This window comes from Allomuricauda sp. MMSF_3307 (assembly GCF_030733585.1).
Taxonomy (GTDB): Bacteria; Bacteroidota; Bacteroidia; order Flavobacteriales; family Flavobacteriaceae; genus Flagellimonas.
Map to the genome: position 1 here is coordinate 171,738 of NZ_JASHIQ010000002.1, position 57,671 is coordinate 229,408.

Here is a 57,671-nt window from a genome sequence, read left to right on the forward strand (position 1 = left end):
CTTACTGCTAATTACCAGCGCGAAGAGTGGTATTATGGTGTAAATGGCAGGATACATTTGAAAAGCTGCCACAAACTCTCCATGCAGGAGAAGGTGAGCCGAACGCTGTAAACCGCAACCAGGACAGTCCACACCCAAAAGTTGTTTGTTTAGGCAGGGCAGCATATAGTCCTCTAGACTGAAGGCGGTTATGGTTGGCATTAGGTTCGTCATAATACTGTCGAGCCCGAAAAATACTATTATTTTTGTATCTGTGATTAATTTTCACCTCATTTTTTAGAGAAGAAACGCAATATGGGCAAGTTTTCAATTGGAGATAGGGCAGAGGTACTGGACGAAGCCATTTCTGGAGTGATCCAGAAAGTGGATGGCGATAGGGTGACCTTGATTACCGAGGATGGTTTCCCGATGCACTTTATGGAGAACGACCTCGTGAAGATTGAAAGTGATATTTCGGTGACCAATTATGAAGTGGCCCAAGTCAAAAAGGAAAAGGCGGCCTCCAAAAAAAGGAAAGCCCCAACTATAAAGCCCAAAGAACGTAGTGCGCCAAAAATGGAGGTCGATTTACACATCCATCAACTGGTAAAATCAAGCAAGGGCATGAGCAACTACGATATGCTTAACATTCAGCTGGACACCGCCAAAAGGCAATTGGATTTTGCCATCAGCAAACGGATCCAAAAAGTGGTGTTTATCCACGGAGTGGGCGAGGGTGTGTTAAAAGAAGAGTTACGGTATCTGTTCAATCGCTACGATAACGTAAAATTTTATGATGCGGACTATCAAAAGTACGGTTTGGGTGCCACCGAGGTCTACATCTATCAAAATGCCTAGTTGGGCACTGGCGTAGTTACTTCACCAAACTCATTGATGGCCAAGTTGGTAATGCGATCTCCATTACTGGTCACAAAAGATATTCCACTAAGGCTTATGTTGTGCACAAAACGGGTAGTATCGCTTTCGGAGCGCATGGTTTCAATAATTACGGCACCATCCTGTGCCACCACTTCTTGGATAACCGTTGGTTCCACCACAGGAATTTCATCACAGAAATAATCCTTGTTCACTGTGCCGGAAAAAGCCCGATAGGTGACTTGGGATTGGCTGGGCACTGCACTCTCGGTAATCACGGTTTCGCCCACGACCCCTTTATTAAGCGTTCCGCTCTGTAGTTCGAGGATGAGCGCCTCGCTATCGTTTATTTTGAACATGAGGTTTTTGGCATTTGCGACCGGATTGGCACAAAACTGAAGGGAGGCACTATCAAAGTCGATGGTTTCTATTTCAAGGTCACCATCGCTGCAAGACCCCAACATACCCAAAACAAGTACTGAAAAGACGAATTTTCTCATGCGCCAAATTTAACGTAAATCAATTTTACTATACCAATCCTTGGGAATAGTTTAAAAGAAATTAACTTTATTTCCTGTACTTTTGCTCCTCTCAAAAAAAGAACTCGACCATGCAAAAAGTCTATTTGGACAATGCCGCCACCACCCAAGTGAGGCAAGAGGTAATCGAACGGATGCAGGAGGCCTTGGCCCAGCATTACGGTAACCCTTCCTCTACCCATAGTTTTGGACGATCCGCTAAAACGGCAGTGGAGCAGGCTCGAAAAACCATTGCCAAGACCTTGAATGCCCAGCCTTCCGAGATTATTTTCACTTCGGGCGGAACCGAGGCCGACAATATGATTTTGCGTTGCGCAGTTCGGGATTTGGAGGTAAAGACCATCATTACCTCCAAAATAGAACACCATGCCGTATTGCATACCGTGGAAGAGTTGGAAAAGGAGTACGGCATTAACCTATGGTTTGTAGATCTAGACGAGTTCGGAAATCCAAATCTGGGTCATTTGGAGACCTTGTTGAAAAAAGATGATTCCAAGAAACTGGTCAGTTTGATGCATGTGAATAACGAGATTGGGAATATCACCGATATTGCTGCGGTAGGAGAACTATGCAAAGCAAATAATGCCCTGTTTCATTCCGATACCGTGCAGTCCATTGGCCATTACCCATGGGATGTACAGGGGGTGCATGTGGATTTTTTGGCAGCAGCAGCCCATAAATTTCACGGTCCAAAAGGAATCGGCTTTGCCTACATCCGCAAAAATTCGGGATTAAAGCCATTAATTTTGGGTGGGTCCCAAGAAAGGGGCTTCAGGGCCGGAACAGAGTCTTTTCACAATATCGTTGGATTGGAAGAAGCTTTTATAAAGTCGTACGAGCATTTGGAAGAGGAGACCAAGACCATAAGAGAGCTCAAAAGATACTTTGTGGAAAGGGTTTTGGCAGAAGTGCCCGGAGCCGAATGCAATGGACTCTCTGGCGATATGGAAAAAAGTACATACACCTTGGCCAATATCCGCTTGCCTTTTGATAAGCAAAAAGGGTTAATGCTTTTGTTCCATTTGGATATGAAGGGCATTGCTTGCTCCAAAGGCAGTGCATGCCAATCCGGAAGCAATCAAGGTTCACATGTGCTCAACGAAATTTTATCGGGAGAGGAGTTGGACAAACCATCCCTTCGTTTCTCGTTTTCCATGTACAATACCAAGGAAGAATTGGACTATACGGTCGAGGTGCTAAAGGAGTTCGCTAACAGCTAAGCGTTCCTGTCGCTTAATTTCTATTTCTTCTTTTTTCCTTATCGTATGGAAACTTTCTAGATGCGGTTTTCATCATCTTATCGATAAGCTCATTCGTATTTTTGCCCGTCTTTTTGGAAATTTCATTCTCGTATTTCCATAGCAGCTTGCCGGTTTCGCCATCGCTTATTTTAACCCCAATGCGTCCATAGTTGGCATTCCCACTGAAATAATCCAAAATGCTGAAATCTGTAGGAACTCCTTCGGAAAGTAAGATATTGAGGTTGAGGTTACCGCTAATGATGCCGTCCACTTCCAATATTTTGCACAGCTCCTTGGTGGTGTAGGTATCAATGTTATCGTAAGTGATATTATTCTGTGCCAAAATAGCGTTGGTATTCGCAATATTTTGAAAGTCAACGTTGAACTTTTTCCTTTTCTTACGTCGGGAAAAATAGGTTTCAAGGGCATTTTGCACCGCATAACCTTCTTTTTGGGCCAATACGTCGAGCTCATCCTGATCAACTGCTTTTTTTAGTTCCAAATTCGCGATAAAGGGTACAATGGCAAGAATCTCGTGGTCCTCGGTGTATTCGTCAAATCGTATACTTTCATAAATGTTCTTTTGGCCCATTGCCATCGTAGTGGCAAAAAGAGTAAGCACAAAGACAATCTTTTTCATTGATCTGTTTTTAATTCAACAATCTTCACTAAGGTTACGGTTGTTGTTTATAGATGGCTGACTTTATGTATGGTACAAAAGCCATGCAAAAAAGGCATGTTTATAACGCTGGCCGATTTTACGTGTGCAAAAATAAGGCTATTTCCTGAAAAAGTTGGCTGTATAGGTACTGGAATTGCCTACGTTGTCGGTAACAATAACTTTTAGTTCACATTCGGTATCCGTCACAACATTATCATCAAAATTGTAGGTGATGGTGTTGGTTTTGGGTTCGTACTCCATCAATATCCATTTGCCGTTCAAGGTGGCCGAATAGGTGTCAATGCCGCTCAGGTCATCGGAGATGGTCAAACTGAGATAGCTGTAATTGCTCAACCATTGCTTTGCCTTAAAATTTTTGGGCCTTATCTCTGGGGCAACACTGTCCTTGACCAACGTATAGGTGCCCAAGGTACGGGTGCGCGTGGTGAAAGAGCCATCCCTTTTATACGTTTTGGAGTAGGAGGGGCGCCCCCCGCGCTCCAAATGGGCAATGAACAGTTGTTTTCTATCCGCCTCTGAATGGCCAGAGGGGTCAAAACTAATGGTGAAGTTTCGGTGCGCCGCTACACTGTTATCGTGAATGGTAACGGTATCGGAGCCTTTTTCCAAGTGGATAAAGAAATCTTCATAAAACGTGTTCGCCGGGAAATATACTTTGGCCACACCCAAATCAAAATTGTTGGGCTTGTCCGCAATCACAAAGTGGTCTGTGGTTTTATCTGCTTTCCCAATTTTTTCCTCTTGCTGTTTGCCCTCAACAGGAATAACGAGCTTGGTGGTATTGCCGGCCAAATCGGAAATATGCATTTCCACATTGTACGACATGCCATCTTCCACATCGATTTTACCATCATTGTAGAGCGTTTTGTATATGCTCAAATAGTTGTAGGGTTCCTTAAAGCATTTTTGAATACGGTCTCTGTTGTTGTAATAATGTTCATAATCAATAAGTGTATTGATGTAGAGCGATTCTCCGAAGGAGAAAGTTTCAAATTCGAATTCGGAATATATCCTACCGTTCACCGTTTGTTTGATGGCGTAAACACCGTTCTTATTGGCGGCCATATCCAAGCGGTCAAATGTATTGATGCCAAAACCGATGGTGCCGATCGCGCTTACAGGGTCGGCTAAAAAGGAACCATCCGATTGTCGGGTAAAGTTCAACTGGATTTTTTCGGCGCTCTGGTTGATCAAAGTCCCATCGGATATGGGATATCCATAAAGCTCCAAAAGGGTAGGGTCTGTAGCATCCCTGACCTCGTAACCATACAGAAGCGGGTTGGTAGGTTTACCGTTCACGCTGTTCCGTATTTCAAAATGCAGGTGCGGACCTGCGGAACCACCGGTATTTCCGGAATAGGCAATGGTATTTCCCTTGATGACCTTGAGGTCCCCATAATCTGGAAATATTTCCACTTCATAGGACTGTTCCCTGTATTGCACTTTTTTAACATATTCCTCGATTTCGGGCCCAAATTTTTGAAGGTGGCCATAAACAGAAGTATAGCCATTGGGGTGTGCTATGTAAAGAACCTTGCCATAACCCCAATGCGAGACTTTTATGCGGGTTACCGTGCCATCTCCAATCGCAAAAACAGGTAATCCCTCGCGCTGTTGTGTTTTGATGTCCACACCGGCATGGAAATGGTTAGAACGTAGTTCCCCAAAAGTTCCGGCCAACACTAAGGGAATGTCCAAGGGAGAGCGGAAAGCATCTTGCGGATATTCTTGTTGTGCATGTAGGTGGAAAATGATGGAAAAAAGGACTAAAAAGCAGGTGTGGCGCATAGGGCAATTCAAAAATTATCTACGAATGTAACCAATGTTTTGATTTGATGAAAAGATTTGAACGCCCCTATTTTGCTTAAAGCAACACTTTAAGAATAAATCCAAAAAGTATTGCGAGGTTGGGCGAGGTTGGTTAACTTTGTGTAATACGTATTGTTGTTTGCATCTATGAGCGAACTTGTTGAGATTGTGGATTCTTTGGAGAACAAGGTGAGCAAACTGCTGCACAAAATGGAGCTGTTGCATCAATTAAATGCCAAATTGAGAAATGATTTGGAACTTCTGAAGGAGGAAAACGAACTTAAACAGAACGCTCTCAAAGAATGGGAGGAGAAATATGACTCCCTAAAAATGGCGAACACGATGCTGGGTAGTAATTCGAGTAAAACAGAAGCTAAGCTCAAAATAAATACATTGATCCGCGAACTGGATGTTTGCATTGCAAAACTGGCGGATTAAAGGTTACCGAAATTATGGACGAGAAGCTCAAAATAAAGCTTTCGATTGCCGATAGGGTATATCCACTTACGATTGACCCAAGGCAGGAGGAAGGGTTGCGAAAGGCAGCCAAGAATATTGAGAATCTAGCAAAGAAGTTTGAGCAAAACTATGCCGTTCGGGACAAGCAAGATGTGTTGGCCATGTGTGCCCTGCAGTTTGCATCCAAAATTGAGCAAGGCGGAATAGACCGTTCCGAAAATGCAGAGGCCGCTATGCAGCGACTCCGGGCTTTGGACGAGCTGGTCCATTCCAAACTGGGAGAATAAGTTCTTTTAAATAAAATATTGTTACTGCCCACATTGGTAAATATTTTTTGACAAACTCAACACTAATATAATTAGAAAGGGTGAGTTTAGGCTGTAAAAGCAGGCCCTACCCGTATAGGGATCCTTGATCAGTCTGTTAGCCCTAAACCTGTATTTTGGAGTTTGTACAAAACTTCTTCCGATGTGGGCTTTTTTTTTTAACTAAACACAAACTAAACATGGATAATATCATAGTGATTGTTGTTGCGGCAGTCGTTGGATTGGCAATTGGTTTTGCCATAGCCAAGATGATGGAGAAGGGAAAGGCATCCAAGACCATTGCCAATGCAAAGCGAGAAGCGGCCAATATCGTAAAAGAGGCCAATAAGGAAGGGGAAAGCATCAAAAAGGATAAAATCTTTCAGGCGAAGGAGAAGTTTTTGGAGTTGAAGGCAGAGCATGAAAAGGTCATCATCAACAAGGATAAAAAAATCGCGGAAGCCGAAAAGCGCACCAGGGACAAAGAATCGCAGGTGAGCAGCGAATTGGCCAAGAACAAAAAACTGAACGACCAACTGCAACAGAAAATCAAGGAGGTCGATTACAAAAGCGAGATACTCGATAAGAAACAGGCCGAAGTAGAGAAATTGCACAAAAGTCAGGTGCAGCAACTAGAGGTCATTTCCGGACTCTCCGCAGAGGATGCCAAGGCGCAACTGCTAGAGTCTTTAAAAGAAACCGCCAAGAGCGATGCCATGGCTTACCTCCAAAACACCTTGGAAGAAGCGAAGCTTACCGCACAACAAGAGGCCCGAAAGATTGTAATCAATACCATTCAACGCATCGGAACCGAAGAAGCCGTTGAAAACTGCGTTTCCGTATTCAATTTGGAGTCAGATGATGTAAAAGGGCGAATCATCGGTCGTGAAGGAAGAAATATCCGTGCTCTGGAAGCAGCCACTGGGGTTGAAATCATTGTAGACGATACGCCTGAGGCCATCATACTGTCCTGCTTCGATTCTGTGAGACGGGAAGTGGCCAGATTGTCCTTGCACCGTTTGGTAACTGATGGTCGAATCCACCCTGCCCGTATCGAAGAGGTCGTCAAAAAGACCGAGAAGCAAATCAATGAGGAAATCGCCGAAATTGGAAAACGTACCGTGATAGATTTGGGTATTCATGGCCTGCACCCCGAATTGATCAAAGCTGTTGGGCGAATGAAGTACCGTTCCTCTTACGGACAAAATCTCTTGCAGCACTCCAGGGAAGTCGCAAAACTTTGCGGTGTAATGGCTGCCGAATTGGGCATAAATCCAAAATTGGCGAAAAGAGCTGGATTGTTGCACGATATTGGAAAAGTACCCATGGCCGAGGTGGAAGTGGAGACCCCACACGCCATTTTGGGAATGCAATGGGCACAAAAATATGGGGAGAAAGATGAAGTATGCAATGCGATTGGTGCCCACCACGATGAAGTAGAAATGACCACACTTATTTCACCCATAGTTCAGGTGTGTGATGCCATCAGCGGTGCACGTCCTGGCGCCAGAAGGCAGGTGTTGGATTCCTATATCCAACGTTTGAAGGATTTGGAGGATATCGCCTTTGGTTTCCACGGCGTACAGAAAGCCTACGCCATTCAAGCGGGTAGGGAACTACGCGTGATCGTGGAGAGCGAAAAGGTGAACGACGACAAGGCCGCCGAACTTTCGTTCGAAATCTCCCAGAAAATCCAAACAGATATGACCTATCCAGGCCAAGTAAAGGTCACCGTAATCCGGGAAACCAGATCGGTGAACGTAGCGAAATAATTAGTATCCGGCATTCTTTAAAATCCAACTTATGGGGAGATCCGAGTATTGCGTGCTGGATCGGTTTGTAGTATTGGTCGGATTTTTGGTCATAACTACCAACCACATTCCCTCACCATAAGTAATGGTGGTAATGGAGTATCCCTTTTCGGCCCGTTCCTTAATCCATTCGAACGGATAAGATGCATCCGTTTTCCAAGTTTGTGCCCCTAATTTGGAACCCTTGGTCATCGTTAAGGCCCATAATCCGTTACCATAGGTGGCCGAAGTAATCGCATAGTCCTCGTTCCAGCTATCAATCATCCAATCCCTGGGTATATCGTAGCTTGTACGCCAACGTTGGGTGCCAAATCCAGTGTTCTTGTCCATGGCAAGGTACCAGTTGCCACCCCCGTACATCATGGAGGTAATGTGGTAACCGTCATCCCATTTTTCGCTGACCCATTCCTTTGGAAAAGTTTCGGATTTTCTCCAAGATTGTGGTCCACGGCCAGAACCCTTGCTCATCAGAACCACAAAGGTTTTTTTGCTTTCATCATAATCGAAAGTGCTGATGTAGAAACCGTTCGCCCATTGACTTTTTATCCATTCACTGGGAAACTCTGTCGATTCTTTGATGCGCTGTTCCGAATAGGAGGTTTTGGTCTTGGAGTCCATTACGGCTGCCCAAACTGATTGACCATCCACACCATTGGCCAAAACAGTAACCGAGTTATTGGGTACTGAAAAGGATAGTTCACCTTTGTTCATGTACATGAGTAACTGTAGCAATTCTTCACCCTCTAAAAAGTAATCGTCCAAATACCCCTTTGTCATCGCTTCTGGGTTGAGTTCTACCCAGTACAGCATTGGCTTCATCACTTGTGTGAAGTCGCCACTCGAGAACGCATTGTCATCGGCAGTATAGGCTTGGAAGGAGCCCCCGTTATTTTTCAGGTAAAAATTGTCCGCGCTGTAGCTGGAGCCGGATGGCCCGCGAACAATGTAAGCGTCGTATCCATTCAGGTATTTGTCCGTTGTACCATCCGCTTTTTGAAAGTCCTTGTAACTGCAGATATAGCCCGCGACTTTATCTGCCCCGTTGGCATAATATTTTACACGGACCACTGCTTCGGTATCGCTATAAAAAATGACAAGGGCCGTGTATTTCACCTCGCCGCTTACCCAGCTGGTCTCAAAATAGTTTTGTGAGATGACCGGAAGGCTGCAAAGCAAGAACAAGAAAAGAGTAAAAAAATTCTTCATTGGTATTGGATTGGTTGGTATTTGACTATAAAAATGAAGGTTCCTACTGGAAAACCCAAAAAAATGAGATGTAAGGATAAAAAATGGATGTGAATTTCATTTTGATGGAAGTCGAGACTCCATTTTACGGATATCCTGTGTCAACAGGCGATAGGCTGACAATTATCATACTTTTCCAGTAGGTATTGGAGTAACTTCATTCGAGGAATTGATAAACTAATGGAGTGATGAAAAATAGTGTACCTATCTCAAAAATAATGACCAGAAAACTGGTCACGCTCTCTCCCCAAGATGATTTGGTGACCGCGGAGCGATTGTTTAAAAAGCACCGTATACGACATATCCCTGTTGTTGAGGGGAATACCATCAAAGGCATGTTGAGCTACACGGATTTGCTCCGGATTAGCTTTGCCGATGCGGTGGACGAACATGAAGAATATGTGGATACCATTGTATACAACATGTTTACCATACCACAAGTGATGGTGAGCGATGTGGTTACCGTATCTTCGACAACTTCCATTAAGGATGTCGCACGTTTTCTTTCTAAAAAGGAGTTTCATGCATTACCGGTGGTGGATAACGGAAAAATTGTGGGGATCGTTACCACTACGGACTTGATCAACTATTTACTCGAATGTATCGAAGCTTAGGCGAAAGAAAAGCAAAGGGCCGCTTTTAGCGGCCCTTTGTTGTTTTGCCTAAAAGGCAATGTTTATTCTTCCTCTTCGCTGCCCTCAGCTTCTTCCTCTTCACTTTCCTTATTGAGCTTATGCTCCAAGATATTGAGGTTTTTCATCTTTTCCTTCCAGGTTTGGAGGGCTTCTTTTTGCTTGTTCAATTTTTGGACTACCTCTTTCACCAGCGGATTGTCCTCTGAGTCGTTGGAGAAAAACTGTAGATTGTTCTCCAATTGGCGAATTTCGGACTTGACTTCGTCAATTTTGCGTTTTACAAAAATACGCTCATTGCCAATGGCGTAATTGTCCTCGGTCTTGGCCAGTTCCTGTACCTTGTTTCCATACTTCAACAACTCGGATTGTTCCTTGGCAATCCCTAATTTTTTGAACAGGGCGTCCACAATTTTATTGAATTTCCCGTTGATGTGTTTTTTATTGTAGGGAATACGGCCATATTGCTTCCACTCGGACAAAAAGGCTTTGATGTCCTCGATATCCTTTTTCTTGTCTCCGCTCAACTGGAAGGCTTTTAAACGGTCAAGGCACTCGCTTTTCTTTTTAAAGTTCTCGAACTCTTCGTTATGGGCGTCGTTTCTTTCGGCATGCAAACGGTCAAAATAATGATTGCAGGCATCCTTGAACTCTTTCCATATTTTGTCGGAGTACTTTCGGGGCACATGCCCAATTTTTTTCCAGTCACGCTGTATGCGCTTCATCTGTGGGGTTACTTCGGCCCAATCATCACTATCCTTCAGGGAAACGGCTAACTGCAAAAGCTCTCTTTTCTTTTCAAGGTTTTGCTGTTGCTCCTTTTTTTGGTTCTTGTAAAAGGCATTTTTGGTACGGTTGAACTTGCGTACGGTCTCCTTGAACTGTCCCCAGGTCTCCTCGTTCACTTTTTGGGGCACCTTTCCAGCTTTAAAGAAGGATTCGCGAAGCGCTTCCACCTCCTTAATTTGCTGTTGAATTCCGCGATGGTTGTCGGCCACGTTTTCGGCAATCTTGGCTATGCCCGCAATAATCTCTTGTTTTTTCTCAAGGTTTTTCTCGTAAACCTTCTCCAACTCTTGGAAATGCTCTTGCCTCCGTTGGTGCATGGCCTTGGTGGCATTGCTGAACTTTTCCCAAATTTCTTCCCGATGTTCCTTGGCAACGGGACCAATGTCTTCCTTCCATATTTTATGAAGGGTCTGCAGTTCGCGGAAGGCCTTGTTCAGGTCCGGTTCATCGGCCAGTGCTTCGGCACGTTCCACCAATTTCTGCTTCTCTTCAAGATTGTGTTTAAAATCAAGGTCACGCAATTCTCGGTTGAGGTGCAGGAAATCGTAAAAGATTTCCATGTGATGGTGGTAAGTGCGCCATACATCATTGTAATTGGCCCTTGGAATAGGCCCTGCATTTTTCCAGCGGTTTTGCAGGTCTTTGAAATTATTGTAAGTGGTGTTGATATCTTCCTCAATGTCGATGAGCCCTTTGAGTTCCTCTATGATTTCCAACCTTTTCTGCAAGTTGGTTTTTAAGGACTGGTCCAGTTGTTTGTAGTACTGGTCCCGTTTTTCCCTAAAATCCGAGTAGACTTCGTTGAACTGCCTTTTGGCTACCGAGTTGTACCTAAAATCCACTTCATTTCCTCCCTTGGAGATGAATTCTTCCTTTTTCTCATCCAGAAAATCCTGAAATTTCTGGTCAAATTCATATTTAATGGCGCTCACATGCTTGTTGATGGCCTGTACTTTCTCATTCTTGACCAAGCGCTGGAGCTCCCCAACGAGGTTTTCCATGGACATAGAATGATAGTCCAGCATGGGGATGGTGTGCCTTTTTTCGTTTTCGGTATCCTCGGCATCCTCGGCGTTGGATTCATCGATTTCATCCAAGTGATCGTTGGACTCTTCCTTTTTGGGGCTTTTATCGTCGCTATCCTCTGTGGGAACCGCTTTGGATTCGGGTTCATTGGAACCTTCGGTTTCGGATACTGTATCCTCGGCTACTTTTGGTTCGGCCTGAGTGGCTTGTTCCAATGGTGCCTTTGTTTGTTCTGTAGATTCCTCTTTGCCACCTTCAGCCTGCTGAAGTTTACGATCCTTGTCCTGCATTAGTCGCTAGTTTACCTAATTGATTGATGAAAGTTATTGCCAATTTAACAACTTAATTGTCTAATAGCAAAAGTATTGATTCTTCTTTTGTGCGATTTGGTGGATGTACGGAAGGGCCGGATGTCTTTACCAAAGGTAATTTTTAGACTTGGTTCCAGATTTCCCAAGCCTTTTCTGCCTGTTGTTCGAGCATGTTTAGACCATTGCTTATCTGGGCACCCCTTGCTTCACCTGCTGCTAAAAAGCTTGTTTTTTCCGGGTTGTAGATCAGGTCGTAGAGTAAATGGTCGGTTCCTATAAACTCGTAGGGGATGTTGGGTTTATCCTCTGTTTTTGGGTAGGTTCCCAAGGGTGTACAGTTAATAATGAGTGTATTTTCCCTGATGATGTCCCTGTTCAAGTCGTTATAGGTATATTGACCTTCTTTGTTGCTGCGGGATACATAAGTGCTTTCAATTCCCAATTCGTTAAGCACAAATCTTACCGCTTTGGAGGCGCCTCCTGTTCCCAGGATCAATGCTTTGGTATGATGTGCTTTTAAAAAGGGTTCCAGTGATGTTCGGAATCCAAAGGCATCGGTATTGAAGCCCTTTAGCCCTTTTTCTGTGAATTGAATGGTGTTGACGGCACCGATTTGAGCTGCTTTTGGGTCCAGTTCATCCAAATAAGGCAATACCTCTTGCTTGTAGGGAATGGTGACGTTAAGGCCTTTTAGGTTTTTTTGCGCCAAGACCTGCTGAACATCGTCGATTTGTTGGATATCAAAATTTTCGTAGCTATGGTCTTGAAGGCCCAAATCCTTGAATTTTTGGGTAAAGTATCCTTGGGAAAAGGAATAGAAAATATTTCTACCGAGCAGCCCGTACCTGTTCATTCTTTTTTCTGTTGTTGCCATACCAATCCAAAATCAATAATACCAAAATCCCCATCAATATAAAAAGGATGGCCCACCAAGTTTCCGCCTCGGCCATATTCGGGAAGTGTCGTGTATAATTTTGAATAATCTTGTCGCCGTTCGAATCCAATAACGGATTTCCGGCTTCATCCAACTTGAAAATAGTTCGTTTCCATGGCCAAAGGACCCCCAACGACCCCGTAATAAAGCCCAGCAGGACTGCCGTTGTAGTTGCTTTGAAATGCTTCAATACATAACTGAGCAAATGGGAAAAGGTGACCAATCCGGTAATTGAACCCAAGGTGAACACGCCTAAAATTTTTAGAATCTGAATACGTTCCTTGTTGTTGACAAAGCTGAAATCGCCCGAAAACACTTCGGAAAATGTATCGTAAAGGGCATTTACGGAATCAACCAAGAGCAGGACATAATTGCCCAACAGAATCAAAATAAACGAACCGGAAAGTCCTGGAAGCGTCATTCCGGAAACACTGATAATCCCGCAGAAGAAAATAAACAGCAAATTATCGTTCTCCTTGGCAGGGTTCAAAAAACTGATGGAAACACCCACCACCAAACCAAATATTCCTGCTGGAATGGTACGCTGGTTCCAGGGCGAAAAGTCTTTTCCGATATAGTAAATGGACCCGATGACCATCCCAAAAAAGGTGGCCCACACAAAGAGTTCGTTGTGATCCAAGAAATAGTCCAAAATCCGGGAAACGCTAAAATAGCTGACCAACATCCCGAAGATCAAGAGCCCCAGAAACTTGGCATTGATGTACCTAAAAAAACTTTTGAACCTACCGTTGAACAGCAGTTTTACCGCTTTGGAGTTTAGTTTTTGAAGCGAGTAGATGAATTCTTCGTAAAAGCCGGCCACAAAGGCCACAATACCTCCGGAAACACCTGGAACCTTGTTCGCGGCACCCATGCAAAGTCCCTTAATGACCAAGAAAAAATTGTCCAGAAGTGTTCTAGGTTGCTGCATGCGCCTTAATGGGTTTTCCTTATTTTTTGGAAGCTAATCTTTCCAGGATAAAAATAAGTGAAAAACCTAGGATGGCTAACACTAGGGCAAGCATTAATTTGCTATCGCCCTCAAAAGCGCCGGGAAGCACGTTCATATCGTCCACCACAATGGTCTTGTCACCAAAGGTTTTGGTTTCCAATACCTTTTTCCAGGGCCAAATTTTATTGAGCGAACCCAAAATAAAGCCTGTCAAAAGGGCCAAGGTGATGTTTTTATAGTGATTGAACATCCATTTGAGCAATCGAGCGAAGCTCAAAAGACCAAAAATAGCTCCAATGCCCACGGTCAAAATAATTTTAAAGTCCCTTTCGTGAACAGCGTCCAAAATGGTTTTGTAGGAGCCAAGCAGCACCAAAATAAATGCCCCTGAGATTCCGGGCAAGATCATGGCGCAAATGGCCAAGGCTCCGGAAAGGAACAGATAGGGGAGACTATCCACATTATCGCTGGCCGGCAGTTCGGTAATAAAAAAGGCAAGGGCCGCACCCAAAAGCAGTACCACAATCGAACCTATGTTCCACCTCGTGATTTCCTTACCGACCATAAAAATGGAAGCCACTACCAAGCCAAAAAAGAAAGACCAGAGCAAAATGGGCTCATTTTCCAAAAGCCAGCTCAAGAATTTGGCCAAGGAAAGGACGCTGATGAAAATCCCAACGAACAATGCCAAAAGAAAATTGCCATTGACCTTGTTCCAGACGGCTTTGATACCGTCTTTTCGCAACATTTTGATGAGGGAAAGGTCTATGTTGTTGATGGAGGTGATGAGTTCCTCATAAATTCCGGAAATAAAGGCGATGGTTCCTCCGGATACTCCCGGGACTACGTCGGCGGCACCCATGGCCATACCTTTAAGGGTGATAAATACGTAGTCCAGTGTACGACGTGCTTGCATGAATTTTTGGGCTATGGTGGGGTTACTTGGCGGTTCTCCTGACTTTGGAAACCAACGCTTTCACCCAATCAACTTCTATGAATTCTGGGAATTCCTTTTCAAATTGCCGCAATTTACCAATATCCACTTTCATGGCCTTGGACAAAATGGTTTTTGCTTCGTCCAAGTCGTTATTTTTTAAATGGAGACCCGCCAATTTGTAGGTGAGGTCGGAATTATCGGGATAAAACTCCAAACCTTGGATAAGTACTTGAATAGCGGAATTGTAATCCCCAATTTGGTTGAGTACTTCGGCCCAGTTTCTCCATGTTGCCAATTCGTAGTTGCCCAAATCCACCGCTTGTTTGTAGGCAAAGTCGGCTTCATCATAATTTTCGAGCGCTGCATAAATCTTGGCTGCTTTTTTCCAATATTTTGGGTTTTCACCATCTATATTAATAGCCTTGTTGATGTAATACAGGGCTTTTTCGTAATTCTTTTGTCCATAATGGAAGTCGGTGATGGCCAACCAACCTTTGTCCAGCAAAGGGTCTTCATGTACGGTATGATAGTAATAATACTTGGCCAGATCGTAATTTCCCAGTTTTTCATGGCATTTGCCCAAACGTAAAAATGCATAGGAAGTAGGGTCTTCCATAGTGATGGTGGACTCGTAGTTTTCTATGGCTTCGTTGTACCTGCCCAGTTTTTCCAACACCTTGCCTTTTTCAAAATAGGCCCCGATGAAAGAATCGTCTGAAATCACCGCAAAATCAAATGCCGTCAATGCTTCCAGATACAAATTTTTGGCCAAGTACATTTTACCGAGTTGATGCCAGGCCACTTCGCAGTAAGGATTGCGGTCCAAATAATCGTTCAGGTAGTAGATGCTCCCATCAAAATCTTCCAAAAATTCAAAACAGTACACCACATTGTATAGGGATGAATAGTCACTGTCATCCATTTCCACACAGCGCATAAAGCTGAGTTTGGCCTGCTCATAGTTATCCATGAACAGATATTCCATTCCCAAAAGGGAGTGAATGTCAAAGGAGTGGTCGGTCACGTTAAGTGCTTCCAAGAGCAAATTTACTGCTTCCTGGTGTTTGTCCTGCTTGGAACGGATATTGGCTCTTTGAATGTAGATTTCCTCATTGCCCGCATTGATGTTCTGGATTTCGTCCAAGAGTGTCTCGGCAGCTTCAAATTTGTCCTCAAAAGCCAAAACCTCCACCTGCAAAAGCTTTAATTCCATGGAATTGGGATGTTGTTCCAAACCAATTTGAATGGCTTTTTTGCCTAGGGATATTTTGCCGTTGTTCAGGTAGTGGTGGATGATTTCCTCAAAGTCCTCCGCATCGAAGAAGTAGACGTCATCCGTCTTGAGCATGGACTCAAATTTGCTTATCGATTTGTCAGGATATTCGTTAGATTCTAACGCCATAGGAACGTTTTTGGTTGAACTATGGACTTAAAATTAACCTTTTGGGTTGCTCTTGAAGTCCATTTTTAGGGTATGTTATCAACAAATTAGTTAACAGTAGGGGTTGGATAGTCGTTTAAAATGCCAAGTATTACGTCGCAACCCTCCTCAATTTCTTTCATGGAAATGGTGAGTGGAGGCGATATTCGAACGGCTCGCTGCTCGAACAGTAACCAGAATAAGATAAGTCCTTTTTTTGCGGCTTCAAGCACCACGTAATTGGCTATCTCCTTGTTTTTCATGATGGGAGCCAGCATCAACCCTTTTCCTCTAACTTCTTCTATTAATGGATGTTGTAATAGTTTTCGGAACAGCTTTTCCTTTTCCAAGGTCTGTTCCATGAGGTTGGTTTCGGTAATTTCTTTCAAGGTGGCCAAACTGGCGGCTGCGATGACCGGATTTCCCCCAAATGTGGTGATATGTCCCAGTTTTGGGTGGTCCATCAAATCGCTCATCAACTCGTGCGAAGCCACAAAAGCACCCACGGGCAAACCCGAGGCCATTCCTTTGCCGATGACCATAATATCGGGAATGCAATTAAAGTGTTCAAAAGCGAACAATTTGCCCGTACGTCCAAATCCAGGTTGAATTTCGTCCAATATCAGCAAGGCACCGACTTCGTCGCAGCGTTTTCTTACCTTTTCCAGATAGCCATTTTGGGGCACAATAAACCCAGCCCCTCCTTGGATGGTTTCCAGTACCACTGCGGCAGTGCGTTCCGTGATTTGCTCCAAATCGTTCTCCGAATTGAACTCAATAAACCCCACATCGGGAATCAAAGGGCGGAAGGCACCTTTGCGTTCTTCGTAAGTCATCAAACTCAAACTGCCCATGGTATTGCCATGATAGGCGTTCTTGGCAGCGATAATTTGGGAGCGGCCTGTATGTCTTCGGGCCAATTTTAGGGCACCTTCCATGGCTTCGGTTCCTGAGTTGACCAAATACGTGGTACTTAGGTTTTTTGGAAGAAGGGAGGCCAGTAGCTTGGAATATGCTACGGCAGGCTCCTGTACATACTCCCCATAGACCATAACGTGCATGTACTGGTCCACTTGTGCCTTGATGGCTTCCACCACCCTTGGGTGTCCATGTCCCAAACTACATGCCGATACACCTGCTACGAAATCCAAATGCGCATTGCCCTCCTTGTCGTAAATATAGCTTCCCTTCGCATGGGAGACCTCCAAGGCCAGTGGATGCGGGGAAGTTTGGGCTTGGTATGTGAAAAAATCGTCTTTGGACATGGCTATTGGGTCTGTGCCTTCTTTTTGAGCACCGGTTTCTTTGGCTTTGTCGCCTTGGTGTTGGGTGCGTTTATGGGGTCGTTCGTGTTGTTCTGACGCTCGTTTTCCTCGGCATCAATATCGATAGGGTTGTCTATACCCCGAATTTTGACCAATTCAATGTTGTTGTCGTCTTCATCAAAAATTTCTTCCTTGGATATGATTCGTTCTTCACCCCGCCATACAAAGCCCTTCAATTTTCGACTTTCTACGGGCAAATCGGTTTCCGGGAAAATATCACCATCAGGATTCACAAAAAAAGTGATGTCCTCAATGTCATTATTGGCCATCAGCAGTCTGATTTTGCTACAAATGGTCTTGTCGATGCCCACAAGTTCCTCATCGTCGTTGTAAACGTAATAGATGACTTCGGTATTTTGGACCAAATCAATGATTTTCAATTCGTTTTCAATGAACTTGCCAAAAAGATTTTTTCCTTTAGCTTGATTGTAGCCGGTTCTGCCGATGGTATCCAACGAAATAATAAAGGCATTTTCTATCACTTTGAGGGAATCCAGCTTATCGGTTTCCAAATCGGAAATCAAGTGAATGCTATCGCCTGTTATTTGATTATCCACATTCCATAAAATAGGGTCGGTGATCAATTGGGTGATGCCCGTTTTTTCCTCAAAATGGATGGAATCACATTTACCGCTCAAATCCGTTTTGTAAAATTTGGCGTTTCTGAAAGCTCTCAGAACGCGCTCTTCTTTCTTTCCGGTCACCATCAAGGTATCGCCGTGCATGTACAGCGAGTCCTTTTCCACCAAACTGATGGAAACTGCCCTTTTGGTAGCAAAAACAGAATCTTTGGCTTTGTGCACCTCGGCGTAGTGTGCCCGAATCACTCCATTGTTGATGGTGTCCGTGATTTGGATATTGTTGGTGGCCGAAGCAAATTCCTTGAACTTATCGAAATACAGGCTGTCGCCCTCGATGATTTTATTGTCGTAATCAATACGGGTGTTTTTGATACCGTAGCCCTGTTCAATCTTGGTGTCGTAGAAGCCGCGCTCGCAATAGATTTTATATTCCTCTCCCGTGATCGTGGAAGGGCCGTACATATAGGCGTTTTTGGAAGTGGTGTAATAGTCCAATTGCTCCGAATCTATGATGTAATCCGGGTTGTCGATGTGTACATTGCGCTGAAATTGGTACTTTTTTGGGGTCATAAAGTAGGTGCCCACCTTGCTGGTCAGCACATTGGCCGAGTCAACTACCTTACCTCCCGAGTTGTAATAGGCCTCCTGCTTTTCCCTATTAAAATAAAGCGTATCGGTGGTCAACCGCATCTGTCCGTTCGTAAGGTCCACTTTTTCCCAAGCTTTTGCGAGTTTGGTGTTCCCGTCGTAATCCATCTTCCCGCTGTTCATTTCAATGGAATCACCTTGTTGCAAGCGGATATTTCCAATGGCTTTTAATCGGTTTTCTTCCGCATAAAAAATGGCAATATCGCACCAAAGGTCCGCCCCTTGATGCTCAAACTGCACCTGCCTTTCGTCGTCCTTGCTAAAAATCGAAGCACCGGGGAATTGGGCCTCATCCTTGGTGAAGTTGGCCCCATACACGATGTTGATTTGTCTTCCGCCTTCTTGCTGTTGTTCTTGGGCGAACCCACTCAAAAGGGCAAAAAACACTATGAAAAATGCACTATTTTTCAAATTCATTGAATTTTGCCCAAAAGTAGGATTTTTAACGGAAGTGGCACACATCCTTTAGAAAGCTTTGGCAATTGTATCCCAAAGGGCTACAGCTTTCAGAGTTTTATTTTCCCCTTTTGAGGGCTAGGGTGATTTGACCGCAATGATAGCTGTTGTGGTACAGGATATGTCCGAACAACTTGATTCTGGAAATTGGTCCAAAAAATGGAGTTTCAATGGTTTCCATCCACTCCTCCTCGGAAAGGTTTTCCACCAAATCCTTTAGTATTTGGTAACCGTCTTCCACCAATTTCTTGCTTTCTTCCCAATGGTAGGTTTTCCCTGTATCCTGTTCCCCCATAGTGGTATTTTGAACTGAAGTAGGAATACCGAAAAACTGACTGGTCAAGTGCATGATTTCTCCTATGTGGCGATAGATGAAGCCCACGGAAGCGGTATCGTCGTTCAATCGTAAGGTACTGTTCTTTTGGTCGATTTCCTTTAACGTGTAACTGCACGTTTTTATATTTTGATCCAATAAATCCTTAAGGATGTGTTTGGTCATATAAATTATTGGTTTAAGTAAGCAGAGTACATCCAAATTAATTTTTCTTGCTCCCGGATGTAATCGCTCATCAGCGCATTAGTGCCCTCATCACTTGAATCTCCCGACATTTCCAAAAGCTCCCTCTCAAGTGGCAGCAGTACTTCGTATCCATTCAAAATTTCTTGAATCGCTTTGTTGCCATCGGATACGTTCTTGGCCGCTTTAATCTTGGATATTTTGGAATAATCGGCATAGGTGTGCAAGGGAACAAACCCCAAGGTCAGAATCCGCTCTGCGATTTCATCGATTTTGATTAATGAATCGTTGTACAGTTCCTCAAACTTTATATGAAGCTCAAAAAACTTTTCGCCTTTAATGTTCCAATGAAAACCACGGGCATTCATGTAAAACAGTTGATAGTTGGCCAAAAGTTCATTGAGTTTATTGGCCAGTTCATTTGACGCTTGTTTGTCCAGTCCAATTCTGTTGAGATGATGTGTCATGTCTTGCTAATTTTGATTTTAATCAAAAATAACCCTGTTCTTTCTAAGCTACAGTGACCCTAGTCACATAACTTTAGGGTGCCAGTCATTTAGTTTTCATCAAACTGATGGCAAAACCACCACCTTCAGCCATTGGAATGGTCAATGAGGTCCCTTTGCTAATGTCAACATCCTCAATGGTAATGGCCGTTGGATTGTTTCGGTAATGCGCATCTGCTGCATCTTTATAAAGGGTGGCCTTGTAGGTTACACCATCTTCCAGAAAATCAAAATTGAGGGTAACCTCTCTGGCGTTTTCATCGGTAATCCCACCAACGAACCAGTTGCCTGTTTCCCGCTCTTTTCGAGCAATAGTGACGTAATCGCCCACCTCGCCATTTAGTACATGGGTTTCGTCCCAATCTACGCCCACATCCCTGATAAACTGGAAAGCAGGCTGGTTTTCATAATTTTCCGGTAGGTCGCAGGCCATCTGCACAGGGCTGTAGATGACCACATAAAGTGCCAACTGCTGCGCAATAGTGGTACTGACCCTATTATTTTCCTTGCCGGGAATTTCAATATCAAAAACACCGGGTGTAAAATCTATTGGACCGGCCAACATTCGTGTAAAGGCAACAATGGGTAAGTGTTCGGGGGGATTTCCACCATCGGCCGACCATGCGTTGAATTCCTGACCGCGAAGTCCTTCCCTGGCAATGGCGTTGGGATAAGTTCTTCGGATTCCTGTGGCTTTGATGGGTTCATGGGCGTTGATGGCCACCTTGTACCCTGCAGCTGTTTCCAGCACTTTTCGGTAATGGTTCACCATCCATTGGCCATGGTGGTATTCTCCTTTGGGAATAATTTCGCCCACATATCCAGTTTTGACCGAACTCATGTCGTATTTTTTCATCAGTTGGAAAGCCGTATCCAATTGTTGTTCGTAAGTCCGCGGTGCAGCGGAGGTCTCGTGGTGCATGATGATTTCCACTCCCTTTTCCTTGGCGTAGCGGTTCAATTCTTCCAAATCGTAATCGGGGTAGGGGGTCACAAAATCAAAAACGCCTTCACGGTCCTCAAAACCTATCCAATGTTCCCATCCGGTATTCCAACCTTCGACCAACACTCCTTTGATATTGTTTTTGGCTGCAAAATCGATATATCTTTTGGTGTTTTCGGTGGTCGCGCCATGCTTCCCCGTGGGTTTTAAATCTTGGGTGAAGGTGTTCATGTCCTGCGAACCGGCATAGTCCCAAGTGGATTGGCCCACATGCATTTCCCACCAGATGCCCACATATTTTTTGGGTTCGAACCAGCTCATGTTCCCAAGTTTATTGGGTTCGTTCAAATTGACAATCAATTTGGATTCGATGAGTTCACTGGCCTTGTCCGCAATCTGGATGCTTCGCCACGGTGTTTTAAAGGGAAGTTCCCGTTTTACTTTGTATCCCAATCGGTCGGAACCCACCAATTCACTGGTCAACAGTAAAGACTCCGTATCCACTTTCAAGGTCATTCCGGCATAGTCCGTAAGGTTGGCTTCATGAAAGCTCAAGTGAAGTCCATCTTCGCCCCGCATGGTCACAGGAGTGTTCACGGCATTCTCGGGAATGTAGGTTGCGGCAAGGTCGGCATTGTTCCTTTTGGATAGGGCATCGATTTCCGAGACTTTGGTGGTGTTGTAGAGGTGTTCGTAAATATCCCAGTCACCGGGAATCCACCAGGTAGTATAGTCTTCGGTCAGTTGGAATTCGGTATTCTCGTCCATGATGATGATACTGTCTCTATCCTGTTGGGGAAGAAACTCGTACCGAAATCCGATACCGTCGTCATAAGCCCTGAAATAGATATTGAATTGACGGTTGGGGGCTGCTGATTCCTCCAAGGTAACGACCATCCCGTTGTAGTGGTTCACCACCTCCCTTTGTTCGCCCCAAGGCATTTCCCAAGTTTCGTTTACGGTATTTTGGGTGGAGCTGACCAGGTTTAACCCTGATTTTAAAGGCTCTTGGTCCTTAAAATCGAATCCCATGGCTGAGGAGTCGATTACGGTTTTTTCACCGTGACGCACCAAATAATAGGGTGTTCCATCTTCGGAAAGATGAAAATGGATGGCGTTGTTACCGCTAGGTGATGTTACGTTTAAGGTGGCAGGTTCCTTAGTGCAGGAAACCATGGTTCCCATCAAAAAAAGAAGTGTCCAGATTTTATTCATAGTACAGTTTTTTATCGATACAATTGGCGAAATAGGGTTGTTACCCAAACTCAATCGGACAAAAAAGATACTGAAAAATGAACAAAAAACCGAAGCCTATCGGTGGATGGTCTGGAGCCTGTCCGGACCTACGGATACAATTTTAATGGGTACGTTCAACTGTTGTTCCAAAAAGGCGATATAGTCGTTCAAATTGGCGGGCAAGTCTTCCGATTTTGACATTTTCGTCAAATCCTGCGACCATCCTTTCATTTCCTTGTAGATGGGCGTTACGTATTCCTCTTCAATATTGTAAGGTAAATGTTGGATTTCTTCCCCTTTGTATTTGTAGGCAGTACACACTTTAATGGTTTCAAAACCACTGAGCACATCGGCTTTCATCATCATCAGCTCTGTCACCCCGTTGATTTGTACGGCATATTTGAGTGCGACCAAATCCAACCAGCCACAGCGGCGTGGTCTTCCTGTGGTGGCTCCAAATTCGTTGCCCACTTTGGCCATGGTGGCCCCATCTTCATCAAAAAGTTCGGTTGGGAAAGGTCCGCTGCCCACACGCGTAGTGTAAGCCTTGAAGATGCCCAAAACCCGCTTAATATTGTTCGGTGCTACGCCCAGACCGGTACATGCACCTGCGGCTGTAGTGTTGGAAGAAGTTACATAAGGATAGGTGCCAAAGTCGATATCCAATAGGGAACCTTGAGCTCCTTCGGCCAAGATTTTTTTGCCTTCGGCCTGCGCTTTGAAGATGTATTCCTCACTATCGATAAAGGTGAGTTTTTTCAGGGTTTCCACTCCTTCGCAGAACTCGGCCTCCAACTCTTCCAAGTTGTATTCAATATCCACATCGTAAAAATCGATCATAGCCTCGTGCTTATTGGCAAGGGCTCGGTATTTGGTCTTCCAATCGTCAAATTCCAAATCCCCGACACGCATTCCGTTTCGGCCTGTTTTGTCCATATAGGTGGGGCCAATACCCTTTAGGGTAGACCCAATTTTGGCCTTTCCTTTGGAAGCTTCGGAGGCGGCATCCAACAAACGGTGGGTTGGCAGGATCAAATGTGCCTTTCGGGAAATCAGCAATTTGGATTCAATATCAATATTGAACTTTTCCAGATTATCCAGCTCTTTTTTGAAGATGACCGGGTCGATTACCACTCCGTTCCCGACGACATTCATGGCATTTTTATGGAATATTCCTGAGGGGATAGTGTGCAATACGTGTTTTATGCCATCAAATTCCAGCGTATGGCCTGCGTTTGGGCCTCCTTGAAATCTGCCGATAATATCGTATTCCTTGGTCAGTACATCAACAATTTTTCCTTTTCCTTCGTCTCCCCATTGGAGTCCAAGCAATAAATCTACCATGTAATGTTTGGGTTATTCAGTTAGGTTTTTTTCTTTGTTTCGTGTTCCGTAGAAGTATAAAGAGTGATTGTTGATTTTTATATCAAACACCTCTTCGATTGTTTTTTTGATGGATTGGATGCGAGGATCACAAAATTCCACCACCTCGCCAGTGTCCGTAAGGATAACATGATCATGCTGGCGATCAAAATAGGATTTTTCGTATTGCGCCTGATTTTTACCAAATTGATGTTTACGGACCAGTTTGCTCTCCAATAAAAGCTCGATGGTATTGTACAGTGTAGCTCGACTCACCCTGTAGTTTTTGGTCTTCATTTTAATGTAAAGGGATTCCACATCAAAATGGTCGTCACTATCGTAAATTTCCTGTAAAATGGCGTAGCGTTCAGGGGTCTTGCGGTGTCCTTTTTCCTCAAGATAGGCCGTGAACACGTTTTTTACAATTTCCTGATTTTTATTGTTTCCCATGGCTTTCTACCTATGCTAATGCACAAAGGTACAGTTAAAAATTAAATTCTGGTCACTTTATCGATTCCTTCGACTTGCTTTAAATTGTTCATCAGCCTTTTAAGGATGTTGTTGTTTTTCACGACCAAAGTGATTTTTCCTTTGAATGTACCGCCATCTGCGCTAAAGTTAAGGTTGCGCATATTCACGTGCATGTTTTCCGAAATGATCTTGGTGATGTCCTTTACCAATCCCATATTGTCGATACCGGTAAGTTGTATATCCACCGAAAATTCCTCTTGTGATGAATCTATCCATTTGGCACTGATAATTCGATATGCATAGTTGGATTGCAGCGAAATGGCATTGGGACAGTTTTTTTTGTGCACTTTGATCCCATCGTTGACACTTACAAAACCGAATACATCATCCCCGGGAATAGGGTTGCAGCATTGCGCCAATTTATAGTTGAGCCTTTCTTCTTCCTTGCCAAACACGAGCAAGTCGTATTTGGTGGTAATCTCGTTCTTGTCAACATCTTTAGGTACAGGGGTTTTTCGAATCCTGTTTTTAAAGAAATTGATGAACGCATTGTGATAGGATGAGGCAAAATCCTTTAACTTCTCATTGTCGATAACGCCGATACCCACGCGGTAAAACAGGTCCAAACTGGTCTTTAATTTGAAAAAGGTCACCAATTTGTTGACGGTATCCTCGTTCAAATTGATTTTTTGGGCCTTGAGCTTGCGGCGCAAGATTTCCTTGCCTTCTTCGGCCACTTCTTTCTTCTCTTCGCTCAGGGACGATTTGATCTTGGATCGTGCCCTTGCCGTTTCGGCATAATCCAACCAGCTTTGTGAAGGTTTGGCGCTATCGGAAGTGATGATTTCCACTTGGTCCCCACTCCTCAATTTTGTTCCCAGGGGAACCAATTTCCCGTTGACCTTGGCTCCACGGGTCTTCATACCGATTTCTGTATGAATGTTAAAGGCAAAATCGAGGGCCGTAGACCCTTTGGGCATTGATTTTAGGTCTCCTTTAGGAGTGAATACAAATATTTCCTTTGCGTATAGGTTCAGTTTGAATTCCTCCACAAAATCCACCGCATTGCCATTGGCGGTTTCCAGAGCTTCCTGCAGTTTGTTCAACCATTCCTCTATACCTTGTTCCTTTTGGTTCCCATGCTTGTACTTAAAATGGGCGGCATATCCTTTTTCAGCAATCTCGTGCATACGCTCACTTCGTATCTGAACTTCCACCCATTTCCCTTTGGGCCCCATTACGGTGATGTGGAGTGCCTCGTAGCCCGTGGATTTGGGAGAGGTGATCCAATCGCGCAAACGGATGGGGTTGGGGGTAAAGTGGTCCGTAACAATGGAATAGATTTTCCAAGCAAGGAATTTCTCGTTCTTACGGTCGGACTTATAGATGATCCGGATGGCAAACTTGTCGTAGACTTCATCAAAAGTGACATTTTGGGCCTTCATTTTCCTTCTGATGGAGAAAATGGACTTCATGCGCCCTTTGATGTAATAGTTGAGTCCCTCCCGGTCCAATGAGGTACGGATTACATTGGAAAAGTCCTCGATATAGGACAGACTTTCTTCTTCCGTATCCTCAATTTTGGCAAGTATGTCGTGATAGACCTCTGGCTCCGTATATTTTAGGGAGAGATCCTCTAGATGCGTTTTGATGTTGTACAGACCAATACGGTGGGCCAGAGGAGCGTAAATGTACAAGGTCTCCGATGCAATTTTCACCTGCTTGTGCTCGGGCATGGAGTCCATGGTGAGCATGTTATGGTAACGATCTGCAATCTTAATGATGATGACCCGTACATCATCATGGAGCGTGAGCAGCATTTTTCTAAAATTCTCCGCTTGCTGACTGATGTCCTTATCCTTCTTGAGGTGGGCTATTTTGGTGAGTCCGTCAACAATTCGAGCCACTGTTTCCCCGAACATTCGTTCAATATCCGATAGGGTGTAGGGAGTGTCCTCAACTACATCGTGCAGTAGGGCGGAAGCAATGGATACAGCATCCAGCCCGATTTCCGAAGCAACGATCTTGGCAACGGCAATGGGATGAAAAATATAGGCTTCGCCCGATTTGCGACGCTGGTCCTTATGGGCATCCACGGCCACATCAAAGGCTGACCGAATCAACTTCTTGTCCTCATCCGTCAACGTTTGGTAGCTTATGCGGAGCAATTCTTTGTACTGCTTCGCAATCTCCTTGTTCTCTTTTTCAATAGCAGCCTCTGTCATAGTATATTAAATTTACTACAATCTTATTATCTAAACAACAAAATCTATGCCTTAAGGTTTCGGATGCGCTCTACCAAGGGCGGATGGGAGTAGTGCACAAAAACATAAGCGGGGTGGGGCGTGAGGTTGCTCAAGCTCTTTTTGGACAACTTCTTTAAGGAAGATACCAACGGTTGCGAAGCAAAGGTAGTCTTCGCGAAGTCATCAGCCTGAAATTCAAATTTTCTCGACACATAGTTCATGAGCAATCCCGTAAGTTCCGATATGGGACTGTACAACAATGCAAACCCTACCAATGCGGCATGGAAACTAGGAGTGGATACCCCAATGGCCAATGAGATTTCGGGATGGTTGATGAACAATGATAGAATGTAAAGGGTAAGTCCTGTCGTCAATAAGGAGACAATCAGGTTGACAATGATGTGGTTACGTTTGTAGTGTCCGACCTCGTGCGCCAAAACGGCTACAATTTCATCCTCGCTCAAATCTTGGATCAGGGTATCGAACAAGGTAATGCGTTTTTCTTTTCCGAAACCAGAAAAATAGGCATTCGCTTTAGTGGAGCGCTTGGAACCATCGATAACAAAGATATTTTGAAGTTCAAAACCCACTTTTTGGGCGTAGTTTTCTATGGAACTTTTAAGGCTTCCGTCTTCCAAGGGCGTTTGTTTATTGAACAGGGGCACGATCAATCGACTGTAAAACAAATTGATGAACAGGATGAAAATACCAACGGCTATCCACGCATAGATCCAAAAATAAGGTCCTGTGGATTGATAAAACAACATGAACAATGTCAAAATACCGCCTCCAAGAATAACCGTGAGGATGCCTCCTTTTAGTTTATCCGAGAAAAAGGTGGATGGACTGGTTTTGTTGAACCCATATTCCTCTTCGATCACAAATGTTCTGTAATAGGAAAACGGTAGGCCCAAAAGAGCACTTCCCAGCATAATGATCCCGAAGAAAATCAATGCCATGGGAATCGGGTCTTCGGTGATGGAACGTGTAAATTGATCTACCCACTCGAAACCTCCAAAAACCAGAAAGCAGATGGTCAAGATCAAGGAAAAACCATCAGAAATTACCCCGAACTTGTAATTGGTCCGTTTGTATTGTTGGGATTTTTGATATTCAGATTCATCAAAAACATCGGCCAGTTCAGGAGGTACGGTCGATTTGAAACGCTTGGCGTTCAGGTACTCCAAATACTGGTGAGCCAGATATTGGACCACAAGGATGGCCAGGATGACATAAAAGAGCAAGTTTTTTTCCATAGCTTAAAATCCGCGCTGGCGCTTCGCCTCAAATATAAGTATTGCAGCGGATACCGAAACATTCATGGAGTCTATTTCTCCTTGCATCGGTATAATGATGTTTTGGTCGGAATTTTGAAGCCATTTTTCGGTCAATCCAGTAGCCTCGGTACCCATCACTAGGGCCGAAGCGGCTTTAAAATCACAGTCCACATAATTTTTGGAAGCGGTTAAGGCAGCACAGTAAATTTTGATTTGGTTGGTTTGTAAAAAAGCAATGATCTCGTCCGTGGTTCCTACGCCAATTTGGTTGGTAAACAGACAACCCACGCTGGAACGGATAATGTTTGGACTATACAGGTCGGATTTGGGATTTGCAATCAAAACGGCATCTACGGCAGCCGCATCGGCAGTTCGCAGCAGGGCGCCAATATTGCCCGGCTTTTCGGGAGCTTCGGCAACCAACACCAAAGGTGATGTACTGGAAAAGGAAATGTGCTCCAATCCATGATCTTTGGATTCCATGATGCCCAGAAGGCCTTCCGTAGTGGCCCGATGTGCGATTTTGCCGTAAACACTTTCGGAAACCTGTACCATTTCTGGGTTTGATTGGGCAGTAAATGCCCCAATGGAAACGGAACCCATAATTTCTGGGCAAAAAAGAAGGGTTTGCAATCGGTAACCTCCTTTTAGGGCCAATTCAATTTCACGCTGACCTTCCACAACAAAAAGCCCATTCTTTCTGCGTTCGCGGGATTTCTCCTTGAGCAGTAGGATTTTTTTAATCAACGGATTTTGGGCACTACTGATTACTTTGGCTTCCATAGGCATGGTAAAAATAGCCATTCCTGTAATTATTGAAAGGGGTTTTCGACCAAGTGTTAAAACCTAGACCATGAACAAATTAACTGTTTTTTTGTTTTTGTTGGGCCTTGTTGCCTGCAAACAAGAAGCTAAAAACGAAACAAACGAAGCTCCGGTAACCGAGGTTCAGGAGAGCATGAAAAGTGAAACTGTTTATCCCGATGCACTCGCAAAGGTGTTTGAGGCGCATGGTGGCTTGACACAGTGGAAAGCACAACGCACAATGTCCTACGTGATTCCCAAGCCTAATATGCCCGAAACCCATACCATTGACCTTTGGTCCAGAAAGGACAGAATCGATACCGAACAATTTTCCATGGGTTTTGATGGGGAACAGGCTTGGCTCATGAATGGCAGTGGAAAGTACGAAGGTGATGTGGGCTTTTATCATAATTTGATGTTCTACTTTTATGCCATGCCCTTTGTGTTGGCCGATGACGGCATTGTCTATTCCGCCGCGCCCGATTTGGAATATGAAGGAAAGAAATACCCTGGAATCCAAATAGCCTATGAATCTGGAGTAGGGGCATCGTCCAAGGACGAATATTTTATTCATTTTGATCCAGACACCCATCAAATGGCTTGGTTGGGGTACACGGTGACGTACCGCTCAGGAGAAAGCTCCGACAACGTGAAATGGATCAATTATGGTGATTGGCAAGAGGTTAATGGCTTAATGCTGCCAAAGACCATCACCTGGCACAAGTACAAGGGAAGAACTATATTGGAACCTGTTAATTCCGTGACCTTTGAGGAGGTTACACTTGATGGTAAATCAAAACCTGATGCGTTTTATGCCAAACCTGAAGCAGGGGAGTATGTATCCATCCAAATGAATTAAAAGGGAACATGAAAAAAAAGGCTATCTAAAAAGTCAGTTTTTGTCAACCTGAACTTGTTTCAGGTTCTCATAATGATTTGTTTATCAGTATGGTGAGATTCTGAAATGAATTCAGAATGACGTGTTTCAATACTTTTCAGACAGCCTCTCTTCTATTTCCGAGACCTATTGGCCCTCCTGTTGTCTTTCATATTTGCCCATGTACCGTTTCCAAAGTTCGGTCTGGTGGGTTTCCAACGAAATGTCCCTGCCATCAATATAGGCCTTGGAGAGTTTGTTGGTGCGCATGTCCAAAGCATCTCCTTCGGAGATGAACAAAGTGGCGCTTTTCCCTTCTTCCAAGGTTCCGTACATATCGTCAATACCCAAAATTTTTGCGGTATTGCCCGTAATCAATTGTAAAGCGGTTTCTTTGTCCAATCCCTGCGCCACGGTCTGTCCTGCGTAAAACGCCATGTTTCGGGTTTGGAAATTGGCCATATCCTCATTCTGAATGGCCACCAATAATCCGGCATCCACCAATAACTTGGGTAATTTATAGGTCAAATCGTAATCATCATCATCAAACTCGGGCAAAGAGTGGGTTACGTTAACCAAAACTGGAATGTTGTGTTCCTTTAGGAATCCAGCGATTTTATTGGCGCGGTAACCGCCCACGATGACCACATTTTTCACGCCCATGTTCTTGGCTAGCGTAACGGCATCGGTCATTTCCTTTTCGCCATCGGCATGGATGTAGAGACGCTGGGACCCATCAAAAAGTCCTTGCATGGCCGCAAAGGGCAAATTTTTATCACCCGCTCCGGTTTTTCCGTAGGCGATGGAATTCTGGAAAAACATTTTAATATCATCCATTTCCTTGGCATACTCCTTATTAGGAATAAACCCTCTTTCCTCACCGGCCCACCAACGACCCCTTCTAAAGAAATTGGGCCAGTTCATGTGAATACCATCATCTGTTTTTAAAGCTGCATCCTCCCAGTTCCACGCATCAAACTGTACAATACTGGAGGTTCCCGAAATGGTGCCACCCTGAGGAGTGATTTGTCCTATGAGAACACCATTGGGACGCATACTTTCCACTACTTTCGATTCTGCATTGTAAGCAATCAAACTACGAACATGGGGAATCATTTCCCCGATTTCGTCCTGATCGTCACTAGCTCTCACCGCGTCAACCTCTACCAATCCCAATGATTTGGAGGGTGCGATAAATCCTGGATACACGTGTTTGCCTTCGGCATTGATCGTGGTGCCTTCTGTGGGCGCCGTTAAACCGGCACCGATGGCGGTAATCTTTCCATCATTAAAAATGATGGTACAATTCTCTATGACCTCTCCGTTACCAATATGGGCCGTTGCACCAATAATGGCAACTTGCTCCGATTGAGGTGGGGCAGGGGTCTGCTGTGCGTTCAATGTGACCCCAAAAACTAATGTTATGATTAAGATTATTTTTTTCATGTCTTATTTTTTAAAGGGTGTCACATTCAAATCGTTCTTTCTTGCTCTGAACCGGAGTTCGGGAGTCACCTCCCTTTTTGTTCTCGTTCAGCATCATGCCAATCAGCTTATTTCGCTCTTTTTTGACCGACTCCCTCATCATTTTATCTTTTTCCAAGTCAAAATAAACCGCTCCTTCCACCAAGGTTTTTTCGGCTTTGGCGTAAATCGAAAGTGGATGGTCCGTCCAAAGTACCACATCGGCATCCTTGCCTTCTTCGATGCTACCTACGCGGTCATCCAAATGCAACAACTTGGCTGGGTTCAAAGTGACTGTTTTCCAAGCTTCAATTTCTGACATGCCACCATATTTTACCGTTTTGGCGGCTTCTTGGTTCAACCTTCTCGACATCTCGGCGTCATCACTGTTGATGGCCACGGTCACCCCTTGACTTGTCATGATGGCTGCGTTGTATGGAATGGCGTCGTTTACTTCGTATTTGTAGGCCCACCAGTCGCTAAAGGTTCCCCCTCCAACACCGTGTTCGGCCATTTTATCGGCTACTTTGTAGCCTTCCAAGATGTGGGTGAACGTGTTGACGCGGAAGCCAAATTTTTCAGCCACCTTCATCATCATGTTGATTTCACTTTGTACGTAGGAGTGGCAAGAAATGAAACGTTCCCCATTCAAAATTTCCGCCAAGGTTTCCATCTCCTCATCGTAGCGGTAGGGTTGTCCACTCTTTTTCAACTCATCGTATTCTTTGGCGCGTTGGAAGTAATCCGTGTAGACCTGCTCCACACCCATTCTGGTCTGTGGGAAACGGGAATAACTGCCCCAGTTGGATTGCTTTACGTTCTCGCCCAAGGCAAACTTGATGAACTTGGGTGAGTTTTCGAAAATCAATCCTTCGGCATTTTCGCCCCACTTAAATCGTAAAATGGCTGATTGTCCTCCAATCGGGTTGGCGGAACCGTGCAATAATTGGGCTGTGGTCACACCACCGGCCAAGTTGCGGTAAATGTCCATGTCCTTGGGGTCTACCACATCCTCCATATGCACTTCGGCGGATGAGTTTTGACCGCCCTCGTTGATGGAAAGGGCCGCGATATGCGTATGCTCGTCAATGATTCCTGCGGTTAGGTGCTTGCCCGTTGCATCCACAACAGTAGCGCCACCAGCACGAAGGTCTTTGCCTATTTTGGCAATCTTTCCTTTTTTGATGAGGACATCCGTATTTTCCAAAATGCTTTCACCGGTCCAAACCGTAGCGTTCTTGAAGAGCATATCCTCCTGCTTTGGCTTGGTCTTGTATCCATAGCCCACATTCGGATAGGTTAGTGCGATAAGCTCTGGCTTTTCGGCTTGCTTTTCATCTTTGGCCTTCTCCTCGAACCCAGCGGTCTGAGTCAAAGTTGCCGATGTTTCGTCGCCATTCGGCAGCACTACATTTCCTTTAATGGTCTTAGTGTTTGGCATTACTTGGGCCACCATTCGGTAAGAACCCACATTGTCCTCGCTAAAGGAAATGTTCAGCCAATCAGCGGAATAATCTATCTTGGAATCTACGGTTGTATCTCCTTTTTTGATTTCTGCCTTTGGCTTACTGGCATCTCCGGTCAAGGAAACTTTGTAGGTGGTGCCGTTGACAGCAAGGTCATAATCACCGCGAATGTCGATTACGTCCATGCTTTCTATAATATTTTTGGTGCCCTGTACCCAGTTTTCGTAGAGGGTGGTTCCTTTGTCAAATAGGTCACCTGAAGTAATCAAGAAGTTGGCTTGGCTTCCTGCTTGAAGGGTGCCTATTTCGTTCGATTTCCCTAAAATTTGTGCGGGAACAGTCGTCAAGGCTTCCAAAGCTTTGGTTTTGGAAAGTCCGTAAGTAATGGCCTTCATGATTTTTTCTTTCAAATCCTTTGGTGATTTCAGGCCATGAAGGGTTATGGAGAACTCCACGCCATTGTCTGCCAACACTTTTGGGTTTGATGGCGCCAAGTTCCAATGTCTCATGTCTTTCAAAGCAATGTATTTTGCTTCGTAAGGGTTGGATACATCAAAGGCATCCGGGAAATTGAGCGGCAAGATCAGTTTGGCATTGGTTGCCTTAATGTCATCGATGCGCTCATATTCATCGCCTCCGGCCAAAATGGTATACTGAATCCCGAAAAGGTCGCCGATTTTATCGGCTCGCAACACATTGCCATTGTCACCAGCGGCATAAATTTGGGTGAGGCCTTGGTTGGCGATCAATGCTTCCAAGGAACGGTCCTTGGTATCTACATTGCCTTTGCTGTACCAGTCCATGTCGTAATACACCTGGCGCATAAGGGCCATGGCACCCATTAGGGAACTTGGGTAGGACTGACGTGAGGCCCTACTTTTTTCAAAAGAGAAATATTGTGCCGACCTATCGGAAAGTATGCGTTGTGCTTCGGAAGCTTCATCGTTCAAAGCAACCAATAGTCCGGTTCCTCTGGCGATACCGTCCTCGATATGGGCATTGATAGCACCAAATCCCGCATTTCTGAGCTCTTTGGCCGCTTTGGCATCATACGAAAAGTTATTGATGGCATCATTCTCTGGCATAATATGGTCGTTCCAGTAAAAGCCCTCTCTCGATGGCTCATATTGTGCAGACCTACCGCCTCCTCTGGCCTCTTCGGGAAGTTTTACCCCAAAGCCTGAGTAAATATCGATAAATGATGGGTAGATGGATTTTCCGCTAAGGTCCTCCACGACCGCATTCTTGGGAATGTTCACGGATTTCCCCACTTGTACCACTTTGCCATTTTGAATGAGCAGCGTACCCTTGTCGATGACCTGGGTAGGGGTTACATAGATCTTGGCATTGGTGAATGCCATGTAATTGTTGTTTTTCTTTGCTTTGACACCGTCGTTTATCGGAAAGTAATCCTGTGCCAACAAAGAAACACTGCCCATGAAGAAAAGCAGCGCTAAAAGTTTAAGTTTCATAGGGTTTAAATTGAATTAGTCGCACTAAATATAACCTAACTTAGAGGACTCTACAAGTTTGAAAGGTGACCCATCTGCTGTTTTCGGTGGTTGATCATGAGTCCTACGACGCCATTGTAACTTTTGATGCCTTCTTTTTGGTTGTTCACCTTTAAAAATGTGTTGAACACGGATTTAAAGATAGGTTCCATTGGATTCTCATATTTTTCCCAAAAATCGCGTAATTCATTAAAATTTTCTTTGACCCCCATGTTGATGGTGGCCACTATCTCATTGTACCGCTCCTCATCTTTGTAAAATAGGTCCGTTAAGCAATACCCCAAAGCATGGTTATAGGCGGAATACTTAAAATATGAATCGTCACTTTCCGAAGCCACCAAAAAACCGATAAAATTGGTTGCTCCTTCCGCAGAATAACCCAATTGGTGTCCCACTTCGTGACAACTCACCGTTGGTAATCTGAACTTGGGCGTAATCCCGTTCACTTGGGCTTCGTTCGTAAAGGGGTTCAGGTATCCCCCATAGCCCATAAAAGTTAGGGGTACGCTATAAATGGATGATTTTAAGCTGTGATACTCAAACCCGAAATCTGGGTATTGCTTTGCAAAGTTGTCGTAGGCCTCTTCCGTTTTGGTAAATATTTCCGATTTGGAATAGGGGATATGTACTGGCGAAATGGTATCTCCAGTAATTTCATGTTGATATTGATTGGTTTGGGTTACGATATACCGAGTAAACTCCACCAGCTCGTCAACCGTATATTCCTGCTCTATCCCAAGTTTCCAAGTGATGGGTTGTCTATGATAGTTCATGCCCCAAAGTAGGTGGAATGCAAAAAACACAAGGGAAAGCACTACGACAATATCCTTTAAGAAAAGTAGCGGCTTCTTTGTGATGGTTTTCCAGTTTTTATAAACAAACCGGATGGCCAAGATACCAAGCGCGGTGTAGATGATATCCCCCATCGAAAACGGAATCCAACCAAATACAATTCTCAAAAAGCTTGAAATGTAAAGGTATAGACCATTGCTATAATAATCTTCCACAAATTGGGGATTACTCCCTATCCATTGGACCAATACGACTTGAATCGGGAGTGCGATGGCAATGATGGTCTTGGTTTTTTGTCGCATGGAACAAGAAAGGCAAATTTGTTAGGGCAATAAAAAAGCCGCACGAAAAGTACGGCTTTTTGTGTGATGTTGTAGTGTCGTTATTCTTGGATTCCAACAATTTCTACGTCAAAAACCAAGGTAGAACCTCCTGGAATGGGGCCGTAGTCGTTTTCTCCATATCCCAAATGTGGTGGAATGAACAAACGTACTTTGTCTCCGACCTTCATGGTCAACAACCCTTCACGGAAACCAGCGGCTAGCTGTGCATCTGGGCTGTAGGACATAGGGAATGGTCGGTAACCGCCCTGATCTCTTCTGCCCGGATTCAATTGATTGAATTTTTCCGCAACCTCTTGAATGTTACTATCGAACAGCTCACCATTGAACAACCAACCGGCGTAGTTTACCATTACCATTTGTCCCACTTTGGGCTCTTCGCCTTCACCTTCCTTCAAACTTAGAATGCGAAGTCCGCTTGAAGTTTCTTCTGCCTCGTTGATTTGTTCGTTGAACTGAGCTACCAAATCTTCCTTCATTTTTTTAAAGGCTTCCTCTTCCGCCTTGGCCTCCTCAAAGTAGTCGCTCATGATTTTAACGGCATCAAATTGTCTTGCCTCTTTGCCGTTGCGAACAATTTCCACGTGGTTCATTACCACATCGGTGGCGGGCTTGTCGCGCTGACCGGTTTTTACATTGGCAATGGAATCGACCACATCCATTCCTGCTACCACTTCCCCGAAAACGGTGTGCTTGCCATCCAACCACGGGGTAGCTTTATGGGTGATAAAGAATTGGCTGCTGTTGGTTTTAGGACCTCTGTTGGCCATGGATAGGATTCCTTTTTTGGAGTGGCGCAAGGAATCGTTGAATTCATCCTTAAACGTATAGCCAATATTGCCACTACCTGAACCTGTTGGGTCACCACCTTGAATCATAAAATCTTTGATGACCCGGTGGAAAATAATACCGTCATAGAATTTTTTATCCTTGTATTCATCGCTTACAAAAGGATTCTTGCCCTCGGCCAAGGATACAAAATTGGCAACGGTGACCGGGGTTTTTTTGTATTCCAATTGGATGATGATGTCCCCTTTGGTCGTCTGGATGTCGGCAAAAATACCGTCGCCCAAATCGGCATATTTGCTCGATTTGCATCCTATGATCACCAGGAGAAATAAGGGTATGATGTAAAATAGTTTTTTCATTTGTTATGGTTTTAGTTTAAACTGTCGTTATCTATGATTATGGTGTGTAATTCTACGGATGATTTTAAAGGTGTTTTGGGGCCAATGGCCTTGTTGTCCCCTTGATAGCCGTAGGCGAGGGGAGAGGGGAACAAAAATGTGGCTTTTTCATTGATTTTAAGCAGTTTCACCGCATTTTGAAGCCCAGGGAACAATTGCTGCTTGTCGATTACATGGGATTTCGGTCCGATTTCCTCAGCCGTGTAGATGGTATCGTTGCCCAAGGTCATCAAATTATAGGAAAACAAGATTTGGTCGCCTGTTTTTAATTGATAAGTGGCCGTATCGTTTTTGGTTTCATAAAAGTACCAAAAGCCATTGGAACTGGAAAGGTATTCGTGTACGGTATCCTGCTCCATAATGTTGCGGATGGCCTTTTCTTCTTCGGCCAACAACTTTTTGGTGCGTTCTATGGATTCCTTGTAAAAACTGCCCGATTTGACTTCTACGGGTCTTCTTGGCTCCGGTCCTCCACAGCCTATCACTAATACCATCAACAGCAACGCGGTACAATACCTCATGGATTCAATTTGTTTTTATAGGATTTCAAGATTTCATTGAAACGGGCTATGGTCTCTTCCATGCCAAGCTCACTTCTTCCGCCAGCGGCATTGTTGTGTCCGCCCCCGTTAAAGTGCGCACGGGCAAATTCGTTAACGGAAAAGTCACCGACGGAGCGCAACGAGATCTTGATAATGCCTTCTTCACGATGTTCAATAAAAATCAACGCGAAAATAATGCCCTCCAAAGTTAGTCCATAATTTACGAACCCTTCGGTATCCCCTTTTTTAAAGTCATATTGGTCCAGCTCATCCTGTGTCAGGGTGATGTATGCCGTCCGGTATTCGGGCAAAATAACCATATTGCTCAGTGCAACGCCCAACAAATGCAATCGGGATGGAGAGTTGGTATCAAAAACCTCCCGGTGGATTTCCATATTGTCCGCTCCCTTGTCAATCAGTTCAGCTACAACGCGGTGTGTTTTGCTGGAGGTGGAACGATATTTAAAAGACCCTGTGTCCGTCATAATGCCCGTATATAAATTGGTAGCGATATCGGCATCAATTTGGTCTGTTTCTCCCAAAAAATCGATAAAGTTGTACACCATCTCGCAGGTAGAGCTCATGGTTACATCGGAATAGGTCACCTTTGCATAGTCGCTGGGTTGCTGGTGATGGTCGATCATAATAAAATCGGCCTTGGCTTCTTGCAGTATGCTTTCCATCTGTCCTACGCGGGACAAATCGTTAAAATCCAAGGTAAAAATTACAGTCGCCGTATCAATCACTTCCTTTGCCTTTGGATTTTCCCGCTCAAAATTGATAACGGAATCGTTGCCGGGCATCCACTTGAGGAATTTAGGGTAGTCGTTGGGAGCAATTACCGCCACGGTATGTCCCTTTTTGCTCAAAAAGCCGTGGAGTGCCAAACAAGAGCCCATGGCATCCCCATCGGGGTTTCTGTGAGGGATGATGGCAATCTTTTGGGGCTTGGAAAGAATGGACTTTACTGTAGTGATATCCGCTGAATTCATGCGGCCAAATATACAATAATATAATATAGAGGTAACTTGGTTTATCCGTATTTTTGGTTCGGAAAAAATACATCATGAAACAATTTTACACCTTGCTGGCAGCAGTACTTCTGCTATCCGCCTGCAAACAAAAAACCGAAAAACAAGAAGCGACCCAAGTAAAGACAGCCCCCGATTTTGTGGTAGCTTTTGGCTCTTGTAACATGTCGCAGGAACCCAACCTGTTTTGGGACGATATTGTGGCACAACAACCCGATGTTTGGATTTGGGGCGGAGATATCGTTTATGCCGATACCGATGACGTGGAACGACTAAAGGCTATTTATGCCATGCAGGATACGGTTGCAGGCTATGCGGAATTGAAAAAGGAAGTGCCGGTGATTGGAACTTGGGACGACCATGATTTTGGAGTGAACGATGGAGGGGCCGATTTTGCCATTAAGGCCGAGAGCCAGCAAGTGTTTTTGGACTTTATGGATGTTCCTGCGGACAGTGAACGGAGGAATCAAGAAGGGGTATATGCTTCCCATGAGTACGAGCTGCCCTCTGGAAAAGTGAAAATTATAGTGCTGGATACCCGATATTTTAGAAGTGATCTCATCAAAAGTGATGATGCCCAAAGGCGTTATGAACCCACCATGGACTCCACAGCTACCATTTTGGGAGCAAAACAATGGCAATGGTTGGAGAATGAACTGAACCAATCTGAAGCCGATTTCAATTTGATTATGTCCAGTATTCAAGTGCTGTCAGGAGAACATGGGTTTGAGACCTGGGGCAACTTCCCCTTGGAAGTTAAAAAACTGGAAAGTCTGATTGCCCAATCAGGGGCTAAGGGTGTGGTACTTTTGTCGGGTGACCGACACATTTCGGAATTCTCCAAGACCGATATTGCGGGTCTTTCGTATCCATTGATCGACTTTACCAGCAGCGGACTTACCCATTCCTATTCCAGCTTTAGTGGGGAGCCGAACCAACATCGGGTAGGTGAGGTGGTGTCAGACAAAAGCTATGGAATCATTAACCTCTACATACAGGATAAAGCGGCGGAATTTAGGATGATGGGTGATAATGGAGAGGTGCTGCAAGAGTTAAAACAACGCTATTGAGCCTTGTACCTTGGTCGAAAAAGCGTAAGTTTGCGCAAAATTTAAAAAATGACTGGAAATAGAACATTTACCATGATTAAGCCTGATGCCGTTGAAAACGGGTACATTGGCGCAATTTTGGATAAAATTACGGCTGCTGGATTTAAGATTGTGGCCATGAAGTACACACAGTTGAGCAAGAGGGATGCCGAAATATTCTATGCCATCCACAAAGAGCGTCCGTTTTTTGGTGAATTGGTGGAGTTTATGACCAGAGGTCCCATTGTAGCAGCCATCTTGGAAAAAGACAATGCCGTGGATGATTTCCGTGCACTGATCGGTGCCACCAATCCAGCTGAGGCTGCCGAGGGCACCATCAGAAAATTGTATGCTGCCAGCATTGGTGAAAATGCAGTACACGGTTCCGATAGCGATGAAAACGCAGCTATCGAAGGTGCTTTCCACTTCTCTGGAAGGGAAATCTACTAATCGATACTCAACATATTTTTTAAGAGAGCCACCTATCCAGGTGGCTTTTTTTTGGTAGTTATTTAGGAATCCAAAAGAGTTAAATCTAGAAAAAAACCATTACTGGCAAGCGGATTCAGTTTGATGAACAACGTTGGATTTCTCGTCGCTTCGCTCACTCGAAACGACTCAGGGTTCTTATTGTCATTTCGAACGTAGGTGAGAAATCTACATTGTCATTCTGTACGGAAGCTGAGCGTAGTCGAAGCACAATGCTGAATCTATGTTAAGGATGAGATGCTGAATCGAGTTCAGCATGACGTTTTTTTGTCATTTCGAACGTAAGTGAGAAATCTACATTGTCATTCCGTGCGGAAACTGAGCCTAGTCAAAGCATAACACTGAATTTATATTGAAGATGAGATGCTAAATCGAGTTCAGCATGACGCATTTTACCGTAACACCAGTTTTTTCACCAATTCCTTGCCCAACTCTTCATTGATCATTTTAATGATCTTGGATTTGCCCAAACTCAATTCCTCTCGTAGCACAGAAGACGATAAAGACACATATAAGGTTTCATTCTTCAACTCCACACTGGTGGTGTAGTTGTTTACCCCGTTTCCCATGAGGCTCGACCAGGCATCACGTGCATTTACCCTGTCCATGCCCTTTTGCAGCTTGTTTTCCTGTATAAACTCGCTCAAAGCTTCGCTTAACGGGATATGTGAACTGTGTCTTTTGGCCATTATTGCGGAATTTTTATGGGTTCAAAACGATTATATCGGTAGGTCACCCCTTCGTCGTTGACCACAGAAAAAGATAGGGAGTCGAGCTGTACCAATTTTTCTTCCCATTCGCTCAACGGGGTTGAATACCGTAGCAGGATGCTGCCATTGGTGGTGGCAGTAGAAAGGCTTTCCACATCTTTTGACGTGTCATAAGTGCCATCAAATCGGGGCTTTAGTTTTTTTCGGAATCCCTTTCCATCCTCTATTTGAATAAAATCGATAGTAGGATTGATGCCATATTCCTTGATGGCTCCGTTGGGGAATTCTACTTCCGAAATTTCCCAATACCCATTCAAATAATGCAAATCATCTGGGTTCACGGACGGATTACCACAACGCCACAACATCAAAATAACCAAAATGAAAAGGATTCTTCGCATGATGCTACAAGGTAAAAATTTTATAACTCTGATGGATGTTCTTGACCACATTTTCGGTACGGTCGGCATGGGTATCGCTAATAAAGATCTGACCAAAGTTTTCATCCTTTACCAATCCCACGATATGGGACACCCGATTTTCATCCAGTTTGTCAAAAATATCATCCAACAGTAATATGGGAGTGGTATCCGCCAGTTGCTTGATGAAATGAAACTGAGCGAGTTTTAAGGCAATCAAAAATGATTTTTGCTGGCCTTGGCTGCCAAATTTTTTGATGGGATGGCCTGCAATCGTAAAGCTAAGGTCGTCCTTGTGCACCCCCACCGATGTGTATTGAAGGGCACGGTCTTTCTCAATATTTTTTTCCAATAGGTCCAAAAGGGAATCATCCGTCAATTGGCTATCATAGGTGAGGTCGATTTGCTCGTCCTTCTCCGAAATGTTGTGGTATTGTTCCTTGAAAATAGGCAAGAAAGCTTCAATAAAAGCTACCCTCTTTTCGTGGATGGCCGTTCCTAAGGTTTGCATTTGCTCATTGTAAATGCTCAAGGTGTCCTTATCAAACGTTCGATTGGCGGCAAAATATTTGAGCAGGGAATTCCGCTGCGAAACTACCTTGTTGTATTTGATGAGGTTGTGTAGATACACCTTATCCGATTGGGAAATGACCCCATCCATAAACTTTCTGCGGGTCTCGCTGCCCTCTAAAATCAGGTCACGGTCCGAAGGGGAAATGATGACCAATGGCAAAAAGCCGATGTGTTCCGAAAACTTTTCATAGGGTTTTCCATTCCGTTTGATCACTTTTTTAGTCCCTTTTTTAAAGGAGCATAATATTTTTTCGGTCCGTCCTTGTTTCTCAAACTCCCCTTCAACCACAAAAAAATCGGTATCGTGTTTTATGTTTTGCGTAGAGACGGGATTAAAGTAGCTCTTGCCAAAGCACAAGTGGTAAATGGAGTCCAAAACATTGGTCTTGCCCACCCCGTTATCGCCCACCAAACAGTTGATTACCGGGTCGAATTCCAAGGTCTTGGAATCAAAATTCTTGTAATTGACTAAGGATAAATGTCTTAAAAACATAAAAACCGTGAGAAACAAATTTGGGGTTAAAAGGTGGCCCATCAAAAACGGGAATCCAAAAATAACGAATAAATTAGCTTTTGGTTTTGGATAAAAACTTTATTTTTGCGCGACCAATTAAATGACGGATGGCAACATACAAGAAGAGAGGCTTTAAGCCAAAAAATAAGGAAGAGGAAGCTCAGCTAGAGGAACACGATAGTACTACGGCCGAAGTATTCAATACGTTGGACGAAAGTGCTTCCAAGACCGAAGCATGGGTTCAAAAGAACCAAAACTACATTTTGGGCGTTATCGGAGTGGTAGCTATCGGTGTTTTGGCCTATTTGGGTTACCATCAATTCATCCAAAATCCGAAAGAGGCTTCCGCTGCAAACGAACTTTTTTATCCTCAACAATATTTTGATCAGGCTTTGGCCAGTGAGACCCAGAGGGACTCGTTGTTCACCTTGGCATTGAACGGTGCGCAGGGAAAATACGGTTTCTTGGACATTATGGAGGAATACAGCGGTACCAAAGCGGCCAACTTGGCCAAGTACTCGGCTGGGATGACCTACCTGAATTTGAAACAGTACGATTTGGCCATTGAGCATTTGGAAAGTTTCTCATCCGATGACGATATCATGGGAGCCATGGCAAAGGGAGGCATTGGTGATGCATTTTCCCAATTGAACCAGCCCGAAGATGCCTTGGATTACTACGAGAAGGCCATTGCGCATAGCGACAACGAATTTACCGCCCCACGATTCTTGTACAAGGCAGGAGTAGTTGCCTTGGACTTGAACGAAAAAGCAAAGGCATTGGAATTTTTTGAAAGGATTAAGGAAGAATATCCAGATTCACAGGAAGCCAATGGTGTTGACGCCCTTATTGGATTGGCGCAAAACTAAAAGATGGCCACAGAGAACAAAAACTTATCCGTTTACGATAAAAGCAAAATCCCAAACGCGAAGGACCTTCGGTTTGGGATTGTTGTTTCTGAATGGAACGGTGAGATAACCGAGGCGCTGGCCCAAGGAGCCAAAGAGGCACTTTTGGACTGCGGGGCGCTGCCTGAACATATTCTGCGATGGAATGTGCCCGGTAGCTTTGAACTGACATTTGGATGCAAGAAAATGATCCAAACGGAAAAGCTGGACGCCGTTGTTGCCATAGGTAGTGTAATCCGCGGCGAAACCAGTCACTTTGATTTTGTTTGCAGTGCCACCGCACAAGGCATTAAGGATTTGAACGTGGCTTACGATGTTCCCGTAATTTTTTGCGTGTTGACCGACGACAACATTGAGCAGTCAAGAGCGAGAAGTGGCGGCAAACACGGCAACAAGGGTACCGAAGCGGCTATTGTGGCCATTCAAATGGCAGTTTTGGGCAGATAACCCTTTCAAGGGAAAAGCTAAGACCAAAAAATACAACAGCTCCATATTCAAATTACCCCAAAAGCAAGAGCTACTTTGTATAGTATCTATTCTCACCTCTTGATTCTTGCCTCTTGCACATGAACTTATTCCCTGTTAACATTTTTTGGGAGGATGGTCCGACCCTTTTTTTCTATTTTGAGTACCTTTGAGGTTGTAGCGATAAGGAAACCATGCGAAACCCTTTAAAACTTAGAAAAAACAAGAGCTTCGATTACTCCCCGAGATATTATAAGGGAGAGGGGAATCCTTATAAAATAGAACACAAGCTTGATAAATTCAGGACTACAGCACATGCCAACAAAGGCCTTAAAAACAAGGTCACCTCTGCAATGGACGATTTGCAGACCGAAGGGGACAAAAACCTAAAGCTGCGTTTTTGGATCATTGTGGCCGTGTTGGTATTGGTATTCCTGTTTATCATCGATTTTGACCTTTCAATATTCCTAAATCCATAATGGCGGATATTATTAAACTTTTACCGGACCATGTCGCTAACCAGATAGCCGCAGGGGAAGTGGTCCAACGACCTGCTTCCGTGGTAAAGGAACTGTTGGAAAACGCCATTGATGCCGGGTCCACCGCGATTAAATTGATCATTAAGGACGGTGGTAAAACGCTTATTCAAGTAGTGGACAATGGCGTGGGCATGAGTGAAACGGATGCTCGACTTTCCTTTGAACGTCACGCCACCTCCAAAATATCATCCGCCCAAGATTTGTTCAATTTGCAAACCAAGGGGTTTCGAGGAGAGGCATTGGCATCCATTGCCGCCATTGCGCATGTGGATATGCAGACTCGTACGGCAGACACCGAAGTGGGCACCCACATCAAAATTGAGGGCAGCAAAATTGTGTCCCAAGATGTAGTGGCCACTCCTCAAGGCACCTCCATATCGGTCAAAAATTTATTTTTTAATATTCCTGCCCGGCGTAATTTTTTAAAGTCGGACCAAGTGGAACTTCGCCATATTACCGATGAGTTCCATCGCGTAGCCCTAGTACATCCGAATATCGAATTTCACTTTTATAACAACGGTTCGGAAATATTCAATCTGCCCATAGCTAAGCACCGTCAACGTATTGCGCACATTTTTGGCAGTAAAATGGATGGCCGGTTGGTTCCCGTAAACGAGGAGACCGAAGTGGTCACCATTTCTGGCTTTATCTGCAAACCGGAGTTTGCCAAAAAGAGTAGGGGAGAGCAATTTTTCTTTGCCAATAACCGGTTTATTAAAAGTCCCTATCTGCATCACGCCGTGGTGGCCGCTTTCGAGGGTTTGATCAAATCCGATGTGTATCCTGGATATTTTTTGTTTCTTGAGGTTGATCCATCATCCATTGACATCAACATCCATCCTACTAAAACGGAGGTAAAGTTTGATGATGAAAACACACTATATGCCATTTTAAGGTCTACCATCAAGCATAGCTTGGGGCAATTTAATGTGGCCCCAGTTTTGGATTTTGACCACGACCCCAATTTGGATACGCCCTATTCCTATAAAGAAAAGGGAGCCGTGCTTCCAAAAGTGACGGTGGATGCCAGTTTCAATCCGTTTGAGGACACTACGGCAAAAAGGAGACCTTCTGGAGGTGGTTTTCAAAAACAGAGTAGCAAGGGCTGGGAAAATCTCTACGAGGGCCTCGGCCAACAAAGTGATGCTGACGGTTTCAGCAGTGTGGTGATCGAATCGGAAAATGACACACAAGGTACGTTGTATTCCGAAGAAAGTGTTGAGGAACATTTGGCCAGTACCTTTCAGCTACGAAGAAAATATGTGGTGAGCACCGTGAAGTCAGGAATGTTGGTGATACACCAAAATAGGGCCCACGAGCGCATTTTGTTCGAAAAGTTTCTGGGCGAGATTACCGTAAAGGAAGGTGTGAGCCAACAACTATTGTTTCCGTTGGAACTGACCTTTAGCAAGCAGGAATTGACCATTTTGAAGGAAATTGAAGAGAGCCTGACAAATATTGGCTTTGCTTTTGAAAGTTTGGAAGAGGAGACTGTAAAAGTGACAGGCGTTCCCATGATGGTTCCAGAGAGCGGGATTGGCACGGTATTGGATCGTTTGATTTCGGATTATAGGGAAGGCTTTGCCGATGGCTCCATTTCGCAGGCTGAAATGTTGGCCAAGGCCCTGAGCAGAAATTTGGCCGTTCGCACGGGAGATGTGTTGGATCAAGAGTCCCAATTGACTTTGGTGAACAATCTTTTTGCTTGCAAGGAACCTACGTTGAGCCCTTTTCAAAAAATAACATATACCATTATCTCCGAAGGAGATATTGATAAAAAATTCAACTAGATGGGTAGAATGACCGAGGCAGTAAAACATTTGTTGATCATTAACGTGATCCTGTTTTTTGCCACACAATTATACGGGGACCAAATGTACCAATGGCTATCGTTATGGTTTCCAAAAAATCCGAATTTTGAGTGGTGGCAGGTCGTTACCCACATGTTTATGCATGGTAACCTGATGCATATTCTCTTCAATATGTACGCACTGTGGGCCTTTGGGACACCATTGGAGCGAATGTGGGGCAAGAACAAATTTTTGTTTTTCTATTTTTCCGCAGGATTGGGCTCTGCTGCATTGCATACAGGGGTGAACTACTTTTTGTTCAACGAGGGAATGAGTGCCTTGGAAGCAGCTGGAATTGCGCGGACCCAGGTATTGGATATCATTGCCAACGGACAATACAGTCCAGGGTGGTACGATATTGTGGGCAAGAGCACTGTGGATAGTATGTTGATGGCCTTCAATACCCCAGCGGTAGGCGCTTCCGGTGCCATTTATGGTATATTGGTAGCCTTCGCCTTTATGTATTCCGAAGCTAAATTGATGCTGATATTTTTACCTGTCCCGATCAAAGCAAAGTATTTTGTACCTATTTTGATTGCCGTAGATTTGATTTTCGGTATAGGAAATGTAAATACCGGGGTGGCACATTTTGCCCATATTGGCGGAGCATTGATAGGATTTATTATGATGTGGTACTGGAAAAAGAACCAGTTCAACAATAATCGATGGGATTAATTTATGATGAACGGAGGACTTCGATACCAATTTGCTAGGCTGAGCATTGCGGAAAAACTGATAGCCGTTAACGTACTTATATTTTTACTTGACGGTCTTTCAGGTGCCTTGTTGGGCTATTCTTTTTCCAAATGGTTCCATTTGCCAAAAGATTTTTTTGAGTTTTTGGTCCAGCCGTGGTCCTGGGTCACCTATTCTTTTTTCCATGCAGGTCTGGGGCATATTTTTTGGAACATGCTCATACTTTATTTTGCGAGCAGGATTTTCTTGAATCTGTTCGATGAACAACGCTTCATCAATGTCTACTTTTTGGGTTTGATGTTGGGCGGACTTCTATTTTTGCTTAGTTATAATGTGTTTCCCACCTTGGTCAATTCCAATACGGCATTGGTAGGGGCTTCGGCAGGAGTAAACGCCGTTTTGATATTTGTTTGCGCCTATATTCCCAATCAAGAGGTGCGGGTGATTTTCTTTAATATCAAACTGTGGTACATTGGAGTGGCCTTGGTAGTCAAGGATTTGGTGCTTATTGGTATGGGTGATAACATTGGTGGGGGTATGGCCCATTTGGGCGGAGCTTTCTTGGGTTATGTGTATGCCCGTCAACTTTTCAAAGGGAACGATATTGGGGCTGGGTTTACGACGATGAGGAACGGTATTGCCAACCTATTCAAACCCAGAGAGAAGAAGGCCCCAATGAAAACGGTGTACAAAAACAGGACATCGACTACCAGTAAGGCCGATTATGACAAGCAGGCCAAGCAGAAGAAAATAGATTCCATCTTGGACAAAATCAGCAAATCTGGTTACGAAAGCTTGTCAAAGGAAGAAAAGGACTTTTTGTTCAAGGCCGGTAAGGAAGACTAAAGTGTGAAAAAATCTACCTCCATATTTGATAGGGTGGTCTATGCAATCAATGTATTGTTTGCGCTGCTTTTAATCGTTACGGGTCTTATTTCCTATGTTCCGCTACAATTTTTTGCGGCCATTTCGGTATTGAGCTTGGTCGTACCTTTTCTTTTTGCCCTAAATGCCTTGTTCTTTTTGTATTGGGCGGTACAGCTTAAACGAAAATTTGTGCTATCCCTACTGGCGATGGTGCTCGGCTACTGGATGTTTGGACCGTTTTACGGTTTTGATAAATCGGAATCCTACCAAAAAACAGCTTCTGACTTAAAAATCATGTCCTACAATGTTTGGGGGTTTAACAAAAATGGATGGATGCCAGAGACAGGTATTGGAGATAGCATTATTGAGCTTGTTAAAAAAGCAAATCCTGATATCCTTTGTATTCAAGAGCATAGCAGACTACGGAATAAGCAGCTACAACAATACCCCTACCGTAGTGAGACACCTCGCTCTGAAAGGCGTGCCACTCAAGCTATTTTTTCCAAATATCCCATAATCGGCAGCGGTTCCTTGGAATTACCCACTACCCAGAACAATATTATTTATGCCGATATTTTGTTTCAAGAAGATACCATACGCGTTTATAATTTGCACCTGCAGTCTTTTAAACTCAAGCCCAGCACGGATAACTTTACCGATGGAGAAGAATCGGAGAGAACTTATAAAAGACTGGTTGCTACCTTCTCCAAGCAACTGGAACAGGCGGAGATTTTTAGAGAACATCTTAATAAAAGCCCCTACATCAATATGGTTTGTGGAGATTTTAACAATACCCAATTTTCCAATATCTATAAAATTGTGAAAGGAGATTTGCAAGATAGTTTTATAGAAAAAGGAAAGGCATGGGGGCGAACGTACAATTTTGTAAAATTACCCCTTCGTATTGACTACATCTTGGCCGATGAAAACTTCAAGGTACTTTCCCATCAAAACTTTGACAAATACCTATCTGACCACTATCCAATAATGGCCACCTTGCGATTGACATCACATCAATAGGCAATCCACAGAATCTGCGATAATATGGATGATCAAAGCCAATCCGATTATCCGGGTAGGTTTAAAAAACGGTAAGATGGCATAGAGGGCAATGGCCCAATAACTGTGCAAGAAGTGAAACCCTACGCTGCAACGCTGCGGGTCAAAAAGGGGGTCGGCCCAAAAATGATCAACATCAATCAGAATTCCAGCTAGAAGAATCAACGCAATCTTGATGCGATTGCCCTTAAAAAACCAGAACGCAATGAGTATGGGCACCAAAAAATGAATGCCATAATGAATAAAGTGCCTAAGCATGTTGCAAATCTAAAGGGAAATCTTTCAAGTAGTCGAGGGCATTGGTGCCTTCATTGAACAACAGGTCCAAAATGCTCAAATTGGGAATAAAGCCATGTCGCTCCTCAAACACCTGCGGGTAGGGCTCCATAGACCAGTCTTTTTCTTTTTTGGCCTCTACCAAAAAACGGGCGTCCAAATAAACTTCTGGTCGCACTTCGTAAATCTTGGTTTTTTCATGCAGTACGGCAATCCCCATGCACCCTGCAACGGCTTCAATGGTCTTGAGATTGAAATCATAGAGTGCATCCTCATCTCCTTCATAAAGCGGTTTGATATCATCTTCATAAAATTCAAAAAAAGGGGAGGTGCGATAAGCCGTTTCCAAGGTCCGCCAGTGTTCCTTTTTCCAATTGTAGCTATTCTCGGTGGTGACATCTGCATATTTTTGACGCCCTTCTTTTCCGCCTACATGTTGTATGGGAATGTTGAGCATATGCTTGCCCTTGTCCGTAGCAATGTAGCAACGGTTGCGGTAGGTCTGTTTTTGAAAATTGTCCTTCGCCTCCCAAATCACCTCATGCTGAACAATAGCCGCAAAGGTGGCAATACTTGGAAAATAGGAAGGGTGGGCAAGAATTTTCAAGGAACTTCGGTTTTGTAATCTTATGCGTTTTTCTTCTTTCGTTTTCGGACGAAATCAAAAATGAACCAAGCGGCCAAAAGTCCGATGAAGTACCAGAAATAGGAAACAGGTTGGCCACTTCCGCCAACGGTGGTGAACACACGGTCCCATCGTACTCTCCAATTGGCGATACCTTGCCTAAAATTATCGAAACTCATCCAAAGGAACACAGGTTTCCCCACAATGTGGTCTGCCGGAACGTACCCCCACGTCCTGCTGTCCTCGGAGTGGTCGCGGTTGTCTCCCATCATCCAATAGTAGTCTTGCTTAAAGGTGTACGAATCGGCTTCTTCGCCATTAATAAACACTTTGGTGCCAGTAACCTTTACCTCGTTGTGCTCGTAATCGCGAATGATTTTCTTGTACAAGGGAATGGTCCTTGAATTGATAGCTACGGTAGTTCCAGCTTTTGGAATGTAAATAGGACCAAAGTTGTCGTTGTTCCAAGGATATAGATTGGGCTTTTGCGGAAAGGTGTTTCCTCCGTACATGCCTTTAGGTTCTACGGTTTGAACCACGGAATCAATAGCAGGATTATTTCTGAGCGCCGTCACCATATCGTGGGTGAGGTTCGCCATTCGGGAGCGTGGTTTTTCTTCGCTAAGGGAAAGCCTTAATTGACGGATAACCTCGGTAGGGATTCCCTGCTCCTGTGTGAACAATTCAATTTTGCCATCTCCAGCTGGCCTTCCACCTGAAATAAAGGGGGCCAAAGCATTGTACTGCGCTTCATTGATGTTAGTAGCGATATATTTGCGGACATAATCTGATGCGTCCACTTCTTCCAAATATCTACTGGAGACGCCATTTTTAGCGTAAATTTCGTAAACATACATCGGTTTTGCCCTGTCAGACAATTGAAGCTGTTCCCCATTGATGTAGACATATCCGTTGATGACTTCCAAAGAATCCCCTGGAGTTCCCACGCATCGTTTTACGTAGTTCGATTTTTTGTCGATAGGTTTGATGACCGCTTTTTGTGCCTTGAAAAACTGATACAAGGTATCCGCTGGCAAACTAAAGACGACAATATCGTTTTTCTCCACTTTTTCAAACCCGGGCAATCGCATGTATGGCAATTGTAGTTTGTTGATCCAAGAAGTTTTGTAGGTATCTGGGTTAACGTTGGCCAAATATGAGCGGGTTTTGAGCACAGGAAGGGTGTCGTGTACCATGGGTGCGGCCAAGGTGGTCATAGGTACGCGAGCCCCATAGTGGAACTTGCTCACAAACAAGAAGTCGCCCACACGAAGTGTACGTTCCAAAGACCCTGTGGGTATTACGTAGGGTTGGATAAAGTAGGTATGGACAAAGGTTGCGGCTACGATCGCAAATACGATGGAACTGACCCATTCGCCCAATCCTGTTTTTGGCTTTAGGCTGCGGTCTTCAATGTATTGTACATCTTCTGCGTAGTTGATGTAAAAAATGTAAAAACCAAGCGTCAATATCACCAACCAGGTGTCTACCAACGAGTTTTTGCCAAAGCTTCGGATGGTTTCCACCCATACCACGGGGAACATCAATAAATTGATGATGGGAATGAACAATAAAATGACCCACCACGAAGGCCTGTTGATGATTTTCATCAAAATAATCCCATTATACACGGGTATGGCGGCTTCCCATGCCTTTCTTCCGGCTTTAACGTAGAGTTTCCAAGTTCCCAAGAAATGGATGACCTGAATTATCAGAATAAAAATAATCCACTGAATTCCGTCCATAATACATATTTCTTTGTTAGACTCTCGGCCTAAATTGTTGTTACGTTTTTTAGCTTAGGTTTAACACGTCCTTCATGGTGAACACACCTGTTTTTCCCTGAATCCATTCGGCTGCGATAACCGCACCCAATGCAAAACCTTCCCTGTTGTGCGCTTCGTGCTTTATCTCGATGGTGTCCACAGGGCTTTTATAAAAAATGGTGTGCGTTCCCGGTACCATGCCCTCCCTGATGGATTTTATGGGTATGGTTTTGTCGCCGGATTCATCCAGTTTCCAATTCTCGTATGAACTGTTCTCGATAATGCCTTCGGCTAAGGTGATGGCCGTTCCGCTCGGTGCATCCAGTTTTTGGGTGTGATGTATTTCTTCCATGGAAACATGATATTGCTCCACGGTCGACATCATTTGGGCCAACTTTTTGTTGAGTTCAAAAAAGAGATTAACGCCCAAACTGAAGTTGGAGGCATAGATAAAAGCACTCTTGTTTTCTTCACAGATACGCACCGCTTGTGAAAACCGGCCCAACCACCCCGTGGTGCCGCTGATTACCGGTACCTGGTTTGTAAAGCAGTTGGTAATGTTATCAAAAGCAGCTTCGGGGGTACTGAAATCAATGGCAACGTCCATGGAGCTGTAATCCACATCTTGTGTGGGGTCATCAATTTTTGCTACAATGGTATGGCCCCGTTCTTGAGCGATTTGCTCTATCATTTTTCCCATTTTGCCATATCCGAAAAGAGCAATCTTCATACGCTAAAATTTTATTACCATGGCCATGCCATAGTTAAGGTCGTTGGTAAATGGATTGATGTCTATTACGGGGTTAAAATCCACCGCCAAATCATCACTTACATTATATTGCTTTAAATGGGAATCCACGTTGGCATCGATGATGTTCAGTGCGTAGAGTGCTATGGTAATCACCAAGGCCAAGTCCCTGTCCCGTTGCGTATTTTCTTGAGCTGATTGCAGGGCTTCGGAAGACACGTCGGGACCAACGCCATCGCCGTTCAGGTCAAAGAACTCGTCGTCCTCAAAGCCGGCCAGCCGCCGTTTAAACGCATTTCGGGCTCTTCTATATTCGGTGTTATTGAAGGAGTACACATAAATTCCGGTTCCCATGGCACCCCAAACGATAGGTGCTTTCCAATATCGCTTATTGTAAATTTGACCAAGACCGGGCAGAATAGCAGAATAGAAGGCAGCTTTGCTGGGCGCTAGGGGATTGATGTTCTCTTGTTTTGTAACCTCTTCAAAAGTGACGCCTTTCCCTTTCATGTTTTGTGCAAGGGAGTCTGCCTCTTGGGTCTGCTGAGGTTGCTTTTCGTTTTCCTTTTTCTCTTCTTCTTGAGAAAAACCTAACTGTAACCACAAAAAGGAAAAGAGCAGTAAAAGGAGGTTTTTATTCACCTGTCAATAATTTTTTGATACGCTTAAAGTCTTCTTCCGAGTGGAAGGGTATCACAATTTTTCCTTTTCCGTTTTTGGATGTGGTAATATCTACTTTGGTCGCAAGCCGTTCTTTAATGGAATCAAGACTTTTGGAAACGAATTCGGGTACATCTTGAGTGGATTTTTTCTTGACTGAACCTGCACTTTCAGGTTCTTTTCTTGCTTTCACCAGTTGTTCCGTGGCCCTTACGGACAAACCTTCGGAAACCACTTTCTCGTAAATAGCGATCTGGTCTTTTTTCTTATCAATATTGATAAGCGCCCTACCATGGCCCATACTGATGAACCCATCGCGCATTCCCGTTTGGATAATAGGGTCCAACTTGAGCAGACGCAGGTAATTGGTTATGGTGGAACGCTTTTTGCCCACACGATCGCTCAATTTTTCTTGCGTGATTTCAATCTCATCAATAAGTCGCTGGTAGGACAAAGCGATTTCGATGGGATCCAAATCTTGCCTTTGGATATTCTCCACCAAAGCCATTTCCAAGGATTCTTGGTCGTTGGCAATGCGGATATAGGCAGGAATGGTTTCCAATCCCACCAACTTGGAGGCACGGAACCTACGTTCCCCAGAGACCAGCTGGAATTTGTTGAAATCCAGTTTTCGTACCGTAATTGGCTGTATAATGCCAAGCTCGCGAATGGAACTGGCCAGTTCTTCAAGGGTTTCGTCGTTAAAATTGGAACGTGGCTGAAAAGGATTGACTTCAATGGAATTGATGTCCAGTTCTACTACATTTCCAATAACCTTGTCCGCATTTTTATCCGAAACTGATTTAATATCGTTGTCCGGATCATTCAAAAGAGCGGACAGGCCTCTTCCCAACGCCTGTTTTTTTGTTGCTTTCGCCATCTAAACTTTCTCCTTGTTTTTCTTCAAAATTTCGTTGGCCAAGTTAAGGTAATTGGAGGCACCTTTGCTACTGGCATCATATTTTATAATGCTTTCGCCATAACTTGGGGCCTCGCTCAGCCTAACGTTTCTCTGGATGATGGTATCAAAAACCATATCCGCGAAGTGCTTTTTCACTTCTTCAACCACTTGGTTGGAAAGTCGTAACCTAGAATCGTACATGGTCAACAACATTCCTTCGATGTCCAAATCGTTGTTATGTATTTTCTGTACACTTTTTACGGTGTTCAATAACTTTCCTAGACCTTCCAAGGCAAAGTACTCGCATTGAATCGGAATCATTACCGAATCGGCTGCGGTAAGCGCGTTCAACGTGAGCAAACCCAAAGATGGCGCACAGTCGATCAATACAAAATCGTACTTGTCACCTAGATTCTTCAGGGCTTCTTTCATCATATATTCCCTGTTGTCCTTGTCCACCAATTCGATTTCGATGGCCACAAGGTCAATGTGAGCGGGAACCAGGTCAACATTCGGGGAATCTGTGGTAACCGTTACTTCTTCAACGCTCATGGTATGCTCCAAAAGCTGGTAGGTTCCGTTTTCCACGGAATCCACATCAATGCCCAATCCAGAGGTAGCATTGGCTTGGGGGTCTGCATCAATCAGCAGTACTTTTTTTTCCAATACGCCCAAAGAGGCTGCAAGGTTGACCGTAGTGGTCGTTTTTCCAACACCACCCTTTTGGTTTGCTATTGCAATAATCTTGCCCATTTCATAGTAAGTTAGGCGTTAAAAATACGATTATTTAAGATGCGATAAAATGTAATTTGTTAACAGGGGGTGAATAAACCTGCTATGCTGCGTTAAATAAAGTTAAACTTTTAGGCACAAGATGGTTACGAATCCTAATCCAGAAGGATGTTCAGGATTTCCGTGGCCGCATCGGCAATCTTCGTACCTGGTCCGAATACTGCCACCGCACCATTGTCCAGCAAATGTTTGTAATCCTGCTTCGGAATTACCCCTCCAACAATCACCATGATATCTTCCCGACCGTATTTTTTGAGTTCTTGAATTACTTCGGGAACCAAGGTTTTATGTCCACCGGCCAAGGAGGAAATCCCAAGCACGTGTACATCGTTTTCCACGGCCTGTTTGGCCACCTCGGCGGGAGTCTGAAATAGAGGACCAATATCCACATCAAAACCAAGGTCGGCGTAGCCAGTAGCTACCACTTTGGCGCCACGATCGTGACCGTCTTGACCCATTTTGGCCACCATTATCCGTGGTCTACGCCCTTCCTGTTCGGCAAAGGCATCGGCCAACTTACGGGCATTTTCAAAACTTTCGTCGTTTTTGATCTCTTTGGAATACACTCCGGTAAAGGATTGGATTTTTGCTCTATAGCGTCCAAAGGCACTTTCCATGGCATCGCTGATTTCGCCTAGCGTAGCACGTTCTTTGGCAGCTTCAATGGCTAAAGCTAACAAATTTCCACGGTCGGTGTTGTTCTCCGAGGCTTTTTTGGCTGCGATTCGAATGGCTTCTAGGGCCTGTTCCACTTTTTCAGAATCTCTTGTGCTGCGGATTTGTTCCAAACGTGCCATTTGCTGCTTGCGTACTTTGGCATTATCCACTTCCAAGATCTGCAGCTCGTCTTCGTTTTCCAGTCGGTATTTATTGACGCCAACAATGACATCTTGGCCACTATCGATACGTGCCTGTTTTTTGGCTGCGGCTTCCTCAATCCGCATTTTGGGGATACCTTTCTCGATGGCTTTGGTCATTCCCCCTAATTTTTCCACCTCTTGAATCAGTTCCCAGGCATGTTCAGCAATCTCATGAGTCAATTCTTCTACTTTTTGACTACCGGCCCAAGGATCCACGGTTCGGGTAATATGGGTCTCTTGTTGCAGATAGATTTGCGTGTTGCGTGCAATACGTGCCGAGAAATCTGTGGGTAAGGCAATGGCCTCGTCCAATGCATTCGTGTGCAGACTTTGTGTTCCACCAAAGGCGGCAGCCATAGCTTCAATGGTTGTTCTGGCCACATTATTGAAAGGGTCCTGTTCGGTCAAACTCCATCCGCTGGTTTGACTATGGGTACGGAGCATGGAGGATTTCTCGTTTTTGGGGTTGAACTGTTGCAACAACTTGGCCCAGAGCATTCTTCCTGCGCGCATTTTGGCGATTTCCACAAAGTGGTTCATCCCAATTCCCCAGAAAAAGGAAAGCCTTGGTGCAAATTCATCGATTTTGAGACCTGCCTGTATCCCGGTTCGGATGTATTCCACGCCATCGGCCAAAGTGTAGGCCAACTCCATGGATGCTGGGGCTCCGGCCTCATGCATGTGGTAGCCCGAAATACTGATGCTATTGAAACGGGGCATGTTCTTGCTGGTAAACTCAAAAATGTCCGCTACGATTTGCATGGATGGCGTTGGGGGATAAATGTAGGTGTTCCGCACCATGAACTCCTTTAAAATATCGTTTTGTATGGTCCCGGATAGCTGTTCCATGGAAACGCCTTGTTCCAAACCCGCAACAATATAAAAGGCCATAATGGGTATTACCGCACCGTTCATGGTCATGGAAACGGACATTTTATCCAAGGGGATACCGTTGAACAAAATCTTCATGTCCTCAACGGAATCTATGGCAACTCCAGCTTTGCCAACATCGCCAACTACTCGGTCATTGTCAGAATCATACCCACGGTGGGTGGGCAGGTCAAAAGCTACGGAAAGCCCTTTTTGTCCGGCTTCCAGGTTTCTTCTGTAAAACGCATTGCTTTCCTCGGCGGTGGAAAAACCTGCGTATTGGCGAATGGTCCATGGCCTACGAACATACATGGTAGAGTAGGGACCTCGCAAAAAGGGAGAGATGCCTGCTGCAAAATTTTCGTGCTCGTAATTTTGGGTCTCGAGAGCGCTTGAACTGACTGCCAATTCCAGTTGTTGAAGGTCTTTTCTACTCATTGTTCAATCTTTTTTGTTCGGAAGTTTCAGCTAATCTTCTCGCAATAATGGGTTCAATGATGGTTTTTCTCGCTTTGGTCTTTACAAAAGGGTAAAGCTCGAGACTTTCCTTCATCCGATCTTCAGGATTTTGGTAGGTATTGGTACCCAACGAAACAATTTTTCCCTCATCAAAAAGCTGTTGTTCCTTTTCGGCGCTCTCCTTTATTTTTTGTTGGATGGTTCCCTTTTTTATTCCATCCAAAAATCCACCTCCTTTTTCCAATTGCTTGAAAAGGGAAAGGGCTTTTTCTGCCAATTGGTGCGTAAGTGATTCGATGTAATAGGAACCTGTTGCAATTTGGGATGCTTCGGCCAGATAACTTTCTTCTTTCAACAGCAACAATTGATTTCGTGCAATGCGTTCCCCAAATTCGTTGTCTTTGTGGTAGAGGGCATCATAGGGTAGATTACAAACCGTATCCGCCCCGCCCAATACTGCCGACATGCATTCCGACGTGGTTCGGAGCATGTTCACATTGTAATCGTAAATTGTTTTGTTGCGCTTGGATGGAATTGCCAGGATATGACAATCGCTTTTGATGCCATATTCCGATGCCAAACTGGTCCAAAGCCACCGCAATGCCCTCAATTTGGCTATTTCAAAGAAATAGTTGCCGCCCACAGCTACGGTAAAGGTAACTGGGAAAGACTTCTCGAGTCCGCTCGAGGAGACATGGTTAAGATACTCATTGGCATGGGCCATGCCATAGGCCAGCTGCTGTACCATATTGGCGCCCGCATTTTGACAGTGCGAGATATCGATTCCTACGATTGAAATATCCGAAGTACCGAGCTTCACCAGATGATCAAAAATGTCGTGGTCTTTCTCTAATGTATGGTACCAGTTGCCCTCTTTGGCCAAATGTCCGATAATGTCTACGTTCAAATGGGCTTTTGCATTTTTGCTTTTGAGGAGAGATACTAATTTTTGAATGGGTTCCAGGGCCAAAAACTCAAAGTTGAAATAGAGTTGGATGTCTTTCAGAATTATTCCCGACAACAAAGCGTCAAAATCGATTTCCTCATTGGGAACCGTAAAAATCAAACTTTCTACCCCTTTTTTTAGGATTTCCTGAGCTTTGGCATTGGCTTTTTGCGCATCACCCGCATAAATGGATTGACCAACAGACCAATCATGGTTCTTGGGTAGAGGATAGGTGGAGATGTTTTCCAGGTCTTCGGGATGGTAGAACGGTTTTACGTTGATGCCTTCCAACGATTCCCACACCAATGTCTCGTTGTAATCGGCACCTTTGAGGTCCATCTGGATTTTTTGTTTCCACTGCTTGGCGGTAACCTCGGGGAATTCGCTAAATAGGCCGGATTTAGTCATCGTTTTTGTGCTTTAGGCTGTCTTCGTACTCGATCAAGAATATTTCTTCGTTATCCTTTTTCATGTAATATTTTTCGCGAGCGAGTTTTTCCAACTCCTTTTCATCGGACATCTTTTTCAAGATTTCCTTGTCCTTGGCAATCTCGCTTTTCAGAAATTCTTTTTCCTTCTCCAACTTATCGATTTCATTCTCCAGTTCCAAATGGATCAAAAGGGAATTGGTATCAAAAAAGGCCATCCAAATCACAAAAATGGTCAGCACCAAAATGTACGTATTGGTCATGATCTTGAACCATTTCTTTTTTCTCCATTCCTTTAAGCCCATGCTACGCGAGTTTATTGTTGATAATGGTCCTTACAATGTCCACGGCCACCGTATTGTAGTGGTTGTTCGGGATAATAATGTCGGCAAACTCCTTCGACGGCTCTATAAATTGAAGGTGCATGGGTTTTACGGCAGTTTGATACCGCGTAAGCACTTTCTTCAAGTCATGCCCCCGTTCTTGCGTGTCCCTTTGCAGCCTTCGTATCAAACGTTCGTCCGAATCGGCATGCACAAAGATCTTAATATCGAACATATCCCTAAGCTTAGGGTTGCTCAGCACCAAAATGCCCTCCACGATCATCACTTTTCTGGGCGGAGTGGGAATGGT

At 44.3% G+C, this 57,671-nt stretch carries 56 protein-coding genes and 1 other RNA gene (2 of these 57 cut by a window edge); 17 read left to right on the forward strand and 40 right to left on the reverse strand.

All coding sequences use genetic code 11. The annotated features are described in order from the left end of the window. Positions 1-213, reverse strand: the 5' portion of a protein-coding gene (locus tag RBB12_RS05185) for a DUF2752 domain-containing protein (protein ID WP_313882858.1). 99 nt of this gene lie to the left of the window's left edge; only the first 213 of its 312 coding nucleotides appear in the window; its start codon is at positions 211-213; the stop codon falls past the left edge of the window. A gap of 81 nt (positions 214-294) precedes the next feature. Between RBB12_RS05185 and RBB12_RS05190 the strand changes: the two genes are divergently transcribed. Continuing rightward, positions 295-837: a Smr/MutS family protein gene (locus RBB12_RS05190; RefSeq protein ID WP_306013332.1), complete on the forward strand. Its 543-nt coding sequence runs from the start codon at positions 295-297 to the stop codon at positions 835-837. Here the strand turns inward: RBB12_RS05190 and RBB12_RS05195 are convergent. Then, the gene (locus tag RBB12_RS05195; RefSeq protein WP_306013331.1) at positions 834-1,355 is read right to left on the reverse strand and encodes a hypothetical protein; all 522 of its coding nucleotides are present in this window, start codon (positions 1,353-1,355) and stop codon (positions 834-836) included. The two genes, RBB12_RS05190 and RBB12_RS05195, sit on opposite strands and share 4 nt — an antisense overlap. A 110-nt stretch (positions 1,356-1,465) precedes the next feature. On the opposite strand from RBB12_RS05195, the gene RBB12_RS05200 reads away from it, so the two are divergent. Then, positions 1,466-2,614, forward strand: coding sequence for a cysteine desulfurase family protein (locus RBB12_RS05200; protein ID WP_306013330.1), 1,149 nt, complete (start codon positions 1,466-1,468; stop codon positions 2,612-2,614). Between the two features lie 13 nt (positions 2,615-2,627). Here RBB12_RS05200 and RBB12_RS05205 read toward each other — a convergent pair whose 3' ends face one another. Both RBB12_RS05205 and RBB12_RS05210 read right to left on the reverse strand, forming a co-directional pair. Then, the gene (locus RBB12_RS05205; RefSeq protein ID WP_179384170.1) at positions 2,628-3,275 is read right to left on the reverse strand and encodes a hypothetical protein; all 648 of its coding nucleotides are present in this window, start codon (positions 3,273-3,275) and stop codon (positions 2,628-2,630) included. Between the two features lie 138 nt (positions 3,276-3,413). After that, positions 3,414-5,105 carry a M23 family metallopeptidase gene (locus RBB12_RS05210; RefSeq protein WP_306013329.1) on the reverse strand — a complete coding sequence of 564 codons (1,692 nt, stop codon included), beginning with the start codon at positions 5,103-5,105 and terminating at the stop codon, positions 3,414-3,416. Positions 5,106-5,273: 168 nt separating this feature from the next. Here RBB12_RS05210 and RBB12_RS05215 point away from each other — a divergent pair, with 168 nt between their 5' ends. The 4 genes from RBB12_RS05215 (at position 5,274) to rny (ending at position 7,662) form a co-directional block, all read left to right on the forward strand. Further along, positions 5,274-5,564: a hypothetical protein gene (locus tag RBB12_RS05215; protein ID WP_179384168.1), complete on the forward strand. Its 291-nt coding sequence runs from the start codon at positions 5,274-5,276 to the stop codon at positions 5,562-5,564. Positions 5,565-5,578: 14 nt separating this feature from the next. Continuing rightward, a complete protein-coding gene (locus tag RBB12_RS05220) occupies positions 5,579-5,872 on the forward strand; it encodes a cell division protein ZapA (protein WP_127141430.1) in 294 nt (97 codons plus the stop codon). 54 nt (positions 5,873-5,926) lie between these two features. Then, a non-coding RNA gene (ssrS, locus tag RBB12_RS05225) (6S RNA) lies at positions 5,927-6,036 on the forward strand. 54 nt (positions 6,037-6,090) lie between these two features. Beyond that, positions 6,091-7,662, forward strand: coding sequence for a ribonuclease Y (rny, locus tag RBB12_RS05230; RefSeq protein WP_179384167.1), 1,572 nt, complete (start codon positions 6,091-6,093; stop codon positions 7,660-7,662). On the opposite strand, the gene RBB12_RS05235 is transcribed toward rny, so the two are convergent. Further along, positions 7,663-8,907, reverse strand: a complete 1,245-nt coding sequence (locus RBB12_RS05235; RefSeq protein WP_306013328.1) for a hypothetical protein — start codon at positions 8,905-8,907, stop codon at positions 7,663-7,665. A gap of 227 nt (positions 8,908-9,134) precedes the next feature. Between RBB12_RS05235 and RBB12_RS05240 the strand changes: the two genes are divergently transcribed. Beyond that, entirely contained in the window at positions 9,135-9,560 is a 426-nt protein-coding gene (locus RBB12_RS05240) for a CBS domain-containing protein (RefSeq protein WP_306013327.1), read from the forward strand. Between the two features lie 62 nt (positions 9,561-9,622). On the opposite strand, the gene RBB12_RS05245 is transcribed toward RBB12_RS05240, so the two are convergent. From RBB12_RS05245 to RBB12_RS05315, 15 genes are all read right to left on the reverse strand, one after another. After that, positions 9,623-11,683, reverse strand: a complete 2,061-nt coding sequence (locus tag RBB12_RS05245) for a DUF349 domain-containing protein (protein ID WP_306013326.1) — start codon at positions 11,681-11,683, stop codon at positions 9,623-9,625. A 142-nt stretch (positions 11,684-11,825) separates the two neighbouring features. Continuing rightward, positions 11,826-12,578, reverse strand: coding sequence for a shikimate dehydrogenase (locus RBB12_RS05250; protein ID WP_306013325.1), 753 nt, complete (start codon positions 12,576-12,578; stop codon positions 11,826-11,828). Continuing rightward, positions 12,532-13,569, reverse strand: coding sequence for a DUF368 domain-containing protein (locus tag RBB12_RS05255; protein ID WP_306013324.1), 1,038 nt, complete (start codon positions 13,567-13,569; stop codon positions 12,532-12,534). The genes RBB12_RS05250 and RBB12_RS05255 overlap by 47 nt, the downstream gene beginning before the upstream one ends. Before the next feature lie 19 nt (positions 13,570-13,588). Beyond that, positions 13,589-14,506 (reverse strand): DUF368 domain-containing protein, encoded by a 918-nt coding sequence (locus RBB12_RS05260; protein WP_293287969.1) that lies wholly within the window; start codon positions 14,504-14,506, stop codon positions 13,589-13,591. Between the two features lie 22 nt (positions 14,507-14,528). Then, complete coding sequence (locus tag RBB12_RS05265) at positions 14,529-15,929, reverse strand: lipopolysaccharide assembly protein LapB (RefSeq protein ID WP_293284599.1); 1,401 nt, start codon at positions 15,927-15,929, stop codon at positions 14,529-14,531. A gap of 86 nt (positions 15,930-16,015) precedes the next feature. Next, positions 16,016-17,212: an aspartate aminotransferase family protein gene (locus RBB12_RS05270; protein ID WP_306013323.1), complete on the reverse strand. Its 1,197-nt coding sequence runs from the start codon at positions 17,210-17,212 to the stop codon at positions 16,016-16,018. A gap of 2 nt (positions 17,213-17,214) precedes the next feature. Further along, positions 17,215-18,918 carry an OstA-like protein gene (locus RBB12_RS05275; protein ID WP_306013322.1) on the reverse strand — a complete coding sequence of 568 codons (1,704 nt, stop codon included), beginning with the start codon at positions 18,916-18,918 and terminating at the stop codon, positions 17,215-17,217. 97 nt (positions 18,919-19,015) lie between these two features. After that, the gene (locus RBB12_RS05280) at positions 19,016-19,456 is read right to left on the reverse strand and encodes a DinB family protein (RefSeq protein ID WP_306013321.1); all 441 of its coding nucleotides are present in this window, start codon (positions 19,454-19,456) and stop codon (positions 19,016-19,018) included. A gap of 5 nt (positions 19,457-19,461) precedes the next feature. Next, entirely contained in the window at positions 19,462-19,941 is a 480-nt protein-coding gene (locus tag RBB12_RS05285) for a Dps family protein (protein WP_179384156.1), read from the reverse strand. A gap of 85 nt (positions 19,942-20,026) precedes the next feature. After that, positions 20,027-22,138 (reverse strand): glycoside hydrolase family 97 protein, encoded by a 2,112-nt coding sequence (locus RBB12_RS05290; RefSeq protein WP_306013320.1) that lies wholly within the window; start codon positions 22,136-22,138, stop codon positions 20,027-20,029. A gap of 96 nt (positions 22,139-22,234) precedes the next feature. Continuing rightward, positions 22,235-23,503 carry an adenylosuccinate synthase gene (locus RBB12_RS05295; RefSeq protein WP_306013319.1) on the reverse strand — a complete coding sequence of 423 codons (1,269 nt, stop codon included), beginning with the start codon at positions 23,501-23,503 and terminating at the stop codon, positions 22,235-22,237. A gap of 12 nt (positions 23,504-23,515) precedes the next feature. Further along, positions 23,516-23,971, reverse strand: coding sequence for a Fur family transcriptional regulator (locus tag RBB12_RS05300; protein ID WP_179384153.1), 456 nt, complete (start codon positions 23,969-23,971; stop codon positions 23,516-23,518). Between the two features lie 41 nt (positions 23,972-24,012). Further along, positions 24,013-26,217 carry a bifunctional (p)ppGpp synthetase/guanosine-3',5'-bis(diphosphate) 3'-pyrophosphohydrolase gene (locus RBB12_RS05305; protein ID WP_306013318.1) on the reverse strand — a complete coding sequence of 735 codons (2,205 nt, stop codon included), beginning with the start codon at positions 26,215-26,217 and terminating at the stop codon, positions 24,013-24,015. 44 nt (positions 26,218-26,261) lie between these two features. Further along, positions 26,262-27,494, reverse strand: coding sequence for a M48 family metallopeptidase (locus RBB12_RS05310; RefSeq protein WP_293284613.1), 1,233 nt, complete (start codon positions 27,492-27,494; stop codon positions 26,262-26,264). 3 nt (positions 27,495-27,497) lie between these two features. Further along, positions 27,498-28,319: an RNA methyltransferase gene (locus RBB12_RS05315; protein WP_306013317.1), complete on the reverse strand. Its 822-nt coding sequence runs from the start codon at positions 28,317-28,319 to the stop codon at positions 27,498-27,500. A 49-nt stretch (positions 28,320-28,368) separates the two neighbouring features. Here RBB12_RS05315 and RBB12_RS05320 point away from each other — a divergent pair, with 49 nt between their 5' ends. Then, positions 28,369-29,178 (forward strand): DUF6503 family protein, encoded by an 810-nt coding sequence (locus tag RBB12_RS05320; protein WP_306013316.1) that lies wholly within the window; start codon positions 28,369-28,371, stop codon positions 29,176-29,178. 165 nt (positions 29,179-29,343) lie between these two features. Here RBB12_RS05320 and RBB12_RS05325 read toward each other — a convergent pair whose 3' ends face one another. From RBB12_RS05325 to RBB12_RS05350, 6 genes are all read right to left on the reverse strand, one after another. Beyond that, the gene (locus tag RBB12_RS05325) at positions 29,344-30,642 is read right to left on the reverse strand and encodes an amidohydrolase family protein (protein WP_306013315.1); all 1,299 of its coding nucleotides are present in this window, start codon (positions 30,640-30,642) and stop codon (positions 29,344-29,346) included. A gap of 10 nt (positions 30,643-30,652) precedes the next feature. Next, entirely contained in the window at positions 30,653-33,598 is a 2,946-nt protein-coding gene (locus tag RBB12_RS05330) for an amidohydrolase family protein (protein ID WP_306013314.1), read from the reverse strand. A 50-nt stretch (positions 33,599-33,648) separates the two neighbouring features. Continuing rightward, positions 33,649-34,731, reverse strand: coding sequence for a DUF3810 domain-containing protein (locus RBB12_RS05335; protein WP_306013313.1), 1,083 nt, complete (start codon positions 34,729-34,731; stop codon positions 33,649-33,651). An 80-nt stretch (positions 34,732-34,811) separates the two neighbouring features. Then, positions 34,812-35,918 carry a peptidylprolyl isomerase gene (locus RBB12_RS05340; RefSeq protein WP_179384145.1) on the reverse strand — a complete coding sequence of 369 codons (1,107 nt, stop codon included), beginning with the start codon at positions 35,916-35,918 and terminating at the stop codon, positions 34,812-34,814. Between the two features lie 11 nt (positions 35,919-35,929). Next, positions 35,930-36,478 (reverse strand): gliding motility-associated peptidyl-prolyl isomerase GldI, encoded by a 549-nt coding sequence (gene gldI / locus RBB12_RS05345; protein ID WP_306013312.1) that lies wholly within the window; start codon positions 36,476-36,478, stop codon positions 35,930-35,932. Then, a complete protein-coding gene (locus RBB12_RS05350) occupies positions 36,475-37,491 on the reverse strand; it encodes a DHH family phosphoesterase (RefSeq protein ID WP_306013311.1) in 1,017 nt (338 codons plus the stop codon). Before RBB12_RS05350 ends, gldI begins: the two co-directional genes overlap by 4 nt. Positions 37,492-37,565: 74 nt before the next feature. Here RBB12_RS05350 and RBB12_RS05355 point away from each other — a divergent pair, with 74 nt between their 5' ends. Next, positions 37,566-38,600: an alkaline phosphatase D family protein gene (locus RBB12_RS05355; protein ID WP_306013310.1), complete on the forward strand. Its 1,035-nt coding sequence runs from the start codon at positions 37,566-37,568 to the stop codon at positions 38,598-38,600. Between the two features lie 48 nt (positions 38,601-38,648). Then, positions 38,649-39,068: a nucleoside-diphosphate kinase gene (locus RBB12_RS05360; protein WP_179384141.1), complete on the forward strand. Its 420-nt coding sequence runs from the start codon at positions 38,649-38,651 to the stop codon at positions 39,066-39,068. 431 nt (positions 39,069-39,499) lie between these two features. On the opposite strand, the gene RBB12_RS05365 is transcribed toward RBB12_RS05360, so the two are convergent. Genes RBB12_RS05365 through recF form a run of 3 tightly spaced genes read right to left on the reverse strand, consistent with a single transcriptional unit; the run spans position 39,500 to position 41,302 of the window. Next, entirely contained in the window at positions 39,500-39,796 is a 297-nt protein-coding gene (locus RBB12_RS05365; protein WP_293284633.1) for a DUF721 domain-containing protein, read from the reverse strand. Continuing rightward, on the reverse strand, positions 39,796-40,218 hold the full coding sequence (locus RBB12_RS05370) for a hypothetical protein (protein WP_306013309.1): 423 nt from the start codon (positions 40,216-40,218) through the stop codon (positions 39,796-39,798). The genes RBB12_RS05365 and RBB12_RS05370 overlap by 1 nt, the downstream gene beginning before the upstream one ends. Positions 40,219-40,222: 4 nt before the next feature. Next, positions 40,223-41,302 (reverse strand): DNA replication/repair protein RecF, encoded by a 1,080-nt coding sequence (recF, locus tag RBB12_RS05375; RefSeq protein WP_306013308.1) that lies wholly within the window; start codon positions 41,300-41,302, stop codon positions 40,223-40,225. Positions 41,303-41,430: 128 nt separating this feature from the next. Between recF and RBB12_RS05380 the strand changes: the two genes are divergently transcribed. From RBB12_RS05380 to RBB12_RS05410, 7 genes are all read left to right on the forward strand, one after another. Next, the gene (locus RBB12_RS05380) at positions 41,431-42,192 is read left to right on the forward strand and encodes a tetratricopeptide repeat protein (protein ID WP_293284639.1); all 762 of its coding nucleotides are present in this window, start codon (positions 41,431-41,433) and stop codon (positions 42,190-42,192) included. Between the two features lie 3 nt (positions 42,193-42,195). Then, positions 42,196-42,678: a 6,7-dimethyl-8-ribityllumazine synthase gene (gene ribH, locus RBB12_RS05385; protein WP_306013307.1), complete on the forward strand. Its 483-nt coding sequence runs from the start codon at positions 42,196-42,198 to the stop codon at positions 42,676-42,678. A gap of 212 nt (positions 42,679-42,890) precedes the next feature. Then, positions 42,891-43,175: a riboflavin synthase subunit beta gene (locus RBB12_RS05390; protein WP_293284643.1), complete on the forward strand. Its 285-nt coding sequence runs from the start codon at positions 42,891-42,893 to the stop codon at positions 43,173-43,175. Continuing rightward, entirely contained in the window at positions 43,175-45,025 is a 1,851-nt protein-coding gene (gene mutL / locus RBB12_RS05395; RefSeq protein ID WP_306013306.1) for a DNA mismatch repair endonuclease MutL, read from the forward strand. Before RBB12_RS05390 ends, mutL begins: the two co-directional genes overlap by 1 nt. Beyond that, positions 45,026-45,760: a rhomboid family intramembrane serine protease gene (locus RBB12_RS05400; RefSeq protein ID WP_179384133.1), complete on the forward strand. Its 735-nt coding sequence runs from the start codon at positions 45,026-45,028 to the stop codon at positions 45,758-45,760. 3 nt (positions 45,761-45,763) lie between these two features. Continuing rightward, entirely contained in the window at positions 45,764-46,627 is an 864-nt protein-coding gene (locus RBB12_RS05405; RefSeq protein ID WP_306013305.1) for a rhomboid family intramembrane serine protease, read from the forward strand. 3 nt (positions 46,628-46,630) lie between these two features. Beyond that, positions 46,631-47,668: an endonuclease/exonuclease/phosphatase family protein gene (locus RBB12_RS05410; RefSeq protein WP_306013304.1), complete on the forward strand. Its 1,038-nt coding sequence runs from the start codon at positions 46,631-46,633 to the stop codon at positions 47,666-47,668. On the opposite strand, the gene RBB12_RS05415 is transcribed toward RBB12_RS05410, so the two are convergent. From RBB12_RS05415 to udk, 11 genes are all read right to left on the reverse strand, one after another. After that, on the reverse strand, positions 47,657-47,965 hold the full coding sequence (locus tag RBB12_RS05415) for a DUF6122 family protein (protein WP_306013303.1): 309 nt from the start codon (positions 47,963-47,965) through the stop codon (positions 47,657-47,659). The genes RBB12_RS05410 and RBB12_RS05415 overlap by 12 nt on opposite strands. Beyond that, entirely contained in the window at positions 47,958-48,590 is a 633-nt protein-coding gene (locus tag RBB12_RS05420; protein ID WP_306013302.1) for a WbqC family protein, read from the reverse strand. The genes RBB12_RS05415 and RBB12_RS05420 overlap by 8 nt, the downstream gene beginning before the upstream one ends. A gap of 20 nt (positions 48,591-48,610) precedes the next feature. Then, positions 48,611-50,353 (reverse strand): signal peptidase I, encoded by a 1,743-nt coding sequence (lepB, locus tag RBB12_RS05425; protein ID WP_306013301.1) that lies wholly within the window; start codon positions 50,351-50,353, stop codon positions 48,611-48,613. 49 nt (positions 50,354-50,402) lie between these two features. Continuing rightward, positions 50,403-51,104, reverse strand: coding sequence for a 4-hydroxy-tetrahydrodipicolinate reductase (gene dapB, locus RBB12_RS05430; RefSeq protein WP_306013300.1), 702 nt, complete (start codon positions 51,102-51,104; stop codon positions 50,403-50,405). A 3-nt stretch (positions 51,105-51,107) separates the two neighbouring features. Further along, complete coding sequence (locus tag RBB12_RS05435; RefSeq protein ID WP_293284660.1) at positions 51,108-51,764, reverse strand: DUF5683 domain-containing protein; 657 nt, start codon at positions 51,762-51,764, stop codon at positions 51,108-51,110. Beyond that, a complete protein-coding gene (locus RBB12_RS05440) occupies positions 51,757-52,662 on the reverse strand; it encodes a ParB/RepB/Spo0J family partition protein (protein ID WP_179384126.1) in 906 nt (301 codons plus the stop codon). Before RBB12_RS05440 ends, RBB12_RS05435 begins: the two co-directional genes overlap by 8 nt. Further along, positions 52,663-53,436: a ParA family protein gene (locus tag RBB12_RS05445; protein ID WP_127141470.1), complete on the reverse strand. Its 774-nt coding sequence runs from the start codon at positions 53,434-53,436 to the stop codon at positions 52,663-52,665. A 134-nt stretch (positions 53,437-53,570) separates the two neighbouring features. Continuing rightward, entirely contained in the window at positions 53,571-55,643 is a 2,073-nt protein-coding gene (scpA, locus tag RBB12_RS05450; protein WP_306013299.1) for a methylmalonyl-CoA mutase, read from the reverse strand. Next, positions 55,636-57,018 (reverse strand): methylmalonyl-CoA mutase subunit beta, encoded by a 1,383-nt coding sequence (locus RBB12_RS05455; protein ID WP_306013298.1) that lies wholly within the window; start codon positions 57,016-57,018, stop codon positions 55,636-55,638. Before RBB12_RS05455 ends, scpA begins: the two co-directional genes overlap by 8 nt. Then, entirely contained in the window at positions 57,011-57,343 is a 333-nt protein-coding gene (locus RBB12_RS05460; protein ID WP_306013297.1) for a septum formation initiator family protein, read from the reverse strand. Before RBB12_RS05460 ends, RBB12_RS05455 begins: the two co-directional genes overlap by 8 nt. A 1-nt stretch (position 57,344) precedes the next feature. Beyond that, positions 57,345-57,671: the 3' portion of a uridine kinase gene (udk, locus tag RBB12_RS05465; protein WP_306013296.1), read on the reverse strand. 282 nt of this gene lie beyond the right edge of the window; only the last 327 of its 609 coding nucleotides appear in the window; its start codon lies beyond the right edge, outside the window; the stop codon is at positions 57,345-57,347.

Bases quoted from the DNA above. Each gene is read 5' to 3' on its own strand.
- RBB12_RS05210 (WP_306013329.1), bottom strand. From the start codon at position 5,105: ATGCGCCACACCTGCTTTTTAGTCCTTTTTTCCATCATTTTCCACCTA.
- RBB12_RS05200 (WP_306013330.1), top strand. From the start codon at position 1,466: ATGCAAAAAGTCTATTTGGACAATGCCGCCACCACCCAAGTGAGGCAA.
- RBB12_RS05245 (WP_306013326.1), bottom strand. From the start codon at position 11,683: ATGCAGGACAAGGATCGTAAACTTCAGCAGGCTGAAGGTGGCAAAGAG.
- RBB12_RS05455 (WP_306013298.1), bottom strand. From the start codon at position 57,018: ATGACTAAATCCGGCCTATTTAGCGAATTCCCCGAGGTTACCGCCAAG.
- RBB12_RS05360 (WP_179384141.1), top strand. From the start codon at position 38,649: ATGACTGGAAATAGAACATTTACCATGATTAAGCCTGATGCCGTTGAA.
- RBB12_RS05260 (WP_293287969.1), bottom strand. From the start codon at position 14,506: ATGCAAGCACGTCGTACACTGGACTACGTATTTATCACCCTTAAAGGT.
- scpA (WP_306013299.1), bottom strand. From the start codon at position 55,643: ATGAGTAGAAAAGACCTTCAACAACTGGAATTGGCAGTCAGTTCAAGC.
- RBB12_RS05205 (WP_179384170.1), bottom strand. From the start codon at position 3,275: ATGAAAAAGATTGTCTTTGTGCTTACTCTTTTTGCCACTACGATGGCA.
- RBB12_RS05445 (WP_127141470.1), bottom strand. From the start codon at position 53,436: ATGGGCAAGATTATTGCAATAGCAAACCAAAAGGGTGGTGTTGGAAAA.
- RBB12_RS05195 (WP_306013331.1), bottom strand. From the start codon at position 1,355: ATGAGAAAATTCGTCTTTTCAGTACTTGTTTTGGGTATGTTGGGGTCT.
- RBB12_RS05280 (WP_306013321.1), bottom strand. From the start codon at position 19,456: ATGACCAAACACATCCTTAAGGATTTATTGGATCAAAATATAAAAACG.
- lepB (WP_306013301.1), bottom strand. From the start codon at position 50,353: ATGGACGGAATTCAGTGGATTATTTTTATTCTGATAATTCAGGTCATC.
- RBB12_RS05460 (WP_306013297.1), bottom strand. From the start codon at position 57,343: ATGGGCTTAAAGGAATGGAGAAAAAAGAAATGGTTCAAGATCATGACC.
- RBB12_RS05220 (WP_127141430.1), top strand. From the start codon at position 5,579: ATGGACGAGAAGCTCAAAATAAAGCTTTCGATTGCCGATAGGGTATAT.
- RBB12_RS05370 (WP_306013309.1), bottom strand. From the start codon at position 40,218: ATGCGAAGAATCCTTTTCATTTTGGTTATTTTGATGTTGTGGCGTTGT.
- RBB12_RS05335 (WP_306013313.1), bottom strand. From the start codon at position 34,731: ATGCGACAAAAAACCAAGACCATCATTGCCATCGCACTCCCGATTCAA.
- RBB12_RS05325 (WP_306013315.1), bottom strand. From the start codon at position 30,642: ATGAAAAAAATAATCTTAATCATAACATTAGTTTTTGGGGTCACATTG.
- RBB12_RS05300 (WP_179384153.1), bottom strand. From the start codon at position 23,971: ATGGGAAACAATAAAAATCAGGAAATTGTAAAAAACGTGTTCACGGCC.
- RBB12_RS05355 (WP_306013310.1), top strand. From the start codon at position 37,566: ATGAAACAATTTTACACCTTGCTGGCAGCAGTACTTCTGCTATCCGCC.
- RBB12_RS05250 (WP_306013325.1), bottom strand. From the start codon at position 12,578: ATGGCAACAACAGAAAAAAGAATGAACAGGTACGGGCTGCTCGGTAGA.
- recF (WP_306013308.1), bottom strand. From the start codon at position 41,302: ATGTTTTTAAGACATTTATCCTTAGTCAATTACAAGAATTTTGATTCC.
- gldI (WP_306013312.1), bottom strand. From the start codon at position 36,478: ATGAGGTATTGTACCGCGTTGCTGTTGATGGTATTAGTGATAGGCTGT.
- RBB12_RS05235 (WP_306013328.1), bottom strand. From the start codon at position 8,907: ATGAAGAATTTTTTTACTCTTTTCTTGTTCTTGCTTTGCAGCCTTCCG.
- RBB12_RS05270 (WP_306013323.1), bottom strand. From the start codon at position 17,212: ATGTCCAAAGACGATTTTTTCACATACCAAGCCCAAACTTCCCCGCAT.
- RBB12_RS05440 (WP_179384126.1), bottom strand. From the start codon at position 52,662: ATGGCGAAAGCAACAAAAAAACAGGCGTTGGGAAGAGGCCTGTCCGCT.
- RBB12_RS05190 (WP_306013332.1), top strand. From the start codon at position 295: ATGGGCAAGTTTTCAATTGGAGATAGGGCAGAGGTACTGGACGAAGCC.
- RBB12_RS05310 (WP_293284613.1), bottom strand. From the start codon at position 27,494: ATGGAAAAAAACTTGCTCTTTTATGTCATCCTGGCCATCCTTGTGGTC.
- RBB12_RS05295 (WP_306013319.1), bottom strand. From the start codon at position 23,503: ATGGTAGATTTATTGCTTGGACTCCAATGGGGAGACGAAGGAAAAGGA.
- RBB12_RS05290 (WP_306013320.1), bottom strand. From the start codon at position 22,138: ATGAATAAAATCTGGACACTTCTTTTTTTGATGGGAACCATGGTTTCC.
- RBB12_RS05215 (WP_179384168.1), top strand. From the start codon at position 5,274: ATGAGCGAACTTGTTGAGATTGTGGATTCTTTGGAGAACAAGGTGAGC.
- rny (WP_179384167.1), top strand. From the start codon at position 6,091: ATGGATAATATCATAGTGATTGTTGTTGCGGCAGTCGTTGGATTGGCA.
- RBB12_RS05255 (WP_306013324.1), bottom strand. From the start codon at position 13,569: ATGCAGCAACCTAGAACACTTCTGGACAATTTTTTCTTGGTCATTAAG.
- RBB12_RS05390 (WP_293284643.1), top strand. From the start codon at position 42,891: ATGCGAAACCCTTTAAAACTTAGAAAAAACAAGAGCTTCGATTACTCC.
- mutL (WP_306013306.1), top strand. From the start codon at position 43,175: ATGGCGGATATTATTAAACTTTTACCGGACCATGTCGCTAACCAGATA.
- RBB12_RS05340 (WP_179384145.1), bottom strand. From the start codon at position 35,918: ATGAAAAAACTATTTTACATCATACCCTTATTTCTCCTGGTGATCATA.
- RBB12_RS05275 (WP_306013322.1), bottom strand. From the start codon at position 18,918: ATGAATTTGAAAAATAGTGCATTTTTCATAGTGTTTTTTGCCCTTTTG.
- ribH (WP_306013307.1), top strand. From the start codon at position 42,196: ATGGCCACAGAGAACAAAAACTTATCCGTTTACGATAAAAGCAAAATC.
- RBB12_RS05305 (WP_306013318.1), bottom strand. From the start codon at position 26,217: ATGACAGAGGCTGCTATTGAAAAAGAGAACAAGGAGATTGCGAAGCAG.
- RBB12_RS05400 (WP_179384133.1), top strand. From the start codon at position 45,026: ATGGGTAGAATGACCGAGGCAGTAAAACATTTGTTGATCATTAACGTG.
- RBB12_RS05265 (WP_293284599.1), bottom strand. From the start codon at position 15,929: ATGGCGTTAGAATCTAACGAATATCCTGACAAATCGATAAGCAAATTT.
- dapB (WP_306013300.1), bottom strand. From the start codon at position 51,104: ATGAAGATTGCTCTTTTCGGATATGGCAAAATGGGAAAAATGATAGAG.
- RBB12_RS05315 (WP_306013317.1), bottom strand. From the start codon at position 28,319: ATGGCTATTTTTACCATGCCTATGGAAGCCAAAGTAATCAGTAGTGCC.
- RBB12_RS05405 (WP_306013305.1), top strand. From the start codon at position 45,764: ATGATGAACGGAGGACTTCGATACCAATTTGCTAGGCTGAGCATTGCG.
- RBB12_RS05365 (WP_293284633.1), bottom strand. From the start codon at position 39,796: ATGGCCAAAAGACACAGTTCACATATCCCGTTAAGCGAAGCTTTGAGC.
- RBB12_RS05330 (WP_306013314.1), bottom strand. From the start codon at position 33,598: ATGAAACTTAAACTTTTAGCGCTGCTTTTCTTCATGGGCAGTGTTTCT.
- RBB12_RS05285 (WP_179384156.1), bottom strand. From the start codon at position 19,941: ATGACACATCATCTCAACAGAATTGGACTGGACAAACAAGCGTCAAAT.
- RBB12_RS05320 (WP_306013316.1), top strand. From the start codon at position 28,369: ATGAACAAATTAACTGTTTTTTTGTTTTTGTTGGGCCTTGTTGCCTGC.
- RBB12_RS05240 (WP_306013327.1), top strand. From the start codon at position 9,135: ATGAAAAATAGTGTACCTATCTCAAAAATAATGACCAGAAAACTGGTC.
- RBB12_RS05415 (WP_306013303.1), bottom strand. From the start codon at position 47,965: ATGCTTAGGCACTTTATTCATTATGGCATTCATTTTTTGGTGCCCATA.
- RBB12_RS05380 (WP_293284639.1), top strand. From the start codon at position 41,431: ATGGCAACATACAAGAAGAGAGGCTTTAAGCCAAAAAATAAGGAAGAG.
- RBB12_RS05350 (WP_306013311.1), bottom strand. From the start codon at position 37,491: ATGAATTCAGCGGATATCACTACAGTAAAGTCCATTCTTTCCAAGCCC.